Source organism: Shewanella sp. MF08487, assembly GCF_050848685.1.
GTDB lineage: Bacteria > Pseudomonadota > Gammaproteobacteria > Enterobacterales > Shewanellaceae > Shewanella > Shewanella glacialipiscicola.
Genome location: NZ_JBOZPB010000015.1, coordinates 57,672 through 108,071 on the forward strand (window position 1 = coordinate 57,672; position 50,400 = coordinate 108,071).

41 protein-coding genes and 1 rRNA gene (1 of these 42 cut by a window edge) are annotated in these 50,400 nt (G+C 44.8%); 25 read left to right on the forward strand and 17 right to left on the reverse strand.

Annotated features, from left to right (window positions below; genetic code table 11):
- Positions 1–413, reverse strand: partial view of an ATP-binding cassette domain-containing protein gene (locus ACRN9H_RS11755; RefSeq protein ID WP_432313871.1) — the 5' portion only. 958 nt of this gene lie to the left of the window's left edge; 413 of the gene's 1,371 nt are visible here — the first part of the coding sequence; it begins with the start codon at positions 411–413; its stop codon lies beyond the left edge, outside the window.
- 1 nt (position 414) lies between these two features.
- Positions 415–2,574 carry a TonB-dependent receptor plug domain-containing protein gene (locus ACRN9H_RS11760; protein ID WP_432313873.1) on the reverse strand — a complete coding sequence of 720 codons (2,160 nt, stop codon included), beginning with the start codon at positions 2,572–2,574 and terminating at the stop codon, positions 415–417.
- 433 nt (positions 2,575–3,007) lie between these two features.
- On the opposite strand from ACRN9H_RS11760, the gene ACRN9H_RS11765 reads away from it, so the two are divergent.
- Positions 3,008–4,366: an isochorismate synthase gene (locus ACRN9H_RS11765; RefSeq protein WP_432313875.1), complete on the forward strand. Its 1,359-nt coding sequence runs from the start codon at positions 3,008–3,010 to the stop codon at positions 4,364–4,366.
- Between the two features lie 21 nt (positions 4,367–4,387).
- Here the strand turns inward: ACRN9H_RS11765 and ACRN9H_RS11770 are convergent, their stop codons facing one another.
- A complete protein-coding gene (locus tag ACRN9H_RS11770; protein ID WP_432313877.1) occupies positions 4,388–5,125 on the reverse strand; it encodes an ABC transporter substrate-binding protein in 738 nt (245 codons plus the stop codon).
- A 228-nt stretch (positions 5,126–5,353) separates the two neighbouring features.
- Here ACRN9H_RS11770 and ACRN9H_RS11775 point away from each other — a divergent pair, with 228 nt between their 5' ends.
- Positions 5,354–6,013, forward strand: a complete 660-nt coding sequence (locus ACRN9H_RS11775) for a 7-cyano-7-deazaguanine/7-aminomethyl-7-deazaguanine transporter (RefSeq protein ID WP_432313879.1) — start codon at positions 5,354–5,356, stop codon at positions 6,011–6,013.
- Between the two features lie 303 nt (positions 6,014–6,316).
- Here ACRN9H_RS11775 and ACRN9H_RS11780 read toward each other — a convergent pair whose 3' ends face one another.
- Positions 6,317–8,494 (reverse strand): sensor histidine kinase, encoded by a 2,178-nt coding sequence (locus ACRN9H_RS11780; protein WP_432313881.1) that lies wholly within the window; start codon positions 8,492–8,494, stop codon positions 6,317–6,319.
- Between the two features lies 1 nt (position 8,495).
- Positions 8,496–9,878, reverse strand: coding sequence for a sigma-54-dependent transcriptional regulator (locus tag ACRN9H_RS11785; protein WP_246611739.1), 1,383 nt, complete (start codon positions 9,876–9,878; stop codon positions 8,496–8,498).
- A 285-nt stretch (positions 9,879–10,163) separates the two neighbouring features.
- On the opposite strand from ACRN9H_RS11785, the gene ACRN9H_RS11790 reads away from it, so the two are divergent.
- The 8 genes from ACRN9H_RS11790 (at position 10,164) to mutM (ending at position 17,211) form a co-directional block, all read left to right on the forward strand.
- Positions 10,164–10,976: a substrate-binding domain-containing protein gene (locus ACRN9H_RS11790; protein WP_432313883.1), complete on the forward strand. Its 813-nt coding sequence runs from the start codon at positions 10,164–10,166 to the stop codon at positions 10,974–10,976.
- Positions 10,973–11,680 carry an ABC transporter permease gene (locus tag ACRN9H_RS11795; protein ID WP_220773201.1) on the forward strand — a complete coding sequence of 236 codons (708 nt, stop codon included), beginning with the start codon at positions 10,973–10,975 and terminating at the stop codon, positions 11,678–11,680. The genes ACRN9H_RS11790 and ACRN9H_RS11795 overlap by 4 nt, the downstream gene beginning before the upstream one ends.
- Positions 11,681–11,683: 3 nt before the next feature.
- The gene (locus tag ACRN9H_RS11800) at positions 11,684–12,394 is read left to right on the forward strand and encodes an ABC transporter ATP-binding protein (protein ID WP_432313885.1); all 711 of its coding nucleotides are present in this window, start codon (positions 11,684–11,686) and stop codon (positions 12,392–12,394) included.
- Positions 12,378–12,971, forward strand: coding sequence for a molybdenum cofactor guanylyltransferase MobA (mobA, locus tag ACRN9H_RS11805; RefSeq protein ID WP_432306396.1), 594 nt, complete (start codon positions 12,378–12,380; stop codon positions 12,969–12,971). Before ACRN9H_RS11800 ends, mobA begins: the two co-directional genes overlap by 17 nt.
- A 29-nt stretch (positions 12,972–13,000) precedes the next feature.
- Entirely contained in the window at positions 13,001–14,812 is a 1,812-nt protein-coding gene (locus ACRN9H_RS11810) for a bifunctional molybdopterin-guanine dinucleotide biosynthesis adaptor protein MobB/molybdopterin molybdotransferase MoeA (protein WP_432313887.1), read from the forward strand.
- 17 nt (positions 14,813–14,829) lie between these two features.
- Entirely contained in the window at positions 14,830–15,813 is a 984-nt protein-coding gene (gene moaA, locus ACRN9H_RS11815) for a GTP 3',8-cyclase MoaA (protein WP_432313889.1), read from the forward strand.
- Between the two features lie 91 nt (positions 15,814–15,904).
- Positions 15,905–16,360, forward strand: a complete 456-nt coding sequence (locus ACRN9H_RS11820; protein WP_432313891.1) for a hypothetical protein — start codon at positions 15,905–15,907, stop codon at positions 16,358–16,360.
- Positions 16,361–16,395: 35 nt separating this feature from the next.
- Positions 16,396–17,211, forward strand: a complete 816-nt coding sequence (gene mutM / locus ACRN9H_RS11825) for a bifunctional DNA-formamidopyrimidine glycosylase/DNA-(apurinic or apyrimidinic site) lyase (protein WP_432313893.1) — start codon at positions 16,396–16,398, stop codon at positions 17,209–17,211.
- 64 nt (positions 17,212–17,275) lie between these two features.
- Here the strand turns inward: mutM and ACRN9H_RS11830 are convergent, their stop codons facing one another.
- Together ACRN9H_RS11830 and coaD are read right to left on the reverse strand one after the other, a co-directional pair.
- Entirely contained in the window at positions 17,276–18,751 is a 1,476-nt protein-coding gene (locus ACRN9H_RS11830; RefSeq protein WP_432313895.1) for a capsule assembly Wzi family protein, read from the reverse strand.
- 79 nt (positions 18,752–18,830) lie between these two features.
- A complete protein-coding gene (coaD, locus tag ACRN9H_RS11835; RefSeq protein ID WP_432313896.1) occupies positions 18,831–19,322 on the reverse strand; it encodes a pantetheine-phosphate adenylyltransferase in 492 nt (163 codons plus the stop codon).
- Between the two features lie 504 nt (positions 19,323–19,826).
- On the opposite strand from coaD, the gene ACRN9H_RS11840 reads away from it, so the two are divergent.
- Positions 19,827–21,668 (forward strand): DUF3413 domain-containing protein, encoded by a 1,842-nt coding sequence (locus ACRN9H_RS11840; protein ID WP_432313897.1) that lies wholly within the window; start codon positions 19,827–19,829, stop codon positions 21,666–21,668.
- A gap of 166 nt (positions 21,669–21,834) precedes the next feature.
- On the opposite strand, the gene ACRN9H_RS11845 is transcribed toward ACRN9H_RS11840, so the two are convergent.
- The 4 genes from ACRN9H_RS11845 to ACRN9H_RS11860 all read right to left on the reverse strand — a co-directional run bounded on the left by ACRN9H_RS11845 (position 21,835) and on the right by ACRN9H_RS11860 (position 25,785).
- On the reverse strand, positions 21,835–22,599 hold the full coding sequence (locus tag ACRN9H_RS11845; protein ID WP_432313899.1) for a glycosyltransferase family 2 protein: 765 nt from the start codon (positions 22,597–22,599) through the stop codon (positions 21,835–21,837).
- A 37-nt stretch (positions 22,600–22,636) separates the two neighbouring features.
- Positions 22,637–23,707 (reverse strand): CDP-glycerol glycerophosphotransferase family protein, encoded by a 1,071-nt coding sequence (locus ACRN9H_RS11850; RefSeq protein ID WP_432313901.1) that lies wholly within the window; start codon positions 23,705–23,707, stop codon positions 22,637–22,639.
- A gap of 41 nt (positions 23,708–23,748) precedes the next feature.
- Positions 23,749–24,642 carry a polysaccharide pyruvyl transferase family protein gene (locus ACRN9H_RS11855; RefSeq protein ID WP_432313903.1) on the reverse strand — a complete coding sequence of 298 codons (894 nt, stop codon included), beginning with the start codon at positions 24,640–24,642 and terminating at the stop codon, positions 23,749–23,751.
- An 87-nt stretch (positions 24,643–24,729) separates the two neighbouring features.
- Entirely contained in the window at positions 24,730–25,785 is a 1,056-nt protein-coding gene (locus ACRN9H_RS11860; protein WP_432313905.1) for a glycosyltransferase family 9 protein, read from the reverse strand.
- Positions 25,786–25,883: 98 nt separating this feature from the next.
- On the opposite strand from ACRN9H_RS11860, the gene ACRN9H_RS11865 reads away from it, so the two are divergent.
- A complete protein-coding gene (locus ACRN9H_RS11865) occupies positions 25,884–26,639 on the forward strand; it encodes a 3-deoxy-D-manno-octulosonic acid kinase (RefSeq protein ID WP_432313907.1) in 756 nt (251 codons plus the stop codon).
- 26 nt (positions 26,640–26,665) lie between these two features.
- Here ACRN9H_RS11865 and waaA read toward each other — a convergent pair whose 3' ends face one another.
- Positions 26,666–27,931, reverse strand: a complete 1,266-nt coding sequence (gene waaA, locus ACRN9H_RS11870) for a lipid IV(A) 3-deoxy-D-manno-octulosonic acid transferase (protein ID WP_432313909.1) — start codon at positions 27,929–27,931, stop codon at positions 26,666–26,668.
- A gap of 147 nt (positions 27,932–28,078) precedes the next feature.
- Between waaA and ACRN9H_RS11875 the strand changes: the two genes are divergently transcribed.
- The 5 genes from ACRN9H_RS11875 (at position 28,079) to glpG (ending at position 32,555) form a co-directional block, all read left to right on the forward strand.
- Positions 28,079–28,726, forward strand: coding sequence for a TetR/AcrR family transcriptional regulator (locus ACRN9H_RS11875; protein WP_432306389.1), 648 nt, complete (start codon positions 28,079–28,081; stop codon positions 28,724–28,726).
- A 285-nt stretch (positions 28,727–29,011) separates the two neighbouring features.
- Complete coding sequence (locus ACRN9H_RS11880) at positions 29,012–30,205, forward strand: glycine C-acetyltransferase (RefSeq protein WP_432313911.1); 1,194 nt, start codon at positions 29,012–29,014, stop codon at positions 30,203–30,205.
- 23 nt (positions 30,206–30,228) lie between these two features.
- Positions 30,229–31,254, forward strand: a complete 1,026-nt coding sequence (tdh, locus tag ACRN9H_RS11885; RefSeq protein WP_012090660.1) for an L-threonine 3-dehydrogenase — start codon at positions 30,229–30,231, stop codon at positions 31,252–31,254.
- A 153-nt stretch (positions 31,255–31,407) separates the two neighbouring features.
- Positions 31,408–31,713: a thiosulfate sulfurtransferase GlpE gene (glpE, locus tag ACRN9H_RS11890; RefSeq protein WP_006084745.1), complete on the forward strand. Its 306-nt coding sequence runs from the start codon at positions 31,408–31,410 to the stop codon at positions 31,711–31,713.
- Positions 31,710–32,555, forward strand: a complete 846-nt coding sequence (gene glpG, locus ACRN9H_RS11895) for a rhomboid family intramembrane serine protease GlpG (RefSeq protein ID WP_432313912.1) — start codon at positions 31,710–31,712, stop codon at positions 32,553–32,555. Before glpE ends, glpG begins: the two co-directional genes overlap by 4 nt.
- Positions 32,556–32,643: 88 nt before the next feature.
- Here the strand turns inward: glpG and elbB are convergent, their stop codons facing one another.
- Positions 32,644–33,306, reverse strand: coding sequence for an isoprenoid biosynthesis glyoxalase ElbB (gene elbB, locus ACRN9H_RS11900; RefSeq protein ID WP_432313913.1), 663 nt, complete (start codon positions 33,304–33,306; stop codon positions 32,644–32,646).
- A gap of 387 nt (positions 33,307–33,693) precedes the next feature.
- On the opposite strand from elbB, the gene polA reads away from it, so the two are divergent.
- A complete protein-coding gene (gene polA / locus ACRN9H_RS11905) occupies positions 33,694–36,459 on the forward strand; it encodes a DNA polymerase I (protein WP_432313915.1) in 2,766 nt (921 codons plus the stop codon).
- Between the two features lie 1,033 nt (positions 36,460–37,492).
- Here the strand turns inward: polA and yihA are convergent.
- Positions 37,493–38,152: a ribosome biogenesis GTP-binding protein YihA/YsxC gene (yihA, locus tag ACRN9H_RS11910; RefSeq protein ID WP_006079362.1), complete on the reverse strand. Its 660-nt coding sequence runs from the start codon at positions 38,150–38,152 to the stop codon at positions 37,493–37,495.
- A 168-nt stretch (positions 38,153–38,320) separates the two neighbouring features.
- Here yihA and ACRN9H_RS11915 point away from each other — a divergent pair, with 168 nt between their 5' ends.
- From ACRN9H_RS11915 to hemN, 5 genes are all read left to right on the forward strand, one after another.
- Positions 38,321–38,944, forward strand: coding sequence for a c-type cytochrome (locus ACRN9H_RS11915; RefSeq protein ID WP_432313917.1), 624 nt, complete (start codon positions 38,321–38,323; stop codon positions 38,942–38,944).
- Between the two features lie 817 nt (positions 38,945–39,761).
- Complete coding sequence (locus ACRN9H_RS11920) at positions 39,762–40,400, forward strand: class I SAM-dependent methyltransferase (RefSeq protein ID WP_432313918.1); 639 nt, start codon at positions 39,762–39,764, stop codon at positions 40,398–40,400.
- Positions 40,401–40,490: 90 nt separating this feature from the next.
- Complete coding sequence (gene yihI / locus ACRN9H_RS11925; RefSeq protein WP_432313920.1) at positions 40,491–41,048, forward strand: Der GTPase-activating protein YihI; 558 nt, start codon at positions 40,491–40,493, stop codon at positions 41,046–41,048.
- A gap of 71 nt (positions 41,049–41,119) precedes the next feature.
- The gene (locus tag ACRN9H_RS11930; RefSeq protein ID WP_432313922.1) at positions 41,120–41,587 is read left to right on the forward strand and encodes a DUF2489 domain-containing protein; all 468 of its coding nucleotides are present in this window, start codon (positions 41,120–41,122) and stop codon (positions 41,585–41,587) included.
- Between the two features lie 261 nt (positions 41,588–41,848).
- Complete coding sequence (hemN, locus tag ACRN9H_RS11935) at positions 41,849–43,225, forward strand: oxygen-independent coproporphyrinogen III oxidase (RefSeq protein ID WP_432313924.1); 1,377 nt, start codon at positions 41,849–41,851, stop codon at positions 43,223–43,225.
- A 94-nt stretch (positions 43,226–43,319) separates the two neighbouring features.
- On the opposite strand, the gene add is transcribed toward hemN, so the two are convergent.
- Positions 43,320–44,315: an adenosine deaminase gene (gene add, locus ACRN9H_RS11940; protein WP_115335884.1), complete on the reverse strand. Its 996-nt coding sequence runs from the start codon at positions 44,313–44,315 to the stop codon at positions 43,320–43,322.
- A 210-nt stretch (positions 44,316–44,525) separates the two neighbouring features.
- Here add and ACRN9H_RS11945 point away from each other — a divergent pair, with 210 nt between their 5' ends.
- A complete protein-coding gene (locus tag ACRN9H_RS11945; protein ID WP_432313926.1) occupies positions 44,526–46,337 on the forward strand; it encodes a DUF885 domain-containing protein in 1,812 nt (603 codons plus the stop codon).
- A 95-nt stretch (positions 46,338–46,432) separates the two neighbouring features.
- The gene (locus tag ACRN9H_RS11950; RefSeq protein WP_432313928.1) at positions 46,433–47,416 is read left to right on the forward strand and encodes an alpha/beta fold hydrolase; all 984 of its coding nucleotides are present in this window, start codon (positions 46,433–46,435) and stop codon (positions 47,414–47,416) included.
- Here ACRN9H_RS11950 and ACRN9H_RS11955 read toward each other — a convergent pair.
- Positions 47,373–49,823, reverse strand: coding sequence for a GGDEF domain-containing phosphodiesterase (locus tag ACRN9H_RS11955; RefSeq protein WP_259562764.1), 2,451 nt, complete (start codon positions 49,821–49,823; stop codon positions 47,373–47,375). The genes ACRN9H_RS11950 and ACRN9H_RS11955 overlap by 44 nt on opposite strands.
- A gap of 289 nt (positions 49,824–50,112) precedes the next feature.
- Positions 50,113–50,228, reverse strand: a 5S ribosomal RNA gene (gene rrf, locus ACRN9H_RS11960).
- Positions 50,229–50,400 lie beyond the last annotated feature (172 nt).

The following is a 50,400-nucleotide window of genomic DNA, read 5'->3' on the forward strand; positions in this document are numbered from 1 at the left end:
ATTAGACGATATTTTTGGCCGAGGGAAAGCGTGCTGACTTGGGTATCGAGACGCAGATATAAGCCCACGCGCCGCAGTGCTAATTGCACTTTAGGTAGCATTTTCTCGGCGGGAATACCGAGGTTTTCTAACGCGAAAGCCACTTCCGCGCCAACAGTTTGCCGAAGGAGCTGAGTTTGCGGGTCTTGCATCACCAGCCCCGTAATCAGTTGTGGGTAACGCCAGATGTCGCCTTCATGCGGGCGATTTAACATGCCCGCCAGTAGGTTTAGCAGACTCGATTTCCCAGAGCCCGTAGGACCGCTCACGCAATGGCATTGGCCGGTGCCAATCGCCAAGTTAACCTCCTGTAATACCGTCGGTAACTGGCTGCCATAGTTGAAGCTAACGCCTTCGAGCGCTAGTAGTTTCATATTAGATCTGCCAGTTCACACCGATGAAGATCTGTCGTCCCGACTGTGGCAGGGCTTCACTCTGGTAGTAGTTTTCATCCAGCAAGTTAGTCGCACGTAGGTAAACATCTAACTTGTCACGAATTAATGGCTGTACCAGATTTACGTCCACTAAGGTGTAGTTGTCTAACGACTGCTGTTGATATTGCGTCTGACCACCAACCTTCACTTGCGTCGCATAGACTTGGTCTAAAATACGCTCCACGTTGAGGTGAACTTGAGTCTCGAAGGGAAATTCGTAACTCATCTGCCAACGTAACTGATGACGTGGACGATATTGCAAGGCATCTAAGGTATCATCGCCGTCTATCTCTTCTGAATCGAGAAAACTATAAGAGAAGCTCAGATCTAAGCGCTCAATCGCATGGTTATTGATTTGAAAATCCACCCCTTTGAACTTATAACGCCCCATATTTTGGTAGAAACCATCGACATCCTTGGCGATGTAATTTTTCGCATCAGTGTAATAGCTATAAAGGGAGAAATCGGTACTCGCCGGCAGATTCTGCTCTAAACCCAGCTCCACATGCTTAGACTCTTCGGCTTCTAAATCACTATTACCAGATAGCTGCGAATACAAGTTCACCATAGAGGGGAAACGCACTTTACGTGCCACACTTAAGCTTAAGCGAGAATCCTGCGCCGCCTGCCAATAACTGGAGGCCATGGCCGAATAGTTGCCATCGTTACTATCTGTGGTGTCGAGTGAATGATAAGCGCCACCTAAGGTAAAGCCGTACTGCAGCTCAGATTGATACTGATACTCAGCCGCGGCCGTATATAGCCAAGCGGAATCATTTAAGTTCTCGGCGCCGCCTGTGCCTGTTCCACCACCTGTGCCTGTTCCACCGCCTGTGCCTGTTCCACCGCCTGTGCCTGTTCCACCACCTGTGCCAGTTCCACCACCTGTACCTGTTCCACCACCTGTACCTGTTCCACCACCTGTACCTGTTCCACCACCTGTGCCAGTTCCGCCGTCAGAACCTGTAGTGCCACCATTATTACTACCTGTATTAGTCGTATAAGTATCGACGACTGACTTCCAGCGTTGTTTCTCGGCAATGACTGAGGTCGTGAATAAACCTGCGGTATGCAAGTCTGTGATTAACTGCAGATTGACGCCTTGCACAACCGAGCGCCCATCTTGGGACAGAGTCGCTGCCTGATAGGTTTCATCGGCATAGGAGGCTTCTAAGGTATCGCTTTGATTGTGATAACCAAAGCCACGCAGGGTGAAAGTGTCATCAAATTGATGCGCTAACCCCAGTTGGAAAGTATGCGCGTCATAGTCATCGGTACGTTCGAATTTCAACTTGCCGCTACCGGTACCGTCACGGGCAGGTTTTCCCCATTCGCCACTACGCAGCGCCATATTGGCAATCAATTGGGTCTTGTCGGATAACCAGTAACTGCCTTGGGCATAAACGTTAGTGACTTCTTTATCCGAGTTAACGCGCAGCTCACCGTCTTGGTATTGCGTCGCCTCAAAGTCATTCGACATAGGGAAACCGTCGGTTTGCTGCCGACTGACACTGACTAAACCTTGCCAATCGTCACCCGAACCTGCGGCGCTGATATCGCCATTAAATGTATTGTCTTTGCCCGCTTCGAGGCGTCCAGCTAGTGCTGGCGCCGTGCTGCCCTGCTTGGTAATAATGTTAATCACGCCACCCGCACCACTTGGACCGTAAAGCACAGATGTCGGGCCGACAGACACTTCTACCGAGGCAATTTGGCTTGTGGGAATGATACTCGGGTCGAACTGACCATCATCGGCGCTGCTCATAGGTACACCATTGACCAACAAGGTCACATGGCGAGTTTTAAAACCACGAATATCAACCCTTGGTGTTCCGTCGCCACCGACACGAATGTACACACCCGGCACATTCTTTAAGACTTGATCTAGGCTTTGCGCTCCGGTTGCACGGATCTCTTCTTCACTAATGCTCCAATGGGTAGTCGCCATTTCACGGGCTTCTCCGCCGTCACCATGCACGACGATCACTTCATTGATATTGAGTAGCGGATCACGGGCGATTTCATCAGCTTGAACAGTAAGACTAAGACCAATAGCTAAGGCTAAAGATGACACTCTAAAGAGGGTATTTGGGGTAATCATATTATTATTGTCACGTCGAAAATTGAAGATGTACCAGCTATTGTGAACCGTGATTATTCTGTCTCAACCGAAAAACCATTAAAAACCAACTCAGATCAACTAATTAAACTAAAGGGGGAAAGTATTTCACCACCAGCAGACAAAATGTCTCTCAAGGATGGTTTGACCGACAAAAAGACCCACTTAAGTCACGGTTTTTATCGCTATTAAATGAGATTATGGCAAAAGTCACACACCAGAGGCTTACATCTTGACACTCTTGGCTGTGGCCTTTAATTTGAGCGAAAGATTCTTATTTACAAACTCAATCAACTAAAAGGTAAATGACTTAAAAAAGAGTGCACTAGCCTGAGTTAAATGTATTAATGCGGGATACTGATAACGTGACTTTCAGCTTTCGCCTTCATCCCTTATCTTTACTTTGGAGTTCTATTTGCCCGTTCATGCCCTGTCAGAAGACCTTAAGTCTCTCATCGACAAACTCATTCAATTAAAGCAAATCCCTGTGACAGAACAGGTCGTACAGCTATCTGTTGGTACAGTCGCTATGCCTTTAATTTCATGGCTGGCATCACAGTCCCAATTTCCACGTATTTACTGGCATGGGCGCGATAGAATTGAGGAAGTGTCGGCGATAGGATCGTGTAAAGATATTAAGTTTGAAACGGCAATCAGCGATCAGCAACTGGCCACTACCTATCAAGAGCAGCGCGCTTTATCAAGCAATCAAAATATTCGCTACTACGGCGGTGTCGCTTTTGATCGCACCATAGAATCTTGGCCTGAGTTTGGTAATAGTCGCTTTATCCTACCGCGTATTGAATTTAGGCGTAGTGGCAACCAATTTAGTTTGTTAGTGAATCTTAATTTTGCCGATAATGGTCATCATAGCGAAATAGATAACGCTATTGCAGCTATCGAAGCTGTGATGCCTGCAAAGCCACTTTCGCCACCCAAAAAAATCGCCCTTTTAGCACGCACAGATACGCCCGACTTTACACGCTGGAAAAACCTTGTTGAGGAAGTTATCGATCCGAAGTTCAATCAAAACACCCCAAAAGTGGTGTTATCTCGGTTAACTCAGCTTGCCGTTAACGAACCTGTCGATCCTTGGATGGTGCTTGCCTGCTGGCAAGGGCGTAATCCTAATAGCTTTCAATTTGGCTTTCAATTTAGCCCTGAGCGTACTTTTATCTCTTGCTCACCAGAGCGTTTATTTCGCCGTCGTCAACAAGAGTTATTTACCGAAGCCCTTGCCGGCACAACGATTCGCGGCTTAAGCCAAGAAGAGGATATTGCACTGGCAAACGCCTTATTAGAAGACAATAAAAATAGCGTTGAAAACCAACTTGTTCGCAGGCATATAGTCAACATGCTCACACCATTGAGCCGTTATGTCGGTGCCGATGAACTCGCCACTATTTTTAAACTCAATCATATTCAACACTTACACCGTGCAATTCATGCCGAGCTAAAAACAGGTGTCAATGATTTTGAACTGTTACAAGCCTTGCATCCAACCCCTGCGGTGGGCGGCTTGCCGCGGCATTCAGCATTGAACTTTATTCGTCAGCGTGAAGGTTATACTCGTGGCTGGTACGCTGGTGCCTGTGGCTATTTCAATAAATATGAGAGTGAATTTTCGGTAGCGATCCGCAGTGCGCTGATCGAATCGGGTCGGATTAACCTATTTGCGGGGGCGGGAATTATTGCAGGTTCAGAGCCCGAAGCTGAGTGGCAAGAGCTTGAAAATAAAATCGCGACCATAATGTCGATTCTATTCGAAATGTAATAAGCCTAGTAAACATTAAGACTATTCAGCGCCATCAGCCCTTCGTTTTTCAAGCGTTTCAAGGTAAAGCCTGTCCTGTTCACCCGAATCGATTAAGCGCTTATGTGCAAGGTCAAAATGTTGTTTCAACATCTGGCCTTTCTCGGTGTTAGCGAAAACAAAATAGGTTTCGGCCTTGAGTACACCTTGAATAATCACAAAATTTTGTGGCGCCTTTAATTTAGGAACAAACGTAAGTAAATTAGGTTTGTAATCTAGCACGGCATCTATACGTCCAGCATTTAAGCTATTGAGCATAGTCAACATATCGCTACTTTCTTCGTAATACATAGGCACAGGTGTCAGCATATTGTATCTGTAGGCCAGCATGGCCTGAACCTTCTTGTGGGATAGGCTTTCAATACCGGTCCAGCCTGCCGCCACCTCGGCAGTAACAGCCACATCGATAGAGTCCACTTCAACCATATTCTCTGTTAATAGCCCCTTTTTAATATCACCCTTATAAACGCTGAGCGTGATATCGGTACGATTGTGCTCAACAAGATATAAACTGCGGGCAAAAGGCATAAACTGTACATTGAGTTGCCATTCTGGCTCAGGGAAAATCCGCTGAAGTAACTCGAAGTAGTAACCCGTTTTATCAGGATTGGCAAAACCATCCCACGATGCAGTCGCCACATTGACCACTATCGGCTGAGCGGCAGAAACAGATACGGGTAACACAGCTAAAAATAAGCAAAAAGTAGCAAAAAGTAGCAAAAAATCGTCTCATGGCTATCCTCCTTCGACGTATTCAAAGTGTAGAAGAGTTTTCATTCTATGCGTACATTTAAACCGCAGGCTTGCATCTTAAAACTCGACCACTATAATGGCGACCCGATTTCGCCTCGCTGCGATCGGTAATGTTCGGTGATATTGTCGTAAACATAATAAATTGAAAATTAGCGGGTTCCCTCACCCCGCCCTACACAACTAAAAAGGCCACATATGTTAATGTTAACCACAGCGCAGCTTCGCCGCGCCTTATTCCTATTAGTAGGATTCCACATACTGATTATTTGCGTCAGCAACTACTTAGTACAATTGCCATTTCAGCTATTTGGTTACCACACAACTTGGGGCGCATTTAGCTTTCCATTCGTGTACTTAGCCACAGATCTCACTGTCCGTATTTTTGGCCAACAAGCCGCACGTAGCATCATACTCAAAGCTATGGTTCCCGCTTTGATGATTTCCTACGTGATGGGAGTCGTGTTCCATCAAGGTAGCTTCCAAGGTGCTGATTCACTTGCACAGTGGAATACCTTTGTGTTCCGAATTGCCTTTGCCAGCTTTGCGGCTTATTTGATTGGTCAGTTGATGGATATTAAGGTTTTTGCCCGCCTGCGAACGAGCCGCTCTTGGTGGGTCGCGCCTGCGGCATCGACCTTAGTGGGTAATCTGGTCGATACTTTAGTCTTTTTCAGTATCGCCTTTTACGCCTCTTCAGATAGCTTTATGGCAGCCAATTGGCCCGAAATCGCTACAGTCGATTACGGCTTTAAGCTGATCGTGAGCTTAGGCCTTTTCCTACCGGCATACGGTGTTTTGCTAAAAGTCTTACAAGACAAAATTTTGCGAGCCAATCCGCAAGAATCAATTTCCTGATTTGTAAAGATGTGCACTTTTTGCAATAAATAGCTTGCAAACACAATTGAGAATGATTATCGTTAACGTGCGTTCAAAAACTCATCTTTAACAACGATGACTGGTAATCGACGTTGTTATGGAGCTCCTGAGTTTGCAAGCACGACATTGCTCACACACACTCTTTGTGGCCGGACTCATCATCCGGCTTTTTTTTGCTTATTTTTCTGCACTACCAACGTCCAAATAATAGACTTCACAGCTGCACCACAAAATGACGGCAACGACCGAGCTAACAAGCCTGCTCTGCATTTAGAAACATGCTTACTCGCCAGACATCTCGTTATAATTACCTGCAAAGTATAATCCCTCATAGGGACTATTTTGCCGCTCTTCCTTCGCTTCGCGATATAGGCCCATAGTAAATAAACTCCCTTTACCTAAGGTTGAACTCACTTCTATGGTGCCGCCAATCCGCTTAATAATGCCGTAACTCAGTGAAAGCCCTAAACCAGTGCCATCCTTACGCGTGGTATAAAAAGGGTCGAAAATCCGCCCTAGCTGTTCTGGGGATATACCAACGCCTTCATCTTCGACTTCAATTTTGACGCCAATCGGCACACCCTGTTGCAGCCAGTCATAGGTTCGTATCCAAATTCGACCTTTACCATCCATCGCATGGGCAGCGTTTACCACCAAATTAATCAACACTTGTAATAACTGTGGTTTGTTAACTTGCACTGGGCAAGTTGCGTTTAGCTCAGTAATCAATACCACTGCTTGTTTCTGAATAGAATGCCGCACTAATACCAGCATTTCTTCAATGATCGAGGTCATGTTGTGCATTTCTAATGGTGCATTAAATTCGCCAGGGCGGCTGTACTGCAGCAAGCTGCGGATTATGGTTGTGATCCGTCCTACTTGCTGAATAACGAGATCAATTTCCTCTTTTACCACATCGGCATTGTCGCCCAGCTCATAACGCAGTAGCTCCATATTGCCGAGGATCACCGCCGTGGGGTTGTTAATCTCGTGGGCGATCCCCGCTGTCAACTCTCCGAGTGCGGTGAGTTTTTCATTAGTGACGAGCTGTTGGCGTGTTTCATTGAGTAATGCGACATTACTTTGTAGCTCTAAAGTTTTGTCATGCAAACTGCGGGTACGCTCTGCGACTTTTACCTCGAGCTGCTCTGCCGCTGCTTGAATTTGGGCATTTCGACTCTGCAAGAGGTCGAGCATGCTGTCGAATTGTTCGGCTAAATTCGACAACTCGTTATCCCTGTCTAAATCTAAAGCACCAATACGGATATTTCGACCTGACTGAACCGCTTGCACCACTTGGTGAATTCGTTCAATCGGTAACAATAAGCTATAAGCCCCACGATAAACTAATAGCCCAGACACTAAGAGCACCAGCATTAAAATGGTACCCAATTCGATAATATTTAATAAGTAATTATGGATAAAGGGTGATTCCGAAAATCCGGTATAGATCATACCAACACGCTGGCCGCGAACATCTTCTAAAGGGGCGTAGGCGGAAATAAACCAATCATTAAATACAAAGGCGCGGTTGATCCACTGCTCACCATTGACTAATACTTTTTCCTTCACTTCATCAGACACTAAGCTGCCAAGTGCACGTTCTGGCGCTTCTCCCTCATGGGCAGGAAACTTGAGCGGTACGTTAGTAGAAATGCGCACATCATCTAAAAAGATGGTGACTGTACCAATAGAGCGCTCGGGTAAAGTCCCTTTGTCGTAAACCAAATCACGAATATGATCGACAATCCAGGTATCGCGATTAAATAAGATCCCACCATCCAGATACCAAGCCACTTTACCTTCTAAGTCCGGCACGGGGAGCAGGCTGCGGCTTAATAGACCACGCTCCTCAACGGTTTGAGTCGTGCTCTGTGACCGCAAGGTTGCCACTATAGGAATACGCGCGGTTGGTGCTAATTCAGGATCAATACGCGCTAACCGTTCAGGCGGTAACACCATTAATCCAGAATACGGCAATAAGCCGTTTATTTTAGGCAAAATTTGCCGTAAATCAGGGTCTTCGGCGGCATCAGCAACACTGATCAAACGTAAATAATCGAGCTGAAGTTGTTTTTTTTGCAGCAGGAGAAATGCATCGATACTGGCTCGATGATTAATGGTTGCCTCTGTTACATTCGATTGTTCACTACTGAACTTTTCGGCACTCAATAGTGGCCTAAAATCATTTTGAAAAGCCCAAGAGGTGACCACTCGCTCAAGTTGATTCTCTTGACGAACCTGCACTTGCAACAAGGTGTTTTCGGCAACAGATAAGTCAGCTTTAACCATCATAAACAGCTGCTTACCTGTGTAACTGATGTTCCAGTAAATCGTAATAAATACTAAGCTCACTAGCGTCAGCAGGATAGGTAATAACGTCAGGATTAAGATCCGATAACGCACCTTGGCCTGCATTTGCTGCCAACTCACACCAAAAAAATGAGTGAAAAATGACACCCTATGACTCCTGCTCACTGCCAAAGTCAAACCACTCTTTATATTTGCGATCTAAGGTCTTACGCGATACCCCTAAATCCCTTGCCGCAGCGGACTTATTGCCAGAGTGTAAGTCCACCACACTGGTAACATGGTGTTTTTCGACTTCTTTTAATGGCCAATCCAGCGGATAGCCCGATGTAGATAACACTTCACTTTTTAGCTGTTGTTTCCAATATTCCGCAGGCGGTTTACCCAGTAAAATACAGCGTTCAATCATGTTGCGCAGTTCACGGATATTACCAGGCCATTCATGCTGCTGCAGTTTCACCATATCCTCATGGCTCCACACCACTTCCCTGACGCCAAGTTCAGCGGCCAGTTGGCGAGTGAAATGATGAGTTAACTCCACCACATCTTCGGGCCTGTCGCGTAATGGCGGAATTAAAATATCCAGCACATTGAGTCGATAATATAAATCTCGACGGAAATTACCCGCCTCCACCTCATCAATCAGAGTACGGTTAGTGGCCGCGATCACTCGCACATCGATATTAACTTCTTTCTCGCTACCCACGGGACGAATCGCTTTTTGCTCTAACACTCTAAGCAAAGCGGTTTGCATTTTCAGTGGCATTTCACCGATTTCATCGAGAAAAATCGTCCCTCCCGAGGCAAAACTAAATAAGCCTTCACGATTACCTTTCGCGCCCGTAAATGCCCCCGCAGTATGACCAAACAGTTCACTTTCCAATAGTTCAGAGGCGATAGAGCCACAGTTTACCGGGACAAAAGATCCCTGCCGTCCACTAAGTAAATGCAATTGTCGTGCGACTAGTTCTTTGCCCGTGCCAGATTCACCTTGAATAAGCACGACAGCATTGGTCGGCGCCACACGCTCGATAATGTATTTCACCGACTTCATGGCTTCACTGCTGCCAATAATGGTCGATGAATAACCAATTGACACCTCACGGCGCAGCATTAAGTTTTCGCGCTTAAGCAAACGACGCTCAATACAGCGATCGACTGCCGCCATCATCTGCTCAAGGTGGAAAGGTTTCATGATAAAGTCAGAGGCACCGGCGCGCAGTGCGGTAATGGCCACTTCCATATCGGCATAACCCGTCATAAAAATAATATCTGAACGACGGCCTTGCTCATCGAGTGCTTCATGCCATTCAATACCTGAGCGGCCGGGTAAGCGAATATCAACGATGAGCAAATCAAAATGGCAACGGCTGCGTAGCTGCTCCGCGTCTTCGATGCTGCCAGCCGTCTCAACTAAGGCGAATTTTTTCGATAACGCCTTATTTAAAAAACTGCGCATGCCGGGTTCATCATCAACAATGAGCACTGATACTGCCGATGGAAGGGGCTTGAGATTATTATCTGTCGGGTTCATATTGTCTGCTTCTGGACATTTTGACTCATTTGCGACCAATTCTATCATTGAAAAGAGATAAATAGGCCACTATGAACCACTGGAAGTGTGTGCTGAGACAATTTGTCTGTAAAATATTTAATCAGCTTGAGACTAAGCTCACAAATTAGCTTAGGCTGTGAAGAAAATGGTCGCATTATCAGCTTGGCATCTAATTTGCTTTGCAACCAAACGTATTACCATTTATGCGTTCTTCCTCTCAATAGGCATTTGAGTTGGAATCCTATTTTCCGCCAAGGAGTACCCATGTTAAAAATGAAATCATTACTGAGTTTGGTTATTGCAGTCAGCTTTTTCAGTGTTTTACCCGCTCACTCGACTGAAATTATCAAGTTAGCTACAACCACCAGCACGGAGAACTCAGGCCTACTAAAAGAACTATTACCTAAGTTTGAAAGTGAATCAGGTTATAAAGTCCAAGTTATCGCAACTGGCACAGGTAAAGCCCTAAAACTAGGTGAGCAAGGTGACGTAGATTTAGTGATGACCCATGCTCCTAGCGCCGAAGCTAAATTCGTTGCCGATGGTTTTGGTGTTGAGCCACGTGGCATCATGGAAAATGATTTCGTGGTACTTGGCCCTAAAAATGACCCTGCAAAAATTCGTGATAGCAAAACTGCCGAAGAAGCCTTTAGTAAAATTGCAAAATCAGGTGTGCCTTTTATCTCTCGTGGTGACAATTCAGGCACTCACATCAAAGAGTTAGAAGTATGGAAAGCAGCAAGTGTGACACCAGACTTCAAAGGTTACACTTCAGTAGGCCAAGGCATGGGTAAAACTCTGCTGATGGCAAACGAAATGCAAGGTTATACGCTATCTGACCGTGGTACTTTCGTCGCTTACAAAACTAAGCTAGATCTAGGCGTTGATTTTGATGGTGGCAAAACTTTAGCTAACCCATACCAAGTCGTGCTAATCAACTCTGCTAAATATCCAGATCTAAACCACAAAGGCGCTAAAGCGTTAAGTGACTGGTTGATCAGCAAAGAAGGTCAAAGCATGATCAATAACTTCAAAGTTGAAGGTGAGCAATTGTTCAAGGCAACTTATAGCGAATGAGCGACGGCTGGTTAGCACTGTTACAGCAGGCGTTAAGCCTGCTGTTTTCATTGGACCCCGACGTTTGGTCCATTATTTCGATCTCGTTTTCGGTTTCTTTCGCAGCCCTACTGATCACTTTAGTTCCTTCTATGGTGCTCGGCTTCGTGTTGGCGTTTGCGCCATTTTATGGCCGATGGGTCATTACTAACTTAGTCCAAACCCTGCAATCGATTCCTACAGTCGTTATTGGCTTACTGGTCTATCTATTACTCACACGTAATGGCCCATTGGGTGATTTAAAGTGGTTATTTACCCAAGAAGGTATGATCCTCGGGCAAATGTTGATTTGCGCGCCTGTATTAATCGCCTTGAGCCAAGCCGCATTTACCAGTGTAGACCGCAGAGCGTGGGAAACTTCACGTACCTTAGGTGCCTCTTGGTGTAGCGCGGTGTGGACCGTGTGCCGCGAATTGCGCATGCCGTTACTACTGGCGATTGTTGCGGCTTTTAGTCGAATTTTGACTGAAGTAGGCTGCTCTATGATGGTTGGCGGTAATATTTTAAACGTAACGCGTAATATCCCCACCGCCATTGCACTCGAAACCAGTAAAGGTGACTTCGCCCAAGCGATTGCCCTCGGACTCGTGCTGCTCATCTTAGCCTTGATCCTTAACTTTGCTTTAGGTAGTTTACGCGGCAAAGCGATGCCAAGGAGCCATTAAACGATGACTAAGGTGAAACTTATCGCCCGTGACTTAGAAATGTCCTTTGGTACGCGCCTGTTATTCAAATCCGATGCGTTAGCATTATGCCAAGGCGATGTGATTTATCTGCAAGGCGACAATGGCACCGGTAAATCAACCTTGATGAAGATTCTGGCAGGCCTAATGGCACCAACGAAGGGCCATATTGAGACGGTGGGTTTTGCTAAAAATGCCTGGTGGCGACGCAATCCTTTATTGGGTAAAGCGGTTTATCTACATCAACACCCTTATTTATTCGATGGCACTGTAGAATATAATCTTACCTATGGGCTAAATTTCAGTTCAGAAACTAAAGCCAAGGCAAAACAACGCATTACACAAGCGATTGAGATGGCGCAGCTAGGCTCGCTATTACATGCCAGAGCCAGTAATCTCTCCGGCGGTGAAAGACAGCGCCTCGCCATTGCGCGGGCTTGGATCCTACAACCTAAACTATTAATGCTTGATGAACCAACATCCAATATGGATAAGGATTCGCAAGAACTCGTATTAAAAATGATCCAACAACTCAAATACGAAGGTACCGGTATGTTACTGAGTAGCCATCAGAATTGCGCGTTAACCGCTATTTGTGAACAGCAGTGGCACATAGAAGGCGAACAAGTGATGACCACCTATCCACATTCTCAATCTTTGCCAGCACAGGAGCCCTTATATGTCATCGCAAATTGATGCCGTTATTCTCGCCGGTGGTATGGCACGTCGTATGGGCGGTGACGATAAGGGGCTCGTCGAATTAAACGGCGAAGCCATGATTAAACATGCCATTGATAGAATAAAACCTCAGGTTAAGGAGATCCTGATCAACGCAAATCGCAACCAAACACGTTATGCTGAGTTCGGTTTTAAAGTGATAAGCGATGAACACAGTGGTTTTCTTGGCCCCTTAGCAGGTATGATCGCTGCGATGGGCAAGACCGATGCCGATTACTTATTGGTAGTGCCCTGCGACTGCCCATTACTGCCACTCGACCTTGTGCCGCGTATGTTAGCCGCAATTGAAACTGAAGATGCTGAACTAGCCGTTGCCAGTGACGGTGAATATGAGCAACCTGTAGTGATGCTGCTAAAACCTAGCTTACGTGATTCGATGAAAGCCTTTCTTGAGGCGGGTGAGCGTAAAGTGGACTTTTGGTATATTAAGCATCACTTCGTTGTCGTGTCGTTCGCCGATCAACCCAATGCCTTTGTGAACGTGAATACGCCAGAACAAAAACAACGATTGGCCATAGAAATAACCAAAAGCTAAGGTTCCAACAACTCAAATTAGAGGTGCAAATGAGTAACCCCTTCGTCAATCCGCTCGCTATTCCCGTTCTCGGATTTTGTGCCTACAGTGGCACGGGGAAAACCACCTTACTCAAGCAGTTAATCCCTGAATTAAATCAGCGTGGTTTACGCTTAGCCGTGATTAAACATGCGCACCATAATTTTGATGTGGATATTCCCGGCAAAGATAGCTACGAAATGCGTAAAGCCGGCGCGCGGCAAATGCTAGTTGCCTCCCATGTACGCTGGGCGCTGATGACTGAAGATGCCCGCGATGGCGATCCTGAGTTAGTCCATTTGCTCAAGCAAATCGAAGCTGACAAAGTCGATATCGTGTTGGTCGAAGGCTTTAAAAAACTCGCATTACCTAAAATTGAATTGCACCGCGCCGCCCACGGCAAACCTTTTATTTATACCCAAGATGAAAACATCCTCGCCATCGCCCGTTGCGATGATACTCAATTGCCAAGCGACACACTTCCTAGTGAGCTGCGCCGGCTCGATCTCAACAATGTCAGCCAGATTGCCGATTTTGTGATGGAGTACGCCAAAAACTGGGAAGCGCCACCCCAATACCCCATTTCAGCCGTGGATACCTGCGCCATAGGCGACAATAAAAACCTCAGCGTCAGCCAAGGTTTAGCGCAAATTTTATCCCATGTTTCCCCCGTGGCAGAGATTGAAGAACTGGAGTTAGATACCTTAGATAACCGTGTTCTTGCCCACGACTGTATTTCGCCCATCGACGTGCCGCAACAAACTAATTCAGCGATGGATGGCTACGCGTTTGTCTATCAAGATCCCATGCCAGCCAACTTAAAGCGGGTAGGTGAAGTCCTTGCTGGTCATCAATACTCAAACACGCTTAACGTTGGCGAAACCGTGCGGATTATGACCGGAGCCACAGTGCCTGCTGGCGCAGATACCGTGCAGCCCCGTGAGCTAGCCACTGAAATCGACGGCATAGTTAGCTTCGACGGCCGTATTCTGGCGGGTCAACACGTTCGCCTCGCGGGGGAAGATATCGCTCAAGGCCAAGTCGCCCTCGCCAAAGCCACTCGCCTAAGCGCCGCAGAACAAGGTTTACTGGCTTCACTTGGGCTTAATCGCGTGAGTGTATATCGTCGTCCAACCGTGGCTGTATTCTCCACCGGCGATGAAGTGAGCCAACCAGGCGAAACGCTAAAAGCCAACTGCATCTATGACTCAAATCGCTTTACCATTAAAGCCATGGCAAAACGCCTAGGTTGTGAGGTCATCGATTTAGGTATTATTGAAGATTCTGAAATCGCTCTCGAAGCAACGCTAGCCAAAGCGGCAACCCTAGCCGATGTCGTCATCAGCTCGGGTGGTGTATCCGTCGGTGATGCGGATTACATTAAAACTGTGCTTGCTCGCCTTGGTAATATCGATTTCTGGCGTATTAACATGCGTCCAGGTCGACCACTCGCCTTTGGTAAGGTGGGTGATTGCCTGTTCTTCGGTTTGCCGGGTAATCCTGTCGCAGTCATGGTGTCTTTCCTGCAATTTGTACAACCCGCTCTGCGTAAATTAGCGGGTGAAGTAAACTGGCAAGCGCCATTATTCCCTGCAATCAGTGATGAAATGCTGCGAAGCCGCCATGGCCGCACCGAATTTATTCGCGGTATTTATCAGCTTGGTAAAGATGGACGTCTACACGTCAGCAGCACGGGCAATCAAGGTTCAGGAATGTTGAGCTCAATGGTCAAAGGGAATTGTCTCATCATCATAGGTGATGATGTAGAAGCCGTGAACGCAGGTGAAACGGTGTTTATTCAGCCCTTTGCGGAACTACTTTAAGATCTAGTGAGTTTTTTATGAGTCTAATTGTGGATTCTTTTGGCCGTAAGGTTGAATACTTACGGCTCTCAATCACCGACCGCTGCGATTTTCGCTGCGTTTATTGCATGACGGAGGAACCTTGCTTTCTGCCAAAAGAGCAAGTTCTCCACCTCGAAGAATTAGCTTGGATTGCACAAGCCTTTACCGAACTCGGTGTCACTAAAATTCGTCTGACTGGCGGCGAACCCTTAGTTCGCACCGATTGCGACCAGCTGGTTAGCCTACTTGGTAGGCTACCAGGGCTTACGGATTTGTCCATGACCACCAATGGTTCAAGACTGACAAAATTTGCTAAGCCCATGTTCGATGCTGGATTAAATCGCCTTAATATCAGCCTAGATACCTTAAATCCCACACTGTTTACCCAATTAACTCGTAACGGCAAACTAGACAGAGTCATCGACGGCATTGATGCGGCCATTGCCACAGGCTTTAAGCGCATTAAGATTAATGCGGTGATTTTGAAACAACAAAATGACAATGAAATAATTGATTTAGTAGATTTCTGTCGTGATCGCGACTTGGATATCGCTTTTATCGAAGAAATGCCGCTTGGCGAAATAGATGAGCGCAAACGTGCCCGTCACTGCAATAGTGACGAAGTAAAAGCGATGATTGAAGCTCACTATCCATTGCAGCTATCGAGCAAACGTACCGGTGGCCCCGCACGTTATTACACTATGGCCGACAGCTCAATCCATATCGGTTTTATCTCGCCCCACAGCCACAACTTCTGCCACGAGTGCAATCGCGTACGCGTCACTGTCGAAGGCCAATTACTACTGTGTTTAGGTAATGAGCATGCTGTTGATCTCAAAAGCATAGTACGTGAGTTTCCGGCTGATATTGAAAGGCTAAAGGCCGCTATTCTCGCAGGGATCAACCTTAAGCCTAAACAGCATGACTTCGATAACAACAAAGTACAAATCCTACGTTTTATGAACGTAACTGGTGGTTAACCATCGCCACTCAATAGTTTACAGGGCTAGCATCTCAATTTGGCCGTGATAAACTCAAGTTATCATTCCATATTTAGCAGCACACATCCCTATGGCCTTAACTCGTAAACAATGGAATAACATCATCATTATCGCCTGCGTCTTTATGGTCGCGGTACTAACTTTTATTGATAAAAAAACCAATAATGTTCCGAGTGATGCCCAGTTGTTATTTGACGATAATGCACCGCTCGCACAGCTACAACTCGATGGACTATGGCTACATAAGCAAGTATCAGAATGGCGCTGCGATACTAAAGTGCTTAATTGCGATGAATGGGCCAAAGCATGGCAAACCATACGAGTATCGCCCTTAGCTGCTGCACCAGAAACCACTGATGCCCCTCAAGAATTAGTGATACAGATTGCTGATATCAATGATTTTCAACTGTGGATCTATTTTCCCAAGGAAGGCGCCCTAAAATCTCCTGCAGGTAATTGGTACTTAGTGCCACCGAGCTTACGAGCTACACTGCAACCTATTCTCGATGCGAAACCCGCAGCGTAATATCGCCTTCTTTTACTTAAGATAAGACAGAACCCATGCCGGAATTACCAGAAGTTGAAGTTACCCGTCAAGGTATTGCGCCATTCCTTGTCGAGCAAACCGTGGTTGATCTTGTGATCCGTAATGGTTCACTGCGTTGGCCTGTACCTGAAATCGCCAAGCAGATTATTGGTCAAGTCATACGCCAAGTGCGCCGTCGTGCTAAGTATCTATTAATTGATACCGATGCAGGCACCAGCATAGTGCATTTGGGTATGTCGGGGAGTTTACGAATTTTGCCCCACGATACCCCAGTAGAAAAGCATGATCATATCGATTTAGTGCTCGCCAACGGCCGCATTTTACGTTTTAACGATCCAAGACGTTTCGGTGCTTGGCTATGGTGTGAACTCCCAGAAGAAGCCCACCCATTACTCGCTAAATTGGGACCAGAGCCATTAACGAATGCCTTCAATGTCAAACAATTAGCAGCCGCTTTAGCGGGCAAGAAAAAGGCCATCAAGCTTTGCCTAATGGACAATCATATCGTGGTGGGTGTCGGCAATATTTACGCCAATGAAGCCCTGTTTGCGGCGGGTATTCACCCAGAAGCCGAAGCGGGTAAAATAGATATTGAACGCTTGAGTGTACTAGTCGCCGAAGTGAAACAAATCTTAGCCCACGCCATTAAACAGGGGGGCACCACACTGAAAGATTTTACTAATGCCGATGGCAAACCGGGCTACTTTGCCCAAAAACTGCATGTCTATGGTCGCGGCGGTAAAACCTGCACCTGCTGCGGTAATCTATTAAGTGAAATCCGCTTAGGCCAACGCAGCACAGTATTTTGCGGCATTTGCCAAACACGTTAACGCAACCTCAAGACAAAGCGGATAAAAAAGCCTGCAATAATGCAGGCTTCTTTAATCGTGAATGCTAGAACCGATACTCGAAACTGCTAAAGAATGTGGCATTGGTATCATTGTCTTCTACCTCAAATTCTGATTTAGACACAGTCCCACCTAAGCTCCACATACCCTTCCACAGCGGCATCCGATAGGAAAGTTCAAGCATTAACAAGTCTTCTTTAAGAGGTTGTGGTGCCCAAGTTGTCGCTACGTTTGAACCATCTTTATTCAGCTGCGCATAACGTAATAATGAGGTAAACCCACGACTATTAGTCAGTTGCCCCACCAATCCGACGACAAATACTTGCGCATCACTGTCATAGGTTGAGCCTAAAGCGCGGTCATAATAACGAGAGCCACTGAGATAGACAGGATCTTCATAGAAGCAATTTGCACTATCACCATCACACTTGACATAAGTGTCTGAGTACTCAATAAAAAACTTAAACTGTTTAGCCGTTGTGCCAAAATGAGTATCGATGCCCCAAAGTGAACCGCAGTCGCTGCCATTCTCGCAGCTACGCTCTAGGTATAAGCCAACAGGAATATTGCCCAATGTGTCGGCATAGCGCATATCGATACTTTGAGTTCTGTGGCCTGCATCTCGGCGCTGATCTGGCGCGCAATTATCAGCACCATCAATACACACTGGGCTACTCGTCACCGAGTCCCACCAAGAGTCAAAGTTACAATCTTGGCCTTCACCACAAAACAGCGTTGACCAAGATAGGCCGATTTCCAGCTGTTTAATCGGTCTGGCGCTTAAACGCATATCCCACTCAGCCGTTTTTGGCACAGCGCGATCAGCCTCCATCAGGCTAAATCCGCTTTTAAATGTCCAGGGGCCAATCCAAGATAACCATGGCGTTTCAAAAGCAGATGCATTATTGCGACTCAAGGTCAGCGACGGCATAGAGCGCGCATTGTTAGAGCGGTGCAACGCAGAATCAAATCCGGGTCCCCACCATTGCTCGACGGAGCCTAGGGTTGCAATCCAGTTACCAAAAATAATCGCAAAGTAGGATTCATCAAGACGAAATTCTTCGCTATCCTGAGGATCATAGGTTTCTGCCACGGTCGTTTTATAGGCGATACGTGAACCTAAATACTCATACGAGCCCAGCACTTCGCCTTTTTCACGATAGTCAGAGCCATAATGTCGAAAGCGAGCAGGATCAGATGTGGCCGTCACTTTTATACGCGCATTACCGTGATTATCCACGGCATTTTGATAGTAAAAATTTACTCGCGCAAAGGCTTGCACTAAAGAGGATGAAAGCAACTCAGGTTCAACTTTCGATAAATCACCACCGATACCTGACCACATCAAAGGATACGTATTTACAGGTACAGTAATGACGCCCGCATCGGCAAGCGCTTGAATATCCGTTCTAAGATAGATATCAGAAGCATCGACCCAAGGCGCAGCAGCAAGTACAGAAGAAAAAAACAGTCCCGTGGCCACGCTAATCGCGAGCAGTGTTGGAGTGAAAACAGCCTTCATAACATCCTTTTAGGTATCATCGCGAGGTCAAACTCGCCTCAAAGTTAACACAAAATACTGACAAAAAAGTGGATAAGACTTACGGTTTCGTCAGTTTAAGCTTTGCGGTTAATGCCATCGCCACTTCAGGGTGAACAAACTGCCTTACATCGCCACCATGTAAAGCGACTTCCTTTACTAGGGTTGACGAGATAAAAGAGTTTTCCTCAGCGGGAGTTAAAAACACACTTTCTAGATTGGGGCTCAGCCTACGATTCATATTCGCTAACTGAAATTCATATTCAAAGTCAGAGGCTGTACGTAAACCACGCACCAGCACGCTCGCATTTTGCTTTTTAGCAAAATCAACCAGCAGGCCAGAAAAGCCAACCACTTCAACATTATCCAAGTGAGCCGTGACACGATTAACCATTTCAACCCGTTCTTCTAGGGTAAATCTTGGTTGCTTAGAAGGATTGGCTGCAATACCAATAATCACATGCTTGAATAACTTAGCTGCCCGCTCGATTAAATCGGCATGCCCATTAGTGATTGGGTCAAATGTCCCCGGATAAATCGCTCTTGTGTGCATAGTAAAAGTATATTCCCACTTTTATCAATTCAATAAGGGTATAAAGCATCCCGTTACTACATCATAAAACAGCTTTACAACTACAAAAGACTAACCTTGCCAATGATTAATTAACCTTAAAAATCAAATAGGTAAGTAATAAAGCTAACGATGATACTGGCGCGTATTATATACTAGATTCAATTTAGATATCTGGCGATCATAATTCAAAGAGCAATAATTGAAAAATGACTTTCAGCAGAACCAGTAAATAGATGTCGGCCGGACTCAACAATAAAATATAATTTAGCTAAAAATCAATAATTTATACCTTTGTGAGATATATAAGATGGATTCATCTTCACAGGCGGAGTCAATTGATTAGAAATGCTGGCTGAACGCCACGCAAACATCATAAAATTTATAAATAAATCATCACCAGATAAACCGATCCCGTTTTAAGGTTAACGCTTAGCATCATGAACCATTAAGTGTTTGCTATAATTTTTGTATAAAGGTATTCAAATGATAGACAGTTCTCTTAAAGTAAAACTTCACGCTCATGGGTGGTTGATACTTTTTAATTCACTCATCGCGATGATGATTGCTAGCCGCTATTTTACTTTTCTACCTGAACTACCAAGCGATAGTCTCGGGATTTTTTTCATGTTTGCCAGTACTTTTTCACAAATGAGCCTACTCGCGGGGATTGTGGGATTAGTAACACTGCCACTCATTTTCTTACCAACGACATTAAGACGATTCCTTCAATCAGGAACAGCCGCTTTAGGTATTAGCATATTAATCATTGACACTTTTGTCTTTGCTCAATATCGCTTTCATATTAATGCAGTGGTACTCGATTTAATTCTTTCTGGCCAAATCGTTAGTTTTCCATTGCTAACTTGGTTAATGGTCGTTATTGGAGTGGGCTCCCTATGGATTGGTGAATGGCTAATTATTCGTCGGTTAGACGCGACTCCTCTACAACAAAAATCATTGAGCCGCTATTTTTTAGCCTTAGCGATTATGACGCTGCTATCAACCCATATTGTACATATTTGGGCCGCAGCGAATGCATACCAACCGGTCACTCAGTTAAAACGCTATTTGCCACTGTTCTATCCAGCAACGGCAAACAGCTTAATGCGTAAATATGGGTATATTAACGAATCAGCTATAGCCCAACAAAAAGCCCTTACCTTAAAGAGTAAAAGCGATCTGCGCTACCCAATCGAACCGCTGAATGTTGCACCGATATCAAAACCCACTAACATATTATTGCTGGTGATTGATTCTTGGCGTGCAGATACCTTTAATGCGGATAATACGCCCAACCTATGGGAAATAGCACAATCTGGGGTCGTATTTGACCAGCATATCGCCTCTGGAAACTCAACAAGGGCAGGCATTTTTGGTCTTTTTTATGGCATGCCGGGTACTTATTGGCATGCCATGCTCGCAAACCAACAAAGCCCGCTAATAATAGATAGATTGCAGCAACTCAATTACCAGATGGGTATTTTTACTTCGGCACAATTACACAAGCCAGAGTTTGATCAAACTGTATTTGTAAAGATTGATAACTTACGTATGAGTTCCTCTGGTGAAAGCCCATCATCACGGGATGCCAATCTTGTTGCAGATTGGACAACATGGTTTACGCAACGCGATACTCAAAGGCCTGTCTTTTCATTTTTGTTTTTTGATTCACCCCACGGTTATGATTTCCCCAGTGATTACCCTCATCGCTATGAACCTATGCTGAGTGAAATTAACTACTTACAGTTAGATAATGACTCAGACCCACAACCGTTCCTAAATCGCTACAAAACCAGTGTTCATTATGTTGATAGTTTAGCTAAACAGGTATTACAAACGCTGAAGTCATCTGGTGAACTTGATAACACGCTAGTAATTATCACCGGGGATCATGGCCAAGAAATAAATGACAATAAATTAAATTATTGGGGTCACAACAGTAATTATACTGACGCTCAAGTAAAAGTGCCGTTTGCGATAATGGCACCTAACATGAACGTTGAAATGGTATCAAAAAATAGCAATAAGCTTACAAGCCACCAAGATTTAGTCCCCACGTTAATGGAAAACTATCTGGGCGTAAAAAGTCCGATTAACCATTACTCTGTAGGCGAAAATCTTTTATCTGAAATACCAGAACGCCCTTGGACCATTTCCTCGGATTATAACGGCTTTGCCATAATCGCTAACGAATCAATTTTAGAGGTGGGTGCCGGAGGCCAATATGAACTGTTGGATAAAACAAATCGACCACTAAAAGATCAACAACCGAATTTTGACTATTTACAACAAGCGCTGGAACAATTAAGTCGTTTCAATCGATAGAAATACAGAGCCATGAGTTAGCTAAAAAAAACGCTGTTGACCTATCATCGAAAAATGATAGGTCAACAGCGGGCTAACATGATTGAAACTAGCGTGAATTTATTAATAGCAAGCACACTTGAAGATGCCGATTACGCTTTGGGAGCGAGCATAGACTTAATAAATATTAACGATTATTTTCAAGTAACCATAAGCCTACGTATTTATTAAAGCTCACCTGCGCATAGGTCATAGCAACAATAAAACCCACACTGCCGTCGAGAAAGCCACGCCGTAAAAAGTAAATATGAAAAAATGTCCACATTCCCCTTAGTAAAGCTAGGGTTAGTCCGTGGGATTTTTTACCTTTACGAAAGTATTTCTGCGAGCCAAGCCAAGCATATTGCGCCGCTTTATTCAGCCCATGACCATAATCACGATGGGTATAATGCAATAACAGTCCTTTTAGCTTACCGATATTGCCGGCCGCAGGGATTACAGTCTCATGGACTTCATCAAGGGTATAGCGTGCGCCATCACGTTTAAATAAACGTAAAACCGCCCGAGCACTGCGCCCATGCTTTAGGGTTTTGCCATACAAGGTCACTCCCCATGGTAAACAAAAAGCAGACTCTTTAATGTCTTCCTGCGACAACAGAGCAATGAGAGCATTTCGCATCGTCTCATCAAGCGCTTCGTCTGCATCAATGGACAGCACCCAATCACAACTCGTTTGCTCTAGAGCTCTCTGCTTTTGTTTACCAAAACCAGGCCAATCAGTAACAGTGACTTTATCGGTATATTTCTGGCATATCGCCAGAGTATTGTCTGTCGAACCGCTGTCGAGCACGATAATTTCATCGGCAATATCCGCAACCGATATCAGGCAGCGCTCCACACGATCCTCTTCATTTTTGGTAATTAACATGACAGACAACGAGTGTTTTTTCACTTTTTTACTCCAATAATATTAGCAACTTGCTCGGCTACTACCGCCAGCACTTTAATTTCCAATAGCCTAATTTTCGGCGTAACTTAAGCATACGTACCAAATTATATGGCTTACGCACTCTTTCCCTATCAGGGTTATCAATGAGCGCATTAGTTGCAGCTAAGACTCTTTCACTGGATTTACCATCATTATATGGATGCATTTGTTGGCAAAATGCTTCAATACTTACCATCAGCTTTGGTGGGTAAGTTAATGCATGCGCTATGGTTGATTCCACTTGATCTTCAGTATCTACATTTAGTAAATGAGCTGCATTGGTTCGATTTCTAAAAGTCACAACGGGTTTCTTTAATAAGAGAAATATATTTAAAATTGAAGAAGTATCACACAGCATAACATCTGCCGCTTGAAGCAAGGGGATCACATTATCAGTCTCAACAAAGGTTAAATGATCACTAACAATACCTTTGTATTGATTAACTATTTCACTTGGCATTTTAGGGTGGAATTGAACAAGAATACGCCAATTCCCTTTCGCGGCAAGACGACTGATAAGGGTAAATAAGTGGGGTGCACAGCTTAACTTTTGTGAAAAAGTCGAACACATCAGTAAAGTTTTACGCGTATCGGATGGAACGATATAAGGGTTATTAACTGCTGGCGTAAACAACGGATCGAGCATAGGCCAACCCGTTTCTTTCACCGTAAAATACTTATGCTTTGCCGCTAACACTTCGAATCTTTGAGTGGTATTAGGACCTTGAGTACAGTACAAATCAAAACAGTCACGGATTTCGAAATGATCTTCACGACCTTTACGATTAATTTTACCCGCATTAAAGCCATGAAATACTGCTACTTTAATACCTGGAATAAAGTTTGGCACCACATTACCAGGAACAAACACCGCATCGGGTTTCCACGCATTTATCGCATCAATACTGAACAAACGCTGCTCATCTACTTTTAAGAATGTAGAGTTAACCTCATTACCCTCTAAAAACCAACAAACCTCACCACCCTGAGCGCGGATCACAGCTTGAAGTGGGCGTAATATCGCATAAGAATAGTTTTGTGATATATAAAAGAGATAATGTTTTTTGTTCATATTAATTCATCTTAATGTGCAATAAGGCATCAATATTTTTATTAGCTTTGTAAATTATGACTACTCTCGAACTTAGTCTTAAATTTAAAATACTCTGCATTTTTAATTGGGAAGCTTTCAATTAAAGCACGTTGAATTTCTTTAAGTTTTTCAGGGCTCACTTTATAGTTTTCTTTAATTTTTTTAAGATCATCATTCAAAAAACTACGATGATTTAAATTTATTATCTCGTGCTCACTTAAATTAAATGCTGAGTAATAGTCATCAAACTTATAATCACCAACTCCGGTCTCTTTTGTCGTCATTCTGACGTTAGGTATTCCTAACGAATCCGCTGCTATAAGCGCATGCATTGCACTTGCGATTACATTTTCGCACTCTGCAAGTTGTAGCATAAAGGCTAATGGATCTTGAGAGATATCGATTACGGTTGCATTTTCAACGACGACATTTTTAAGTAATGGATGGTCCTTATCCTTATAATGGGCCACAATACCAAGTGCATATTTTTTAGGAACGTGGCTAGTATCAAAAATACAAGACGCTAATAAACCAGGGTCGCCGATCGCTACTTTATTTGAAATGTTAACGTGATCTAGTTGCTGTAAAACACTTAATGTTCTATGACCCCTTACCGCAAATACATCTAAGTGCCTAAATAAAGATTTATTCGTTTTTGGTGGGTTCATAAATCCAGATCCCCAAACAACGGCAGATGAATTAAACGGACGACGTAACAAACTTATAGGCGCCCAAGCTAAAAACCTTTGTAATAGGCTCCCTACTCCAACAACATCACATCCTTTAGCATCACAGCCTGTTACATCAAGGCCAGCTATCTTTTCAAAAAGACTAGCACTCAATAAATCACCAAAATTTTTAAAGCTGTTAAAATAATATAATTTCACACGTTTCATTATAGATGTACTGCTCATCTCGAGCTCCTTTATGGTTTATCGAGAGTTAAAATGTATTATTTATTAAAAAATAGAATAGTTAATAAACATATGATCTAATTAATTTTATTTGTTATTTGAGTAGTTTAAATCCGCGACTACCAACTCAAACTTCTCAATGACGGCTTCAACACTAATCAAAGCCATCAGCTGATCGCCTTTTGCGCGAGTGCCCCACTTTACGGCTGCGGTATGTTGCGCATTGATGGCTTCATCATAAGCGCTCACCACATATTGCTGCGATAAATAAGGACCCGTTCGACTAGGGTTTGAATGGGCATATAAACCAATCACTGGCGTACCTTGGGTAACAGCCATATGCGCAGGCCCAGTATCAGGTGCAAGCACTAGGCTTGCACGTTTTAGCAACGCTAATAATTGAGTTAAACTCGTTTTACCCACTAAGTTATCAATTTTAGAGTGGCAAGCTTGCAAAATTTGCTCGGCCAAATTCTTTTCAAGCACCGTTGGCCCACCACAAAGTATTACCCTAAATCCTTTGGAAATTGCATGACTCGCGACAGCAGCATAACGCTCTGGCAACCAGTTTCGTTCCGCCTTGCTAGCCGCAGCACATATGATCAAGACTTTTTCATTATCTTTAATCTGCGTTTGGGCAAACTCAGTATCTGCTATCGGGACTGGAATATGCCATTGGAGAGTAAGATCCTTAACACCAATCGCTTTAGCAAATCCCATAAAACCTTCAAGCACATGGGGTTTAGCTAAAGGTTCAACCCTATGATTTGTCACTAACCACTGGCCTTCTTTAGCACGAGCGCGATCGAAACCTATGCGTATTTTAGCTGAAATAGCTAATGATGCTAACGTTGCACGCAGCGCAACTTGCATGTGCAGCAATACATCAAAACACCGTCCTCTTAACGCTTTACGTAAATTAAAATAGCTACGCCAGCCTTGAGACTTATCGAAAATAACAAACTCGATATGGGGTAAATGCTTCAATAATTGATATTCAAGTTTACCGATAACCCAAGTGATTTTGAGCTCGGGATATTGTCGCTGTATTGCCTGCACCATCGCCACGGCGTGGCATACATCACCGATAGCTGAAAGTCGGAGCAAACAAAGTGAATTCATAGTATTAGGATTTAAACTCATTGGGATTAAAGCTAATCGCTCTTAAGGTTATTTGGCGCAAGCTAAGGATCTTAATGTAGAATGGCCCGAGGTGCCACGCTTAAGTCAATAAATCTCCGATGAATACTCACATACAGATCATAAAAACCGTCAAAGGTCACATGGCACTTTGCCAAGATACGCCTAGCGATATCGTTCCGACTTGGTTCTCGGTGGATTTTTGGCGCGCGAAAAATGCGGTTGTCGGCTCATCTAAAGGCCGTTATACCACTTGGTTTGTGGCATTAGAGCACAATAATTGGGTGTTACGTCATTATTGGCGCGGCGGTTTAATGGCCAAATTCAGTAAAGATGCTTACGTTTATACCGGCCTTGAAAACACCCGTGCGATGGCTGAGCTACGTCTATTAGATATTTTGTATCGCGAAGATTTTGCCGTGCCTAAACCGATTGCAGCTAACATAGTGCGTACTGGATTATTTTACCGCGCCGATATCATTATCGAACGGGTCGAAGGCGCCGAAGATTTAGTTGCTAAACTCGGCAAAGGGGTCATGAGCACAGAGCAATGGCAGGCATTAGGGGCTTGCATCGCCCAATTCCACCAGCGTGGCGTGTACCACGCCGATCTCAATGCCAAAAATATTCTGTTCCAGCCCGCGCAAACGGCACCCATAACGCCAGAGCGGTTTTATCTTATCGATTTCGACCGCGGTGAGTTAAAAACACCGAGCCCGCAATGGCAGCAATCGAATCTAGACAGACTGTTACGCTCTTTCAATAAAGAACAAGGCAAACTGCCAAGTCTTGCCTTCACCGCCGATAACTGGTCATCACTGATGATGGGCTACCAAGCGGCGATGCAAAGCGCCTGATCCACTAAACGAATTATCCAGTTGAATTAAGCGGTTATTAAAGATTGCGCGAGAAGAAATTGTCGTTGTAAGGCACCACGATTTGCCTCAACCACTGCCAATCCCGCGTTTGCCGCCTGAAGGCGTAACTCAGGTTGAGCAAAATACTCAATCAAATTAGCCGCCAGTTCATCCGCCGAAGTGACAACCCTTAACCCACCAGCATCCGCCAACATCTGCGTAATTTGGGCAAAGTCCCAATGGTTCGGCCCCACCATAACAGGCACGCCCATAGCAACAGGCTCCAAGGGATTATGACCACCGTTAGTGATCAGCGTACCACCTACAAAAGCTTGATCCGCGGCGCCATAAAAGGTCAGAAGTTCACCCATGGTATCGCCTACCAGCACTTGAGTCGTGGCCGCCACAGGAAGATTACCGCTGCGGCGAACAGATTCAAAACCTTGGCTGGCAACAACCTCAGCAACAGCAGAAAACTGCTCAGGATGACGCGGTGCAATAATCAGCAAGGCATCGGGCCACTGAGCCAATAATTGCCTGTGGGTGGTGAGCATGGCGTCAAATTCTCCAGGATGCACACTGCCAGCGACCCAAATCGGCGAGGTTTCACGCCCCCAAGCTTGACGTAGCTGCTTGGCATTGGCTAAACGCTCGGGCGTAATACTGAGATCAAACTTCAAGCTACCGCATACTGTTACTCTGTCCTGCGATACACCTAACTCGATAAAACGCTGCGCTTCTACTTGAGTCTGCACCGCAATAACATCGAGTCGTTGCAACATAGGTCGACTGAGTTTAGGACGCTTAGCATATTGCGCCGCCGACTTGGCCGATAGACGTGCATTGGCCAACATCAAGCGCACACCTTGTTTTGCTGCAGTAGCGACTAAGTTAGGCCATAGCTCAGTCTCCATGATAATGCACCACGTAGGCGAGACTTGGCGCAAGAAACGCCCCACACACCAAGGTAAGTCAAAGGGTAAATAACAATGTTGCACTGAGTCACCAAAGGCTTTGCGCACTTCGGCAGACCCCGTTGGACTGGTTGTGGTAACCGTAATGCTTAGCTCAGGGTGTGATTGCATAATCAAACGGATCAAGGGAATTGCCGCAAGCGTTTCCCCCATAGACACAGAATGGATCAGTACATCCGTCGATTTAAGTCGGGTTAATCCAAAACGTTCCCCCCAGCGACCGCGGTAATCAGGGCTTTTAATAGCACGAAATGCTAAATAGACGATTAGCAAAGGGGATAATAAATATAAGATCGTGGAATAGAGAAAACGATTCATTAAAAACGTGCTTATGAGTTTTGCCTGATGAATAGCGGCAATGTTAGCATATGCACCAAATTAGGGATAATTTACCAGCAGTTCGGCGGTCGTTGGTTAGCTTTCTTTGATCAATTATGTGGCGTTCACTAGCAATTTGGATAACTTATGAAAACCCGCGACAAAATAATCTATGCCAGTCTTGAACTGTTCAACGAGCATGGCGAAAGAAACATCACCACCAATCACATTGCTGCTCACTTAAATATGAGTCCCGGGAATCTTTATTACCATTTTCGCAATAAAGAAGACATTATCCGCTGTATTTTCAGTCTATATGAGAATCATCTCGAATCGGGTTTCCAACCCTATGAAGATAAACAAGTAGATGTGGAATTATTAATCGGCTATTTCGATGCGATGTTCTATACCCTATGGCAATTCCGTTTTATGTACGCCAATCTTGCGGATATTCTTGCCCGCGACGAAGTGCTAAAAAAGCGCTATTTGCATGCCCAGCAGCAGGTATTAACGCGTTCGAGTCATGTGTTACATAAACTGAAACAAGATGGCTTTTTAAACTTAGATACCGATAAAATTACGCCACTTGCCGATACCATCAAGATGATTGTCAGCTTTTGGATTGGTTATCAACTCACGCAATCCAGCACGTCAACCATTACTAAAGCGACGCTTTATGAAGGTGTTTTAAGAGTACTAATGATTTTTAAAGCCTATGCCACGCCGACTTCCGTCGCGACGTTTACTCGCCTAGAGCAGCATTATCAAGACTTAGCCACCCCAGAACCGCACTAGAGTTACCCAAAAAATCTATATTAAAGCACTCGCATTCAACACAAAAACCAAAGCCATCATAGCGTTGAGTGCGAGCTGTTTTTCGTTATAAATACACAAAACTATCTGCACTCTTGTTATAGAAACTCATGTTAATCATTAGTTTTTATAATGTAACAATCACTTTATTCCTGAACACATTTATCTTACGAACCTGCATTAAAAAAAGGCTGTAGACCAATTAGCTTTAGAGTTAGAATGCCGTCACTCCCAAAATCAGAATAAAGTTAACTAAGGAGATATCAGGTGGCCTCTACCTCTTTCTACACACAGATTAATCAACAACTTGCAGATATAAAAGCTGAAGGTTTATATAAAAGCGAGCGTGTTATTGCCTCACCACAACAAACAGCTATTCAAGTTAATCAGCAAGAAGTTGTTAACTTTTGCGCGAATAATTATTTAGGCCTAGCCAATCACCCTGAGCTAATCAAAGCAGCCCAACAAGGCTTAGAAAGCCACGGCTTTGGCATGGCGTCGGTGCGCTTTATTTGCGGCACCCAAGACATACATAAAAAGCTAGAAGCTAGCCTAAGCGAATTTCTCGGCACCGAAGACACCATTCTTTACTCTTCATGTTTTGATGCGAACGCCGGTCTATTCGAAACCTTATTAGATGCAGAAGATGCCATTATTTCCGATGCGTTAAACCATGCTTCTATCATCGACGGCGTACGTTTATGTAAAGCGAAGCGTTTTCGCTATGCCAACAACGACATGGCCGATTTAGAAGTCCAGTTAATTGCCGCTAAAGCCGCTGGCGCCCGTAACATCTTGATCGCCACTGACGGCGTATTCTCGATGGACGGCGTGATTGCTAATCTTAAAGGCGTATGTGATTTAGCCGATAAATACGGCGCACTGGTGATGGTAGATGACTCTCACGCTGTGGGCTTTATCGGCGCGAACGGTCGTGGCACCCACGAATATTGCAATGTGATGGACAGAGTCGACATCATCACTGGCACCTTAGGCAAAGCCTTAGGCGGCGCATCGGGCGGTTTCACTTCGGGTAAAAAAGAAGTCATCGATTGGTTACGCCAGCGTTCACGCCCTTATCTATTCTCTAACTCATTAGCGCCGTCAATCGTAACTGCGTCTATCCATGTGTTAGAAATGCTCAAATCAGGCCAAGCCCTGCGCGAAACCGTATGGGAAAACAGCCGTTATTTCCGCGAACAAATGTCAGCAGCAGGCTTTACTTTGGGCGGCGCCGACCACGCGATTATCCCTGTGATGATTGGCGATGCAAAACTGGCAGGCGACTTTGCTAACCGCTTATTAACAGAACATATTTATGTTATTGGCTTCTCGTTCCCAGTAGTTCCTAAGGGACAAGCCCGTATCCGTACGCAAATGTCAGCGGCACATACCCGTGAGCAACTCGACAAAGCGATCGCCGCCTTTACCCGTATTGCCAAAGAAATGGGCATAATTTAACCCCCTATTTAGGACTTGAGACAATGAAAGCACTAAGCAAGTTAAAAGCCGAAAAAGGTATTTGGTTAGTCGATGCGCCTAAGCCAGTGATGGGCCACAACGATCTGCTGATCAAAATTAAAAAAACCGCGATTTGTGGCACCGACATGCACATCTACAACTGGGACGAATGGTCACAAAAAACCATCCCAGTCCCTATGGTTGTTGGTCATGAATATGTAGGCGAAGTGGTTGATATAGGTCAAGAAGTTCGTGGTTTTAAGATAGGCGACCGCGTGTCTGGCGAAGGTCATATTACCTGTGGCCACTGCCGTAACTGCCGCGCAGGCCGCACCCATTTATGCCGTAACACCTCTGGCGTGGGTGTCAATCGTGAAGGTTCATTTGCAGAATACTTAGTTATCCCCGCCTTTAACGCCTTTAAAATCCCTGATGATATCAGCGATGATTTAGCCTCAATCTTTGACCCGTTTGGTAACGCTGTGCACACAGCATTATCCTTCGATTTAGTCGGTGAAGACGTGTTGATCACCGGCGCAGGTCCCATCGGCATCATGGCGGCTGCAGTATGTCGTCACGTAGGTGCGCGCCATGTGGTGATCACCGACGTCAACGAATACCGCTTAGAGCTGGCCCGTAAAATGGGCGCCACGCGCGCGGTGAACGTATCAAAAGAAAACCTAAAAGACGTGATGAAAGAATTGGGCATGACCGAAGGTTTCGACGTTGGATTAGAAATGTCTGGCGTACCATCAGCCTTCCACGCCATGTTAGATACCATGAATCATGGCGGTAAAGTCGCTATGCTAGGTATTCCAAGTGGTGAAATGGCCATAGACTGGAGCAAGGTGATCTTCAAAGGTTTAGTCATTAAAGGCATCTACGGCCGTGAAATGTTCGAAACTTGGTACAAGATGGCCAGTCTTATCCAATCAGGCTTAGATATTTCACCTATCATCACTCACCACTTCAAGATTGATGATTTCCAACAAGGTTTCGACGCTATGGGCTCGGGCCAATCGGGTAAAGTGATCCTCAGCTGGGATTAATCCTGCAGAGCATTACTTATACCCAAACGACCTGAAGATGCAGGATTCGTATCTTCAGATAGCTTGGGTATAGATGGGGCTGTACACTCGCAGCCCCTTGTTGCACACTTATCCCATCTTGATTTCCATCTCTTAGCTTTGTCAGGTTTTATTATGTCTTCCTTTAAACACTTAAGCGTTAATCAATTGCTGCAAATGACCGAAGCACAGCCAGTGCAAATCGTCGATATCCGCGATGGCAATAGCTTCACCAACGGCCATATTGCAGGTGCAACTAACCTGAATAACGAAAACCTAGCGCAATTTATTAGCCAAGCCGATATGGATAGCCCACTGGTGGTGGTTTGTTACCACGGCATGAGCAGCCAAAATGCGGCGCAGTATTTATGCGAACAAGGTTTTGATGACGTTTACAGTTTAGATGGCGGCTACAGTGCTTGGCATGAGGCAAATGCATGATAGAAATTGGCCGACTCCCCAACAGCAGAGCCGCGCAGGCATTTGTCGATTACCTCAAAGGGGAAGACATTGACTGCCAAATTGAGCCGCTGGTTCAGGGTGTCGCCATTCTCGTCATTCATGACAAAAATGTGGAGCAAGCACGCAAAGAGTTTGCCCACTTTATTGCTCACCCTTACGACAATAAATATCTGCAAGCCTCATGGGAACACGGCGATACCCAAACCAAACTCGATTATGGTGCCCCTTCGCTGCAGTTGTTTACCCAATTTATTACTGGCGCAGGCCCAGTCACGCTGATCGTATTTGCGGCTTGCGTACTCATTTTTGCGGCGATGAACTTAGGGTTCGCCAACCAAACCTACGCAGCACTGTCCTATTTTGGCGCGGTACCAAATTCAGAGTTCAGCCAGTTCTGGCGCGTTTTCACTCCGAGCCTGCTGCATTTTTCAGCCATGCACATCATCTTTAACTTGCTCTGGTGGTGGTATTTAGGTGGCAAAATCGAAACCCGTATTGGTACTGCACCATTGCTAATCCTGCTGTTTGTCGCAGGAACACTGCCAAACGTCATTCAATATTATGTCGGTGGACCCAACTTTGGCGGGCTATCCGGCGTTGTGTATGCCGTAGTGGGTTACACTTGGGTCATGGGAATACGTAAACCCGCAGCTGGAATAGACTTTCCACCATCATATATGGCCTTTATGATGATTTGGCTGGCATTGGGATTCACGGATATTCTAGGGGTTGCCGTTGCGAACGGTGCCCACATTGGTGGCTTACTCATAGGGTTAGCCCAAGGTTTATTTGATAGCCGCAAATCCTCGAGCTCAATCTAATAACTCAATCTAATATAGTGAACCAAGATAAATCCTGAAATTTATCTTGGTTCACTGACTCGCTTCACTCCTCTACAAACCGCTCAAACTAACTCTGATCAGTCATGTCTAGTAGCTTAACGACTAACTTCTCGATGCCTGAATGCGCTTCAGCAATATTACCAGCCAACATATAAGCGGGAGTGCTGACAATCCGATTAGCTTCATCCACGACTATCTCATGTACTGTTGCAACTTGATGCTCACCGCCCATCAAATTAAACGCTGCGACAGTATCGCTATCATTACCGATAGTGCCTTTTACACCGTGGGGATATAAACGCGGGATCATCATAGGAGCAATACAGATAAAACCAACGGGCTTTTTCGTCGCAATAAACTCACCAATAAAATCAGCCACCAGTGGATTCACTTCGCACTCACTGCCGTTCGTTGCAAAGTTACACAAATTTTTTGCCGCGCCGAAACCACCAGGAATAATCAAGGCATCAAATTCGGCGATATCTAATTCAATAGTCGATTTAACTTCGCCACGGGCAATACGCGCCGACTCCACCAACACATTACGACTTGTAGCAGCATCAACCTCACCCGTTAAATGATCAACCACATGCAGCTGTTTGATATCAGGTGCAAAACATTGGTAGTGAGCTCCCGCCCGAGACAAACATAAAAGTGTTAAAACTGATTCATGGACCTCTGTGCCATCAAAAACACCGCATCCACTGAGTAACACTGCGACTTTTTTCATTAAAAATATCCTTCTTATGTGATTAAGTTTTAACAAAATACAAACATACTAGTTGATCTGATTAGAAATCGTGCTAACTTAATTCGTCGAATCTGACGGGTGCCGAAAATTAAGCCAATTCTTAGATGTATTTTACGGAGTCAATAAAAAATCCACAAATTAGGAATATTTTTCAAGAAACAGTATTCAACTCACAAAATTCTTTTATAAACATAAAAAACAACAACTTAAAAATATCGCATTAAGCCGTAATCATCGCCATTATTCTCAGTTGACTTTTTCACTCACAGACTTATCCACAGGCTGGGAGTCATTTTGCCATGGCTGAAATAGTGCTTCTGTGGCATGCTTAGCGCCATCTAAGTCATCGATAAACGAAAAATACCTATGCCAACCGTCGCTAAAAACCCACTTGTGCTTGTGGATGGATCTTCTTATTTGTATCGCGCTTATTATGCGCCTCCTCACCTGACAAACTCAAAGGGCGAAGCAACCGGTGCCGTTTATGGCGTAGTGAATATGTTACGCAGCTTACTGACTCGCTATCAACCAAGCCATATCGCTGTCGTGTTCGATGCCAAGGGCAAAACTTTCCGAAATGACATGTACAGCGAATACAAAGCACAGCGCCCACCTATGCCTGATGATCTACGTTCGCAAATCGAACCTTTACACCGCATTATTCGTGCACTGGGTTTACCACTGATTTCGATTTCCGGCGTCGAAGCCGATGACGTGATCGGCACTATTGCTCGCCAAGCCAGTTTAGAAAACCGTGCAGTGCTTATCAGCACTGGCGATAAAGACATGGCGCAGTTAGTCGATGAGAACGTCACGCTCATCAACACCATGACAGACACCATAATGGGCCCAGAAGAAGTCGCGATTAAATTTGGTGTTGGTCCAGACCGTATCATAGATTTGCTCGCGCTGATGGGCGACAAGGCCGATAACATTCCCGGCTTACCCGGCGTTGGTGAGAAAACAGCGCTCGCTATGCTCACAGGAGCCGGCAGCGTGAGTAATTTATTAGCGGAACCCGAAAAAGTCGCCGAGCTCGGCTTTAGGGGTTCTAAAACCATGGCGGCGAAGATCATTGAAAATGCCGATATGCTCAAGCTTTCTTACGAACTCGCCACCATTAAAACCGATGTCGAACTTGAGCAAGACTGGCACGAACTCACCATCAAGCCTGCGGACAAAGATGAACTGATCAAATGCTACGGCGAGATGGAGTTTAAGCGTTGGTTAGCCGAAGTCTTAGATAACAAAATCACTGCAAATACCCCAATTGATGCGGCATTCGAGACACAAGAAGACTCGACTCCAGTCGAAGCTATTGCAACACGGTACGACTGCATTCTCACGGAAGCCGAATTAGACGCTTGGATTGCTAAGCTTAAAGAAGCCGACTTGATGGCGGTAGATACAGAGACCACCAGCTTAGATTACATGGTGGCGGAATTAGTCGGGATCTCCTTCGCCGTTGAGGCAGGAAAAGCGGCTTATCTGCCTTTGACCCATGATTATGTTGGCGCGCCGACTCAAATCAATAAAACCGTCGCGCTTGAAAAACTGCGTCCACTGCTTGAGGATCCAAAACTTAAGAAAGTCGGTCAAAATCTTAAGTACGACATCAGTATCTTAGCCAATGCGGGTATCAAACTGCAGGGCGTCGCTTTCGATACTATGCTCGAATCCTATGTCTTCAACTCAGTAGCTTCGCGCCATGATATGGATGGCTTAGCGCTCAAGTACTTAGGCCATAAGAATATCAGCTTTGAAGAAATCGCCGGTAAAGGTGCAAAACAGCTGACCTTCAACCAAATTCCACTGGAAACGGCTGCGCCTTATGCGGCCGAAGATGCCGACATCACCCTGCGTTTACACCAACATTTGTGGCCAAGACTCGAAAAAGAAGCGGAACTGGCCGCTATGTTTACCGAAGTCGAATTGCCGCTGATCCAAGTATTGTCGGATATTGAACGCCAAGGGGTATTAATCGATAGCATGTTACTCGGCCAACAAAGCGACGAGCTAGCGCGTAAAATCGATACCTTAGAAGAGAAAGCCTACGACATTGCCGGTGAGAAATTTAACCTTGGCTCGCCTAAGCAACTGCAAGTATTGTTTTTTGAAAAGCTAGGTTATCCGATCACCAAAAAGACTCCCAAGGGCGCACCATCAACCGCAGAAGAAGTGTTGGTCGAATTGGCGTTAGATTTCCCTCTGCCAAAGGTGATCCTCGAACATCGCAGCCTATCTAAATTAAAGAGCACTTACACAGATAAACTGCCACTAATGGTCAACGCTAAAACGGGTCGTGTGCACACTAGCTATCATCAGGCCAATGCGGCAACAGGACGCTTATCATCGAGCGAGCCTAACCTGCAGAATATTCCTATCCGCACCGAAGAAGGTCGCCGTATTCGCCAAGCCTTTATCGCACCTGATGGTCGTAAAATTTTGGCTGCCGACTACTCGCAAATCGAACTACGGATCATGGCGCATTTATCCCAAGATGCCGGCTTACTCAAAGCCTTCGCCGAGGGCAAAGACATTCACAGAGCTACGGCTGCCGAAGTGTTTGGCACTGACTTTGATGAAGTAACCACAGAACAGCGTCGCCGCGCCAAAGCGGTTAACTTCGGCTTAATTTACGGCATGTCAGCCTTTGGTTTAGCGCGCCAGCTCGATATCCCGCGCCATGAAGCACAAACCTATATCGACACCTACTTTGCCCGTTATCCTGGCGTATTACGTTATATGGAAGAAACGCGCGCGGGTGCAGCCGACCTAGGTTACGTATCGACTCTATTTGGTCGTCGTCTCTATTTACCTGAAATCCGTGATCGTAATGCGATGCGCCGCCAAGGCGCTGAACGTGCTGCGATTAACGCGCCCATGCAAGGCACGGCTGCCGACATCATCAAAAAGGCCATGATCAATATCGCCCAGTGGATCAAGACAGAAACCCAAGGCGAAATCACTATGATCATGCAGGTTCACGATGAATTGGTGTTTGAAGTCGATGCGGATAAAGCAGAAGCGCTTAAAAAGACCATCTGCACCTTGATGGCACAAGCCGCCGATCTCGATGTTGAACTGCTTGCCGAAGCAGGCATTGGTAATAACTGGGATGAAGCCCACTAACCTTAGTGACATCAAAACCAGCACTATCAATAAGATTTAAAGTAAATAAAGCTAACCTGAATTCAATATTTTGAGCTCAGGTTAGCTCTCTCCAGTCTTAATCATCTCTAAGCACATCAGCACTGAGTCCCTTTTATCACTGTGCGCAAATTATCCTTCCACAATACAAATCAGATCATTAAGTTAGGCAAAACTGCATCGACAGCAACATGCATAGCTCACAGCCAAACAATCTTTACCTGATACATTTAGCAGTAGAGTTCATCGATACACTGCCGTAGTAGATGGAGACTCAAGGGTGTGATTACACGAATCGAAACTGCGTTAAAGCCAACCATATATGCTCAAAAGTGTCATAACGGTTGTTCTCTCACGCGTACACTAAAACATTAAGCCAGATTTAGAGTAAAAACATTAAATCTCAAATATTGATCTCTTTTGTATATAAATTTCGGATTATCCCGCTAAATCAGCCGATTAAGCATTTTAAATGAAATTTTAAGATCAATTTAAGATGATTTTTCACTCATAACCTGAGATCCAGTGCACATAATTACCTCTTTTTTGAAAAAACTGTTTTCCATTTAAAGATAAATGGAGTAATATTCTCTGCGTAGGGTACAGAGGTTAAGATGTTCTATCTTTCAGACCTTTATTTCACTTATAGTGATGAGCCAAATTCTGGCGCCTCAGCAACTTGTTTGCTGAGGCTTTTTTTTGCTCTTTTTTCAGACTTTAGGTAAATTTTAGAGTATTTACTTTAATAAAAAGTAAATTAGCTGTATGCTAGTTTCATTGAGAACCATTGAAGCTAATTTGGTGGTGCTTGAGTCTTGTTGAATTTAGCTTCTCCCCAAAAGAGCTAATATTTTTGGCCGATGACAATGTCGTCGGCTATTTTTTTGCCTGAAATTGACGAAAAGTTAGTAGGGATAAAAGTTTAACAAGAAGGAAATATAAGAAAAAATTGCAGGAAAAATAGAAGGGCGGCATACACAGTCAAACTCGACCATGTATGCCAAAAAAGGCAATATTATTCGGCGTTGTTCGCCGCATCTAACTCATCAGTCAACCATTGCGGATGACACCATTCATTTAGAATCGCTAACACTTTAGGCTTTCCAGTCCCCTTGAGTGATGAAAAAGGTTCAACTTGTACCCAGTCACCAAACTCACTCAACGCCAGACGCACTTCATTTACGGTTTTCATCTTAGCGCTTTGAGCTAATTTGTCTGATTTCGTTAGCAAAGCCAACACTGGGATTTCACTCGCCACCGCCCACTCGATCATCTGCATATCCAGATCTTTCAGTGGATGACGTATATCCATTAGAACCACTACACCGCTTAAACAAGCACGCTTTTGCAAATATTCACCCAATGCTTGCTGCCATTTATTTTTTAACGCAAGTGGGACTTGTGCAAAACCATAACCCGGTAAGTCAACTAAACGGCGCTGAGCATCTAACTCAAATACGTTGATTAATTGAGTTCGCCCAGGCGTCTTACTCGTTCTAGCTAAACTTTTTTGCTCAGTTAATGCATTGAGTGCACTAGACTTTCCAGCATTAGAACGGCCAGCAAATGCAATCTCAACACCAACATCGCCGGGCAGATATTGATCCAAATGTGCAATGTCAGGTGCACTGATTAAAAACTTTGCCCTACGAAAATCTATACGAGATTCAGTCACTATTTACTCCGGAATTTTTCTACGCAATACCATAATTTATGAAGAATTACTTACTTTCCCACGTTTTCGTGTAAAATATTACTCCGATCACATTAATCATATTTTACCACGCTTGCGGGTCACCCTAGTAAGCTCAGGATAATAATCTTAACCAGAAGTTGGAACGCCATGAAAAAGCTAGCTCTTGCGCTGTCTGTTGTAATTGCCGCCATATCTTCACCTGCGATTGCTGAAGGTAATGCTGAAGCGGGAAAAACGAAAATCATTGTCTGTTCAGCCTGCCATGGTATGGACGGTAACAGTATGATCGATATGTACCCTAAACTTGCGGGCCAACACGCCACTTACCTCCAAAAGCAACTACATGATTTCCGTAGTGCCGCACAAACGGGCGGTAAAGATGGTCGTATGGATCCTATCATGAGTGGCATGGCAATGCCCCTAAGCGATCAGGATATTCTCGACATTAGCGCATATTTTTCTAGCCAAGCGATCCAAGTAGCTGAAGCGAAAGATGTTCCTGAGCTCGGCGCTAAACTTTACAAAGGTGGCGATGTTTCCCGTGGCATTACTGCTTGTATGGCATGTCATGGTCCTGATGGTAAAGGCGCCGAACTTGCTGGCTTCCCAACATTGGCAGGCCAACATGCCAGTTATATCAAGATCCAACTAACTAAATTCCGCGAAGTCGGTCGTCACAACGACCTGAACGGTATGATGCAAGATGTCGCTAAAAAATTAAACGATAGTGATATTGATGCTCTATCTAAATACCTTTCAACCTTGAAGTAATTTAGATGAGCTAAAAAAGGGTGCACTGTCACCCTTTTTTTACACCATCAAGTTGACGTGGACGTAAACTGCAAATATTGGTGCTTGACATAGATCACAGATTTCTATTTAATAAGCCCCGTACCGAGATAAACCCATCTGTTTGTACAATAAGATTAAAAATAACTCACAGTTTTCGGTATATTAACATTTAAGATATAAGAATAAAGACACTTAATAACAATAATATACTTAAGGCCACTCTAAAATAATAACAATAGAGTCGTGATTTCTATTTAGAATCCAGGCCAGCACAATTTTGTAAGGAATGGCCGATAACGCCAATTTGCCTCTAGCAAAACACCTTACACTCAGGGTAACTTGCCCCATCAGGACACAGTTTACATGATGTAAACTGTAGCAAAGGAAGCGATAAGCTTAGGATGCACTGGCTGGATGCTTGTTATCACTGGAAGATACTTAAGTAACATGGATGGTTAACTAAACGTCAATGATGACGAAGCTATAAAAGATGTGTCGCGAGACTATCTACGGAAACTGTGGTCAGGATGGCAACAGAAAAAAATAAAGTGTCTGGAAGACCATTAACAATAAGATGCAGGGAAAGCAGTAAAAAAAAGAAGGATACCGACCGGGAAAGTCGCATAGCAAGTATGGATACTTGGAATCAGGATAAGGTGCAAAGCACCCTTTGTAAGGCGGCAGTTTAACTGCCGCCTTTTTTTATTAGATGAAATACATCTACCTTGCCTAAAATGTGCACTCAACTAATATAATTGGTACAATCAAAGCCTTAATCACCACTTCAGCAGATTCAATGCACAGATGCCCTCTTTGTCATAACAGTCAGACACAACTCCTTTATCAAGATAAAAAGCGGAGTTTTTATGTTTGCAAGACATGTGAGTTAACCTTTGCTGATCCTAACAGCCATTTACCCCCAGCGGCTGAGAAGCAAAGATATGGCCGTTCACGCATTGCATCAAAGCAAAAACAGTTATCGCAATTTATTTTGCTACTATTAGCACAGTTAGAACAGCAAAAGGCTGGCAGCTTATTGGGCTTGAATTTTGGACGCACTCTCGATAATGAAAGCCTAGCAACCATAGAAAATACGGGCCATAAATTAAATCAATATGATCCCTTTTTTGCCCCTAATCATGATGTGTTAAAGCAAGAATATGATTTTATCTGTTGTTATCGTGTTTTTGAGCATTTTCAGTACCCAATAAAAGAGTGGGCATTACTCTCTCGTCTACTGCATTGCGGCGGTTGGTTAGCGATAAGCACCCCCTTACTGACTGAATTAGATGGTTTTGGCAAGTGGCATTATAAGAATAACCTCACCCATGTGAGCTTTTACCAACGACAAACCTTCGAGTACCTAGCAAACAATAGCGATTTTGAGCTATTATTTGCCGCAAAGGATCTCGTTTTGATGCAAAAAACATCATAATCTGGTATAACACTCGGCCTAATTTCGCACCTTGTAGACAAGCTCAACCTTAGTCTGCGGGGCCATACGTTGTAAACAATTGAGAAGACCATGTCTCGTAGCAAGAAAACACGCAAGGGCGGCGAGAACAGCCCTAAGTTACAGCCAAGAGTGAAAAAGCAAGATCGCGCTGTGGCAACTGGCAAACGCAAAGAGAAGGAATCAGGTAATAAATCTGGTAGTCGTCATAATGAAGATTTAATTTTAGCGCAAGCGTCGCAACAGCAGTCTGCGAAGAAAAAAGATCCTCGTCATGGCAGCAAAAAACCTGTGGCATTAGCGATCCCTGCAGCGGTAGTAGTCGCTCAGCCTAAAGTAAAACAAGTTAAGTTGACTGACGAGCAAACACTACTGAAATTGGAAGAAGATCCAAGACTCAATCAGCTACTAGATATGTTAGAAGAAGGTCGCGACCTTAACAATGTAGACCAAAAATGGTTAGATCAACAGCTGAATAAGATTGAAGCTCTGATGGTTAAACTAGGCATTAGCGACGATATGGATGATGACGCACCTCCATCACCAGCGAAATCCTTGTCTGACGATGAGTTGTTCGATAAGTTTGAATCCGGTGCTAACTTGCTCAAAGATTATCAAGACAAGTTCTAACCTAAGTGTTAAGCCATAGGGATCGTGGTATTTATACTGTGATCCCTATGCCGTTCATATAAGGAGTCTTTGTGTCAACAGCTATCATTATTCTCGGTTTTATTATCATAGTTGCACTCAGTAGCTACGCCACCCTCTTAATCCTGAAACTTAAGCAGCAAAAAAAACGTCAACAGGCCGAACAAGCCAAGCGCGAAGTCACTGCAAATGCGAAACGCGCCCAAATTTTAGATGATATCCGCTATATCGCCACCGCTATGATTGAAGACCGTTGTGAAATATCAGAAGGCGTGGTTAGAATTGGGCGACTATTTGAAATCCTGTCATTGAGTGAGCGAGTGGCCCCTGATTATCCTTCATTATTCCAACACTTTGAGCTTATTAAAAACCATCCCATAATGGACGCTCGCCAAGCTCTGCCAAAGCAGGAAAGGATGAAGTTAGACTTAATCAGAATGAAGTCTGAAGCGGCATTAGAGCAAGGCATTAGTCATGATGCGAAAAAGCTGTCGGATTACCAAGCCAAAACAATGCATTAAAACCGCTAATTGTTCCACCTCAAAACCATTTAACTATGGTTTTGGGGTCATATTGATAAAACCCGCCCCAACCTTATGCTACTTTTCCCCGTGAACCTGCGCACATAATCACCCAAGACCCACTGACAAACGTCGTTGTTTGATAGATATTGCGTCACTTCTAAAAAAACAGACATCATTTTTACAACATAGATCAAGGTTATTTACCAAAGAACCTTGCATACTTCGCCTGTTGCTAATTTACCCCTCGGAGGACACATCTTGAAGCAGCCCACTCAGATTAGCTGGGATCAATCGATGATCGAAAAATATAACTACAGCGGTCCCCGTTATACGTCTTACCCGACAGCATTAGAGTTCGATGATGCATTTACCGAACAAAACCTGCTGACGGCCATTGAAAATAGCAAAAGCGATAAACTGTCGCTGTATATTCATATCCCGTTCTGCGCCAAGCTTTGTTATTACTGCGGCTGTAATAAAGTCATCACCCGCCACCAACACAAAGCCGATCAGTACATTGAATATTTAAGCCAAGAAATTATCAAACGTGCGCCCCTGTTTAAACATTACAGTGTGACCCAAATGCATTGGGGCGGCGGTACACCTACGTTCTTAAATCCTGAGCAGATTCTTAAACTTACGTCATTGATTAAAGCTAACTTTAACTTTGCGGAAGAAGGCGAGTACTCAATTGAAGTCGATCCTCGCGAGATAGAACTGTCAATGCTCGACACGTTAAAAGAAGCGGGCTTCAACCGGATCTCCATCGGCGTACAAGATTTCAATAAAGAAGTGCAAATTGCCGTTAATCGCGAACAAGATGAGCAATTTATCTTCGACTTGATGGCCAAAGCGAAAGCCATGGGTTTTGTGTCAACCAACATAGATTTAATCTATGGTTTGCCACACCAAACGCCAGAAACCTTTGCCGTCACTATGCAGCGCGTTTTAGATTTATCACCTGACCGTCTGTCGGTATTTAACTATGCTCACTTACCTGCGCGCTTTGCTGCACAACGTAAGATCAAAGATGAGCATTTACCTTCGCCAAAACAAAAACTCGAAATGCTGCACCAAACTATCGAGACCTTAACTGGCGCAGGCTACCAATATATCGGTATGGACCACTTTGCTAAACCCGATGACGAGTTAGCAAAGTTACAGCGCGAAGGCAGACTGCACCGCAACTTCCAAGGTTATACCACCCAAGAAGAATGCGATTTGTTAGGTCTTGGCGTGTCATCCATCAGCCAGATTGGCGACTGCTATGCGCAAAACCAAAAAGATATCCGCCCTTACTATGAAGCCATAGATAAGGAAGGCCATGCTTTGTGGAAAGGTTGTAGCCTGAACCGTGACGATGAAATCCGCCGCGTAGTGATTAAACAGCTGATTTGCCACTTCGAACTGGATATGGCGAAAATTGATGAAAAATTGGGGATTAACTTCGAAACCTATTTCGCGGAAGATCTTAAGTTAATGCAGACATTTATCGATGACAAGTTAGTTGAAATCGTCGACAGACAGATCACTATTAGCCCAACTGGCCGTTTATTGATCCGCAATATCTGTATGTGTTTCGACCTTTACTATCGTCAAAAAGCGCGTCAGCAACAATTCTCACGCGTGATTTAAAGCGCTTATCGCTGCACTCGTAAACGCTCATAAAAAAATCCGACTCTAGAGTCGGATTTTTTATTTATAGCTATTTTTATTAATGACTCAGAGCTTATACCTTAGCGGCATACAGCGCTTTACGCTCACTGTCGGATAAAAACGCCATTTCAACGCCGTTGCGTTGCACCTGCGCTAACTCGGCATCGGTTAATTTAAGTTCAGCTTTAGCAATACGATACTCATGATTAATGTCGATAGCGCTCACACCGGGATCATCGGTATTTAAGTTGATCAATACGCCTGCATCCATAAAGGTTCTGAAAGGATGCTCAGCGTAAGAAGCCACAGTAGAAGTATGCAAGTTACTGGTTGGGCAAGATTCGATGCCAATACGGTGCTTAGCGAGATATTCCATCAACTTAGGATCGTGAATCGCGTTCACCCCGTGGCCAATTCGCGTCGCGCCAAGTTCTTGAATCGCTTGCCACATACTTTGTGAACCCGCGGCTTCACCGGCGTGAGCCGTAATCGCCAGTTCAGCATCACGAACACGTTTAAAGTGATCGTTAAATAACTCGCCAGGGAAACCCATTTCATCTCCAGCTAAGTCCATAGCCACGAGATGTTGTTTATGGGCGAGTAAGCCTTCAAGTTCTTGAGTACAAGCGGCTTGACCGAATGAACGTGACAAAATACCAATCAAATTGATCTTCACGTTATAGTCTTTTAAGCCCGCTTTAACGCCGTCGACTACCGCTTCAACTACGCCTTCAATCGGTAACTTATGGTTCATCGCCATATAGTAAGGACTAAAACGTAACTCGGCGTAATCTAAGCCAGACAACGCCGCATCGGCAACGTTTTCATAGGCAACGCGTTTAACCGCATCCAAGTCAGCGAGTACGCCAACCATCCAATCGAGCTTCTTTAAGAAGGCGACTAAGCTAGTTTCTTTCCCCTGAATTTGCACAAACGGTGCGAGAGTCTCTAAAGAATCGGCAGGTAGCGCAATGCCGTGTTGGTGTCCTAGTTCCCAAATGGTGTTTACTCGCACATTACCGTCTAGGTGACGATGCAGATCCACCAATGGAATGGATGTATCAATCATATTTAACCCCTCTTTGAACTACCCAGCCAATGCTTTTGTTATTTGGTCGCGGGCGGACACTAAGTTTAACACGCATTTTCAGGGGCATTTATGCGCCAAACGCATTTAAATTCACATTCAGTCACAATTCTGCTTAATATCCATACAAGGAACTGCCGTATTCATCAGGCATAATGACTTCAATAACAACGAAAATATCAGAGATCGACTATGCATAAACTCTTAACCCCCAGTTTATTGATATGCGCATTAAGCGCCTGCAGTGCCACTCAAGCCACAAAAAATAGCCAAACCGCAGCGCCACAGGCAATATCAGCAACACAATCGCAAGTTGAGCCCATAGCTCCCGCGCTGCAGGCGATTATCGACCAAAGCTGGCAATTACAGCTCAGCGCGAGTCCTGAAATGGCTTACAGCATGGGCGATGCCAGTGCCGCAGGAAAGTTATCGGATCTCTCGCCAACTGCACTCGCTAAGCTCAATCAAGGCCAAATCGCAGTATTAGCGCAGCTCAAAGCATTCGACCGCAGCAGTTTGAGTAAAGAAGATAAGATTAACGCTCAAATACTGGAAGATCAGATCCAAAACGATGTCGACCTGTATCGCTTTAAAGATTATTACTTGCCCATTACCGCAGAAAGCGGCTTCCACGCTTATATCACCTCAATCGCACAGGGAAGATTCAACACCCTTGAGGATTACCGCAACTATATTGCCAAACTCAATGCACTCCCGACCTATTTCGCCCAGCAAACTCACTGGCTAAAAAAAGGACTCGCCGAGGGAATAACGCCGCCTAAAGTGACACTCAATGGCTTTGAAGACAGTATCAGTGCTTATATCGTCCCTGTGGAAAAGAGCGGTTATTTCAAACCTTTTACGCAATACCCCAGCTATTTCACTGAGGCACAAAAAACTCAGCTGACCCAAGAAGGTCGCGCTTTAGTCGAGCAAAAAGTCCTGCCGCTATATCAAAACTTCTATGATTTTATGACTAAAGAGTACATTCCCAATGCACGGGAAAATATCGCGGCCAGCAGCTTACCTAACGGTGCTGAGTTTTATGAGAATCGGGTGCGATACTATACGACCTTGAATATGACGTCGGCAGAAGTGCATGAGCTGGGCTTAAAAGAAGTTAAGCGTATCCGCCAAGAGATGGAGCAAATCATCAAGTCCGTTGGCTTTAAAGGCAGCTTTGCCGACTTCTTACATTTCCTGCGGACCGATCCCCAGTTCTACACCACAAGTGCCGATCAGTTACTCAAAGAAGCGGCATTTATTGCCAAAAAAGCCGATGCCATGCTGCCTAAGTACTTCGGCAAACTTCCTCGTAAACCCTATGGCATAGCACCAGTGCCCGCCGAAATTGCGCCGAAATACACCACAGGCCGATATTCAGGATCGAACAGTGATGACGAACCCGGTTACTACTGGGTCAACACTTATGCATTGGACAAGCGCCCACTCTACGAGTTAGAAGCTTTAACTTTGCACGAAGCCGTACCCGGTCATCATCTGCAAATTTCACTCAACTCTGAGCTAACGTCACTCCCTGACTTCCGTCGTTATGGCTATATCTCTGCCTTCGGTGAAGGCTGGGGTCTGTATTGCGAATACTTAGGTTTGGAGGCTGGCTTCTACCAAGATCCCTACAGTAACTTTGGCCGCTTAACCTATGAAATGTGGCGGGCGGCGCGTTTAGTCGTAGACACAGGCATGCATGCCCAAGGGTGGAGCCGTCAACAAGCCATCGATTTTATGGCCAGCAATACCGCGCTATCACTGCACAATGTCACGACCGAAATTGACCGTTATATTTCGTGGCCAGGACAAGCTTTGTCCTACAAGATTGGCGAGTTAACGATCAAGCGGTTACGCGCTAAAGCAGAACAGGAACTCGGCGACAAGTTTGATATTCGCGCCTTCCACGACGCTGTGCTTGAAAATGGCTCAGTACCTATGTCGATCCTCGAACAGCAAATCAATGATTTTATTGAAGCTAAAAAGGCGACACGCTAAGTTAATCACAACCATGGGAGTCGGTATTTTCAGACTCCCATGGTTGTCTGTTACACTCTAGCAAACCATTCAAGCCAAATGATTTGCGACTGAGTATGAGCCAAGCCAAAGCGACATTTTCGACTGAACACGATTTAAATACCTCAGAGCAGCAAGCCTTCTGGCAAAGCATTGTTCAAGACACACTGATCACCGCCGATGGTATCAAGCTGGCTTACATGATGGCAGAGCAGCCACAAGCGCATACCGCAATCGTTCTCAGCAGTGGCCGAGTTGAATCCTATTTAAAGTACCAAGAATTGGTCTTCGACTTATACCAACAGGGTTACTCAGTTTATGCCATCGATCACCGTGGCCAAGGATTGTCGGATCGTATGACAATCAATCCACACATGGGTCATGTGCGAAGATTCAATGATTATATTGATGATTTTGCACTGTTTATGCAGAAGAAAGTGTTACCGCAAAACGACAAACAACTCATGCTACTTGGCCATTCAATGGGTGGCGCGATTGGCACTTTGTATCTCAAACAACATCCCGATATTTTTACCGCCGCGGTATTTTCAGCGCCCATGTATGGCATCAAATTACCTATGCCAAAAGCATTCGTGCGCTGGTTAGCCAGTAAACTCGATACCACACTCAATGGCGGTGAACCTAACTATGTGCTTGGAGGACAAAACTATAAACCGGTTCCCTTCAAAGGAAATGAGCTAACCCATTGCCAAAGTAGATACCAAGCCTATCGAGACTTGTATGACGCGGCCCCTAAGTTACAACTCGGTTCCCCAACTAACCGTTGGTTGACAGAGTCTTTAGACGCGGCAGACACCTGCGTACTGGCAACGGCGCAAATTCGCACGCCGATCCTGATACTACAAGCGAGTGAAGATAAGATTGTTGATAATGCGGCCCAAAATCTTGCGGTGAGCACTCATTGCCAATTGAAGGTGATCGCAGGGGCTGCCCATGAGATTTTTATGGAAAAAGACGCCTATCGGAACCAAGCCTTAAATTATGCGCTCGACTTCTTTAAACGCTTCGCAATAAAGGACGAGGACAAACAAGCTGGATAAAGTCCGCTTGGTTTAGCGCTCGGCTGAATAAATAGCCCTGATAACCATCACAGCCAAATTCAACAAAGGCTTGATAGTGTTGGGGTGATTCAACGCCTTTAGCCACCACGTGCAAATTAAACTGCTGCGCAGAGACAATTAACGCCTTCACTCTTTGTGGCATTGCGGCTAATGAATCAATACAACTCATATCCAATTTAACCGCAACTAATGGCTGGTTGGCTAAACAACTTAAAGCACTCGAGCCAGAACCGAAATGATCGAGGACGATGCCTATCCCTGCATCAACTAACTTAGACACGCGCTCAGCCACAAACTGTGGTTGCATTAACAATGCGGCCTCATTGAGTTCAATACCCAGTTGATGAGCCGTAATGCCATGCTCTTTAACTAACGCAACCAATGCATCAACAAAATCTGCCTGACCAAATGAGAATGCACTGATATTAAGAGTTAAAGTCGGCAAACTCCGGCCTTGGGCATGGGATGTCTGAATAAACTGACACACACGATTAGCGACCCAAAAATCGAGTTCAGCAATCATTCCTCCCTGTTCGGCTAACGCTACAAACTCTGCAGGCGGGATAAACTCGCCATCGGCACGATACCAACGCGTAAGCACTTCAGCCGAGACCAATTCACTGTGCGCATTCATCACAGGTTGGAACATTAACGTCATGCTATCTTGCTGTAATGCTATCTGTAATTCCTGCTGTAACTGTTCATCACGGCTCTGACGTAAATCCATCTCAGCATGATAGAAAGCGCATCCCGCTTGCCCAGGTTGCTTAGCACTCAAGGCTGCTAACTCGGCGCGGCGCATGACTAAAGCTGGATCTAAGGTCTCTATGCTGTCGAGCAAACAAATCCCCACATTCGCGCTGAGCTCAAAGTGATGATGACCGTAATGGAATGGTCGAGCAATCACTTGCCTTAACTCACTCGCAAGCGCTAAAGCACGACGCGCAGCCACTGAAGCATCTATCGCTAAGTCTTTAGCCAGCAAAACAAAATCACCGGACTCCAATCGGCCAACGGTAATATTCTCAGTGAAATAACTCGATAGACGTGCAGCCACTTGCGTGAGTAAACGCTCTAATTCGTGGGAGTTTAAAGTTGCGACCAAGCCTAACCTATCCACCTCAACAAGCAGCAATGATCCCCATTGACCTGAACTATTACCTTGGGTTAAAAATTGCGATAGTCGCGCCATAAAGACATCGGGTAACATCTTGCGACCCGTAACAGATTGATCCACAAGTTCATTAATCGCAGCATGGTTCTTGGCACTTTCTGACACATCCATATGAATGCCGATCATCCGAGTAGGACGTCCTTGAGGGTCCCAATCAACCAGCATGCCGCGATCCAGCACCCACACATAATGCCCCTCTCTATGTCGCAGGCGATGGACACTTTCAAATTCCTTACTTTTACCGCTAACGTACTCCTGCAACGCATCAAGTACGATATCCCTATCATCGGGATGTAACCGCGTTTCCCAAGTCTGGAATACGCCCGCTAATTCATCCGGCGCATAACCGATCATCTCTTTCCAGCGATCAGAAAGAAAAACCTCACCCGTGCTGATATCCCAATCCCAAATACCGTTCCGCGAGCCTTCCACCGCAAACAGCCAGCGCAGTTCGCTGTCATTCAACTGTTTCACAGCACGACTCAAACGTTCATGTACCTGCTGCAAACTGGCTTGCAATGATAAGACTTCTGATGAGCTCCAAGGGATCGATGTCGAAAAGGAAGAAGTCCCTACCTGTTTAGCGGCCTCGCTTAATATTTGGAATGGACGGATCAACAGGAAATAGAGAATGAAGGTAAAACCAATCAGTAATAATCCACCCAGCCCCCAAACCCGCATAAAACGTTGTTGTAACTTAGCGGAAGCTTCGGCAACTAAAGGCGCTAAATCGGCTTCAAGATAAATCAAATCAACCGCACCACCATACTGAGGCACGACGGGATAATATGCTTGAATAGTTAAGCGTTCGAGATTAACGAGAATTTGTGGCAGGAAAGCCTGAACCACAGCACGATGACGAGTAGCATCATAACCATCAATGACTTGCATGGCATTGCTATCGCGCCAAACAGTATGGTTTGCAAAACGAATACGGCTATCAGCATCAACTAAGATATAAACCATAGTGCCCATATCCAGCGCAGCTAAGGAAACCTCCTGCTCGATCCGCTCCACATCCTGTAAAGCCTGCGCCGATTGAACCACATTCTGCATCCGGAACAACTGCTGCTTTATCAGTGTCGATTGTCGCTGCGCCAATTCAGCACGCACTTGATCGCTTTCAAACAGGTACTCGCCTATGACCAACACTAAATATAGTGTCAGCATACACAGAGGGAGCAGTACCGCGAGCGAAAGCTTACGAAGCATAGGCAACAGACAGCCTTTAACAAAAATGTGAATAGTTTTTGTATGCTAACGGGAAACTAACCACTAAGCAAAAGGACTTATCAAACTAAGCGAGATCTTGATGTAAATAATGAACTTAGAGTATAAAAGTCTGAAATATAGGAAGGAAAAAACGTAAAGAACTAGCGAAATGACCAGAGCTAAAACGAATAGAACAATGTTCTGTATTAACGCTGATTTAACAAATTGCAGACGCAAAAAAGCCAGCTTATTCAGCTGGCTTCGTTACATCTCATCGAGATAATTAGGCGCTTGGCGATGACCTACTCTCACATGGGGAGACCCCACACTACCATCGGCGCGTTTGCGTTTCACTTCTGAGTTCGGGATGGGATCAGGTGGTTCCACAAGGCTATTGTCACCAAGCAAATTCTGTTTATTACCGTGTCTCTCTGAGACCACGTTAATAATAATTCGGAAAGCTGATTTGCTTTGTTTGAGTCTTCAACTTTATCAAGTGTCGATATTCGTCTAAGGCTTAGCAAAACCCATCTGGGTTGTATGGTTAAGCCTCTCGAGTCATTAGTACATGTTAGCT

Coding starts and splice junctions, on each gene's coding strand:
- add (WP_115335884.1), bottom strand. CDS start 44,315: ATGATTGATACATCCATTCCATTGGTGGATCTGCATCGTCACCTAGAC.
- ACRN9H_RS11860 (WP_432313905.1), bottom strand. CDS start 25,785: ATGAGTTTAAATCCTAATACTATGAATTCACTTTGTTTGCTCCGACTT.
- mutM (WP_432313893.1), top strand. CDS start 16,396: ATGCCGGAATTACCAGAAGTTGAAGTTACCCGTCAAGGTATTGCGCCA.
- ACRN9H_RS11785 (WP_246611739.1), bottom strand. CDS start 9,878: ATGAACCCGACAGATAATAATCTCAAGCCCCTTCCATCGGCAGTATCA.
- ACRN9H_RS11760 (WP_432313873.1), bottom strand. CDS start 2,574: ATGATTACCCCAAATACCCTCTTTAGAGTGTCATCTTTAGCCTTAGCT.
- ACRN9H_RS11795 (WP_220773201.1), top strand. CDS start 10,973: ATGAGCGACGGCTGGTTAGCACTGTTACAGCAGGCGTTAAGCCTGCTG.
- ACRN9H_RS11850 (WP_432313901.1), bottom strand. CDS start 23,707: ATGAACAAAAAACATTATCTCTTTTATATATCACAAAACTATTCTTAT.
- ACRN9H_RS11875 (WP_432306389.1), top strand. CDS start 28,079: ATGAAAACCCGCGACAAAATAATCTATGCCAGTCTTGAACTGTTCAAC.
- ACRN9H_RS11775 (WP_432313879.1), top strand. CDS start 5,354: ATGTTAATGTTAACCACAGCGCAGCTTCGCCGCGCCTTATTCCTATTA.
- ACRN9H_RS11945 (WP_432313926.1), top strand. CDS start 44,526: ATGCATAAACTCTTAACCCCCAGTTTATTGATATGCGCATTAAGCGCC.
- ACRN9H_RS11865 (WP_432313907.1), top strand. CDS start 25,884: ATGAATACTCACATACAGATCATAAAAACCGTCAAAGGTCACATGGCA.
- glpE (WP_006084745.1), top strand. CDS start 31,408: ATGTCTTCCTTTAAACACTTAAGCGTTAATCAATTGCTGCAAATGACC.
- coaD (WP_432313896.1), bottom strand. CDS start 19,322: ATGCACACAAGAGCGATTTATCCGGGGACATTTGACCCAATCACTAAT.
- ACRN9H_RS11955 (WP_259562764.1), bottom strand. CDS start 49,823: ATGCTTCGTAAGCTTTCGCTCGCGGTACTGCTCCCTCTGTGTATGCTG.
- ACRN9H_RS11800 (WP_432313885.1), top strand. CDS start 11,684: ATGACTAAGGTGAAACTTATCGCCCGTGACTTAGAAATGTCCTTTGGT.
- waaA (WP_432313909.1), bottom strand. CDS start 27,931: ATGAATCGTTTTCTCTATTCCACGATCTTATATTTATTATCCCCTTTG.
- moaA (WP_432313889.1), top strand. CDS start 14,830: ATGAGTCTAATTGTGGATTCTTTTGGCCGTAAGGTTGAATACTTACGG.
- ACRN9H_RS11820 (WP_432313891.1), top strand. CDS start 15,905: ATGGCCTTAACTCGTAAACAATGGAATAACATCATCATTATCGCCTGC.
- ACRN9H_RS11830 (WP_432313895.1), bottom strand. CDS start 18,751: ATGAAGGCTGTTTTCACTCCAACACTGCTCGCGATTAGCGTGGCCACG.
- tdh (WP_012090660.1), top strand. CDS start 30,229: ATGAAAGCACTAAGCAAGTTAAAAGCCGAAAAAGGTATTTGGTTAGTC.
- polA (WP_432313915.1), top strand. CDS start 33,694: ATGCCAACCGTCGCTAAAAACCCACTTGTGCTTGTGGATGGATCTTCT.
- ACRN9H_RS11950 (WP_432313928.1), top strand. CDS start 46,433: ATGAGCCAAGCCAAAGCGACATTTTCGACTGAACACGATTTAAATACC.
- ACRN9H_RS11790 (WP_432313883.1), top strand. CDS start 10,164: ATGTTAAAAATGAAATCATTACTGAGTTTGGTTATTGCAGTCAGCTTT.
- elbB (WP_432313913.1), bottom strand. CDS start 33,306: ATGAAAAAAGTCGCAGTGTTACTCAGTGGATGCGGTGTTTTTGATGGC.
- mobA (WP_432306396.1), top strand. CDS start 12,378: ATGTCATCGCAAATTGATGCCGTTATTCTCGCCGGTGGTATGGCACGT.
- ACRN9H_RS11855 (WP_432313903.1), bottom strand. CDS start 24,642: ATGAGCAGTACATCTATAATGAAACGTGTGAAATTATATTATTTTAAC.
- ACRN9H_RS11810 (WP_432313887.1), top strand. CDS start 13,001: ATGAGTAACCCCTTCGTCAATCCGCTCGCTATTCCCGTTCTCGGATTT.
- ACRN9H_RS11840 (WP_432313897.1), top strand. CDS start 19,827: ATGATAGACAGTTCTCTTAAAGTAAAACTTCACGCTCATGGGTGGTTG.
- glpG (WP_432313912.1), top strand. CDS start 31,710: ATGATAGAAATTGGCCGACTCCCCAACAGCAGAGCCGCGCAGGCATTT.
- ACRN9H_RS11915 (WP_432313917.1), top strand. CDS start 38,321: ATGAAAAAGCTAGCTCTTGCGCTGTCTGTTGTAATTGCCGCCATATCT.
- ACRN9H_RS11920 (WP_432313918.1), top strand. CDS start 39,762: ATGCACAGATGCCCTCTTTGTCATAACAGTCAGACACAACTCCTTTAT.
- yihI (WP_432313920.1), top strand. CDS start 40,491: ATGTCTCGTAGCAAGAAAACACGCAAGGGCGGCGAGAACAGCCCTAAG.